The organism is Actinomadura alba, assembly GCF_014323705.1.
Lineage (GTDB): Bacteria > Actinomycetota > Actinomycetes > Streptosporangiales > Streptosporangiaceae > Actinomadura_C > Actinomadura_C alba.
On sequence record NZ_JABVEC010000011.1, the window covers coordinates 55,344 to 113,014 of the forward strand.

A 57,671-nucleotide genomic window follows, 5' to 3' on the forward strand; every position below is an offset into this window, starting at 1 on the left:
GCTCTGTGCTCACGCGGATCTGTCCCTGTGACACGCCCGGCCGGATCTGCGGGCCGTCGACCAGCACCATGGGGTGCCCGAGGCGGTCCTTGTCCCGGCGCACCGTCCAACCCTGTGGATAGGCGAACGCGTACCCATCGCCGCGATACGAGGTGAAGCCGGACGGGACGCGTCGCGGCCGGTCCTCGGCAGAGCATCCTCCTATCACCGGTACGCAGAGCAGCAGCACGGCCGCGACCGCCACGGTCGCTCTACGCGACCTCCGCGCCGCATGCCTGGTGATCGCGACGGTCATCGAGTGCCGCACCCCTTCCACGGAAGCCATCCCACTCCCGGTTTGAAGTACTCCGCGCTGGTCGCATTGCTCTTGTTGCGCTCCCATTCGAAGGCGAGCCCCCCGAGCGGCGTGCTCAGGCTGGGTTGCGCGGTCCGCGCCTGATAGTCGTAGTTGACTCTGGACATTTTCCCGGCTCCGGCGTCCCACATCTGGTCCAAGAGGGACGCCGCGTCGATCGCGCCATTCGGAGTCTGCGCCAAAGTCTGCACCGCCCCGTCGAAGACGCGTTTATCAAGCGGATTGGTCAGATCCAGCTCTTTCGTCGTCCGCCATCGTCCTCCGCCCAGGGAATCCTGATACCAGCCGGCCACCTTGAGGGCATCGGGCCCCAATTTGGCGTCCCCACGCCAATGCCAGGACAACTGGTTGTCGTTCAATATCGAGAAGCTCTTCGGCTTTCCGTTCTTGTCGATGGTGTAGCCGTACATCCGGGATGCCGTGTGACGGCCACCGACGCCGGCGCCCGAATCGGAGGCCAGCACCCTTTGCAGGTTAGGGGGGATGGTGACCGGCATTCCACCGAGCTGGACGGCCCGCCTCTGGAGTTCGGCGATGGCCTTCGACAGATCGGCCGGTATGCGCCGGTCAAGTTTGAGCTGTTTGAGCACCTTCTCGAAATCCAGTTCCACCGATTCCATGATCTGGTTGCTGGCCTGGAGATAATACGTCGTGTCGCCGTTCTCGTTGTCCTTTATGACGCCGCCTGAGGCCGTCGCCCAGTCTCTGCCTACGATCGAGAACGGTAGCTTGCCGAGCCCGATGTCATTGTAGAACCCCGCCCAGAGGCCACCATCGACCATTTCCTGCGAGGGTTTTCGATCGGGCTCCTTGGCTCCCATGAACTCCTCGAACGGGTCGCCGATGACGGGCAGGCCGCCGATCATCCTGGTGATCAGCCCACTGGGGGGAAGGGTTCGGATGGCGACCTTCGCCCAGCCGTTAGCACCACCGATTCGATAGTCGCGCAGTTGTTCCCGGAAGGCGCGAGCCTCCTTTTCGCTGCCGAAGTTGTAGATCTCGGTGTCGGTGCCCTCGATGGTGGCCCAGATACCGGCGTTGACCTCCACTGGCCCGATCTTGTCGATCGACGCGTTGGCACCGCCGTCCGACCATCCCATGTCCCAGACCTGCCACTGATCGCTGCCGTCGGCCCGCTTGTTGTGGCGGACCGTGATCTGGCTTCCTCCGTCGGCCATGGCTTCGAGACGCCTCTTGATTCCGAGGGTCGCGGAGGGCTCCAAGTACTCGTTGTCGATAGAGGTCAGGCATGCGCCGGTCGGGATGTCCGGGTCCACCGCGACCGGTTGCGGCACCACGGGCGCCACAGGTGGGGTCCGCGCCTTGTCGCATTCGTCCACGGCACCGCCCGCCCGCAGGACCCTGCAGATCTGGTTCCTGGTCTCGTCAGCGATGTCGTCCGGGATCGGCGCGAGGAACAACGCGCCCGCCACCGCCGCGACGAGAGCCAGCACTCCGAGGTAATCCAAGGCAGCCGCGCCCCGGTCGTCATTCAGTCGCCGGCCCACCGGCCCTCCTCGCTCCGATTCACGGAGCGCATGCTCGCACGCAGGTGGCCAGCAGAAACGGGCCCATGGACCCAAAAACGGACCTAAAAAATGATTACCCTAAGAGTCGCTAAATACCAGTAACATGGAGTTACCAGAGTGTAACGAACTTGCGGTTGTACACCTCTCATGGCGCTTCTTCAGTACTATTCGTCACCTCCCTCACGGCCTCCCTCCCATCTGACGGTCAGGCGTGACACTCTGCCCAGGGCACCCTTCCCTTCCCGTTCTGCCAGATCTCGGCTCCGGCGAGGGCATTGCTCTCCCGCTCGAGCTTCAGCTCTCCGAAGATCCGGCCGAGGTCGCCGAGCACCTGTGCGCTGACCTTCGCGTTGCCCACGCTGGAGTCGTAGGTCTGCCGGGTCATGGTCCCGGCGGTCTCGAACCGCCGCCGCAGCCCGTCGGCGGCCGGGGTGAGCTCGGCGGCGACCCCCAGCGGGGCGTACCAGAGGAAGTCCCGCACCGCTTGGAGGTTCGCCCGGTCGTTCACCTCGAGGGTGCTCTGCTCGATCGTGCGGCTCCCCCCTTGGGGCACCTGCACGTTCACGGCGAGTTGTTTGAGCCGGTCCACCGTGCTGACCTTGTCGGCGGCACGCCCGAACCAGTTCAGCTGGGTGTCGACCAGCTTGGTGAATCTCACCGGCCTACCGCTCCGATCCAAGGTGAACTGATACGACGTCGTTCCCTTGCCCTTGGCCGTCGCTCCGAAGTCGGGCCAGTTCTTCGTCAGGTACAGGCGCATCTGGGCGGGGAGCTTGAGCGGGGCGCCGTACTTACGCTGTGCGAGCCGCTCCAACTCGTCGATCCCCTGGTTCACCGCCCCGTTGAAGCGCTCGCGCGCCTTCTGTGGCATGACCACTCCGAGATCGAAGACCACTGAGGACTCGACCTCACCCGACGACTTGAACGTGACGGTGAGGTCCCCGTTGGCAGCGCGCCGCACCCCCGTCTGGTGCCAGCCGCGTAGCCCCGCGGACACGCCCAGCAACTTCCCCAGTTGCCCCTTGGCGGTGAGACCCGCCGTCGGGCCCACCTCCGCCGACCATTCCACCGGCGGTGGCATCGGTTCCCTCCGCAGCAGCCGCTGGATTCCATCGCCCACCCATGGCAGCTTTTTCGCCAGACCGGTCAGCGGACCACTGATCGGATTGTTACTGATCGCGATATCGTGCAGTTGCCGAGCGCGGTTTCGCGCATATTTCCACGGGAAGTCTTCGGCCTCCTGCCGGCTGTCGAAGACGTAGGTGTCGCCCAGCGTGGCATTCCCGCCGAGCCAGGCCCCGATCGGCGCCTCCCGGGTGCGATTCGTGGCGACGCCGAGCGGATCGTCGGAATCGACCTGGGCATTGGGCGTGCCGTCCGTCTGCAACGCGGCCTCGCCCCAACCGTAGAACTGCACCTGCCACTGGTTCTTGCCGCCCGGCCGTACGACCTTGCGGATCTGGTATCCGAGCCTGGCGCCGAAGCGCGGATCCTGCACTGCCCCGGCCCCACGGTCCAGGGGCGGCAGCCGCTCAGGATTTATCCGCAAGAATCGCCGCGCACCTGGGAGATTGGCATGCGGATTGGCCGGAGAAAATGAGCCCTTGGACCCAAGGTCAGACCCAAGAATGCCCTGACCATTTTATCGCAATAATCCGTTCCCGCAAATTTCACTGTACATTTACCGACAATTCGGCCGAATAGCGAAAAGGCGATGGGCGGGCGGTTCGCGGAGACGCCGGGACAGGGGCGCACTTCGGGTGACGAGAAGACGGGCGGAGATTGGATCAGGTTGGGCCCTAGGGCCCTTCAGACGCGTCACCGAGTTCCCTAGGGTCGCACCCGAGGATCGGGCTGGACTCTGAACACGGGCGGTGACCTCGGGTGAGGCTGACAAGCGGACGCTGGAGCGCCGGACGGCCCGATGAGGGCGGGATGCAGCTCGTCATGTTGATGGCAATGATCAGTCTCATCGCTCTCACCGTGGTCATCGTCCCACTGGCTCAGGCCAACGACATGCGCACCAGGGCACTGACGGCGGCCGACGCGGCGGCCATCGGTGCGGTCACGGTGCTACGGGACGAGGCGGTCTCAGTCGCACGCAGTGGCGTGGACCCCAACGGCCTGGGGCTGTGGATGGTGGTCCCCAACATCAGTGTCGAGGATCCCGAGTACAACCAGGTGGCCCGCAAGTACGCCAGGCAGAACGACGCCGACCTGGTCGGCAAGGTTCAGCCCTCTGGGCAACTCGGCTACACCATGAAAGCCTCGGTGCGGACCATGGACTGCCTGCTCAAAGACGAGGACGAACTCACCGCCAAGGAGAGAGAGGACCTCAGACTCGGCCGCAACCTCTGCACCGATGCGGCCGGGAAGCGCGGGATCGGTCGCGGCGGGGGCGGGGGGATCAGCATCGCGACGCTCCATATGCCCATCTGCGGTTACTACTACGACCCGCCCGACGAGAACGGCGACCGCGCCCCGAACGCGATGTGGTGCGGCCCGGACAAGACCGTGGTCTGGCGTCCAGGCTGGTCGTTGGACCGGAAGTCGACCGCCAAGCTGTTCAAGATCCGTCTTGTCGCCAAGGAGTCCTCCGTCCCGTACACGGGTGGCCCGAAGCTCTCGATGCCCCACACCGGGCCGATCCCCCAGCCCGATCTCTCGGAACTGCCCGACGATGTCTCCGATCTCGTGAGCAAGATCCTGCAATACGCCCTGGCGCAGATCGGGAAGCCGTACGTATGGGGCGCGACCGGGCCGAACGCCTTCGACTGCTCCGGGCTCGTCATGGCCGCCTACCGCGCGGCCGGAGTCCCGATTCCTCGTACCACCTTCCAGCAGTGGCCGTTCGGCGTGCGAGTGCCGAACGGTCAGGAGAAGCCGGGAGATCTGGTGTTCTTCAACAGCGGTCCGGGGTCCAGCTCCAGCTCCCCCGGCCATGTGGGGCTCGTGCTCGACCCGGCGAAGAACATAATGATCGAGGCTGCCTGCACGAAGTGCGGCCCGATCCGCACCTCGTCCTACAACCGCAGCAAGCTGATGGGCTTCACCCGCCCCCTGGATCGCTTCAAGAAGAAGTGAGCCGCACCGAGTTCTGTGGAGACTCCAGGCGGAGGTCGATGCAGGGTGGCCGCTACAAACGCCTACGGGCATTCGGCCGTACGGTCGCCCGCCTGGCCGCCGGCTCGTGACCCGCTGCCGGGCACTGACCGTCGAGATCAACCAGATCCAGCCGCTTCGCGAAGCATCACAAAGTCCTTTGGTACCGACTTAGGCCGCACGTGATCCTTAGCATTTATCGCACAAAAGCACTGGGCGAGAAGGACAGTTCCTTCTCGCCCAGTTTGACCACCGGAATCCAGCACCATTTGGCAAACGGATTACACTCTTCCGGATACTGCCTCGACATGGAGGCAGCCACTTTGGTCGGTTAAGGCTCCTTCTTCGGTCCGCCACCGGTGTCTGTTCCGGTCACTTGTTCGACCTTGGCCTTGGCCGAATCGCCGATCAGCTTGGGAAGTCCCGCCGCAATGAGCGCGCCGAAGATCAGTACCGCGATCACGATAAGGCTGAGCCAGCCAACGAATTGGTCGCCCCGATCGTCACCCTTCCGGAGAAGTGCAAGGCGATTCCGCATGAGGTTCATATTTTCTCCTGTCCGGGGAGAACGATTTCCTGTGATACACAAGATAAAGACGCCGCCCAGGGCATTCCAGGGCCTACAGACCCAATCCAGACCCACACCGGACCCATGTCTCACCGCGACCGGCGGGAATGTCCCCCGCTGGAGGTGCCGGTGAGCGATCGCGCTCTCCCGTTGGCCGCCCGGCGGCGGATTTCCGGGCGAAGGGGCGGCGGGGTCGCCGCCCCGGCGCACGCACGTGGCCCCTAGGGCCCGTCGCACCACCCAGTTCAGCGATCATCCGCTTCCGTGCCCAGCCAACGCGCTATCGCAGCCGCCCGGTTGTCCACGTTCAGCTTGGCGAAGATCCTGTTGACGTGATTCTTCACCGTCTTCTCGGTCAGAAAGAGATGCGCTGCTATCCGGCGGTTGACCCTGCCTTGCGCGATCAGATCCATCACCTCGGCCTCGCGCGGCGACAGCCCGTGCGCGACCCTGCCCAGGGTGGTCCCGCGTGTGCTGAGCGGCGCGCCCTTGACCGCCTCCATCAACGCGGCGGCGGCGGCCGGCGACAGCGGATTGACGGCACCGCTCGCCGCGGATCGCACGGCGGAGGCCAACTCGCCCACGCTGAATGTGCCGTGCACGAGATAGCCACTCGCCCCGTTTCGGATGGCTACGCGGATCACCTCGGGTTCATCGGTGTAGGTCAGCATCAGTACCTTGCTGAGCCTGCTGATCGGGCCCACGGCCGTGATGCCGTCGACCAATGGCATCCGCACGTCCAACAGCACAAGGTCGGGACGGTGCCGTTCGGTCTGGACGAGCGCCTGTTCCCCATTCGCCGCCTCACCGACGACCTCGACCTCGCTGGTCGCCTCAAGGAGGGCGACGAGCCCGGAGCGGACGACGGGATTGTCATCGGCAACGACGACCCTGACGATGCTCATATCGTCTCCACCGCTTCCCTTAGTTCGGGTGTCCCACCCGAGGTCGAGATGATCAAGCTGATCACCGTTCCCTGGCCCGGCTCCGACGTGACGGTCAAAGCCGCGCCCAGCCGCGCCGCGCGCTCATGCATCCCGATGACTCCGTAATGGCCGGCCGCCGCGAGCTCGGACATCACCTCCGCGTTGACCGCGAGCCCCTTGCCGTCGTCGCGAATCGTCAGCACGACGTTTCCGGCCCCCGCGCTCAAGCTCACATCGACCGAGAGCGCGTCCGCGTGCCGCTTGACGTTCTCAAGGGCCTCCTTCAGGATCGCCACGACCTCGTGACGGTCGGGCAGGGGAAGGTCGACCCCCGACTCCGCCGTCACGGTGACGACGACTCCGGCAGATTCGGCCCAAGCCCCCACGAGCGCCGGAAGTGCTTCGGCGAGAGGACGCTGCAGCGCCTCCTCGCGTAGCTCCGAGATGAGATCCCGCGCCTCTCTGGAGGCGATCTCGGCCGCCATCGCTATCTGGGTCGCCTCTTCCTTGGCCCGTTCGGGTGAGTTGATCACCCACGTGGGAAGCGCGGTCGCCGACATCGCGATGCCCCGCAACGTCTTGGCCAATGAATCATGCATTTCGCGGGCCAGCCTTGCGCGCTCCTCTGCCGCGGCAGCGGCGATCTCAGCGTTGCGCCGCGCCAGATCGAGTGCGGCGTGATCGTCGAAGACCTTGCGAAAAGCGGTTCCTACGAAGCCTCCGACCAGATAAAAGGCAGGCATTCCGATGAAGGTGCGGAAGCTTGATTCGGAATCCAGGATGGCGACATAATACAGCATGATCTGCAGGGAACAGATCAAGAGCGCGCCCGGCCAATGGTAGAGCAGTCCCACGAGCACCGAGGTCATGACCGTGAAGAGGAAAAACGGCCCGAACCCGCCGGAGAACGCGAATTCGAGCACGGCGTATGAAATGAGAATGTCGACGGCAACGAGCAGCGGAGCCTTGATGAGCCAGGGGACGATGTGCTTCCAGCCGACCACGGCGAACCACGACCAGAAGCCAATTCCAGTGACGATGTACACGGATGCATCGGTTCGCTCGTTCTGCGGGATGACCAGCAGAGCGAGGGCCGCGACCAGGACTCGCACCTGCATCAGGATGCGGAAGGTCGAGGCTATCCGCGCGCTGGCGGGCAGGCCCGATAGCCTATCCGAGGACACGGCTGAACGCCCCTTCGCTACTGAACCACAGCAGTCCGAAAATGAGCAGCAAAACACCTGGCAACATCAGGAACGATGTAATGAGGGTCACCTGCGGCTCGGCCTTCTGCGCCCGGCGTCGAGCATGCTGGTGGGCGTCCTGGCGCATGTCGATACTGATCTCCGTCAGCGCTCGCGCCAATGGAGCACCGAGCTCTTCAGCCTGAAGAATCGCGGTGACGAAGCTGGCCAACGACTCGCTGGCGTTTCTCTGCCGCAATTCCACGAACGCATCTCGCAGGGGAGCTCCCAGCTCCATCTGCTTCAGCGCCGTCGTCATCTCCTCCGACAGCGCACCGGGCATGGTCTCTGAGACGCGTTCCAGCGCGTGCCGAAAACCGAGCCCCGCCGAGACCGTCACTGTGAGCACGTCCAGGAAGTCGGGCAATGCCTTCTGGATCGCGGCCTGCCGGTCCCGAGCCATTCCCCACAGCACCACATCGGTCTGCAGCAGGCCCGCGATAATGAGGAACAAGCCGATGGGCAACTGCCCAGAGGAGATGAGGAACAGCCCGACCGAGCCGTAGAACAGGATGCAGCCGGCCTTGTCACGCGCGTAGTCATCGACCGTCATGCCATTGGGCCGTCCGGCCCGCTGGATCCGCAGACGCAACCGGCCTCGCGCCGCCGGTGTCACGAACCTCAGCACCAGAGGAGCGAGCGGCCCGCCCAGCAGGTCCGTCACCGGGCCGAGCGGGCCAAGGCCCTTCCGCCTCGCGGGTTTGGCCTGGACGGCGAGGTCCTGACCGGCCGGCTGTGGCGCCGCCCTGAGGTGAACACCCCATACGAAGGCGACGAGGCAGAACGCCGCCGCGGTGGCCATGAGGATGGCTGTCATACGTCGATCCTCGTAACTTTGCGGATCAGCAGAGTGGCCCCGATGAAGAGACCGAACGCGGTCAGCACGATCGCCTGTCCGATGAACGAACCGGTCATCTCGCCGAATGCCTTCGGACTGAAGACAGACATGCCGACCACAAGGCATATGGTCATGCCGGCCACCGCGTACCCGGCCACGACCGCCTGGCCGACGATCGTCTTCACCTCACGCCGAGTCTCCTTGCGCTGCTCCAGCGTCGTGGAGATATTGCGCAGTGCCGTGATCAAAGACCCGCCCGCCCGGGCCGACACCACGAGAGTGCTCACCAGTACGGCGAGTTCCCGGGAGGGCAGCCGCTTCTGCAGATCCGTCATCGCGTCTTCGAAGGACTGCCCGATCCGCAGGGCTTCCGCCGTTCTGGCGAGTTCGGTGCGGGCGGGCTCGTCGAGCTCGTCGGCCGCCATCTCCAGAGCCGTGCGAACGGAGAGGCCGGCAGCGGTGGCGTTGGACAGGACCCGAGCCAGCTCGGGCAACTGGTCGATGAACTCCTCTCGGCGCCGGCCCTCCTGTTTCCGCAGATAGGCGAGACCTGCGCCGCCCACCCCCAGGGCCGCCAGCACACCGAGAAAGAGCGAGACGATCTGGCTGACCACGACGATGACGACAAGACCTCCTCCCACGATGGTGACGAGGAAAAGGGAGGGCCTGGTCCGCAGACCGGCCGCAGTGATCCTGCGGGAAAGCTGCCTCCCGAGCGGCTGGCGGCGCAGCCACATGTCGAGCCGGTCCAGCGACGTTGTCATCCGCCGTTCCTCGAAGCCCCGGCGGCCGCGGGAGGCCATCGCCATCCGCTCATCGAGCCCCCGCCCGTAGTCCCAGATTCCCCAGACCGCAAGGGTGAGCACGATCGCCAGCAGCAGCGCGATCATTGGAGCGCTCATTTCACCTCCTCCGCGAGATGCGCGCTCGGGACCGTGAACTCGGGCGGCACGGCCTCGCCGGCGAGCACCAGCCGAGCGCTCAATTCGTCTGGCAGCGGAGCCCGGTGGAATGCCCCGCGCACCACCTTGTCCAGGCCGAGCGGGTCCGGCCGGAACCACATGACGCTGCTCAGCCGTACCTCCTGCCGCCGTCCCGAGGCGACCGTGGCGATCTCGGCGACCCGCCGCGAGCCGTCCGCTCCCCGGTCCACATGCACGATCACGTCGAGTGCGTTGTGGATCTGATCGCGGATGGTCTCGTACGGGATCTTGACCTCGCTCATCGAGGCGAGCGTCTCCAGCCGGTAGATCGCATCGCCGGCCGAGTTGGCGTGCACGGTCACGAGCGAGCCGTCATGACCGGTGTTCATCGCCTGCAGCATGTCGAGGGTCTCCGCGCCGCGGACCTCACCGATGATGACCCTGTCGGGCCGCATTCGCAGCGCGTTGCGGACCAGGTCTCGGATGACCACCGCACCCTGACCCTCGATGTTGGGGGGCCGCGACTCCAGCCGGATGACGTGCTCTTGCTGCAACTGGAGTTCGGCGGAGTCCTCGATCGTGATGACCCGTTCCTCCTGCGGGATGCATCCGGAGAGCGCGTTGAGGAATGTGGTCTTCCCGGTGCCCGTTCCGCCGGTGATGACGATGTTCAGCCTGGCCCGCACGAAGGCGGCGAGCAGTGCCGCGCCCGCCTCGTCGAGCGACCCCAACGCGACGAGTTCGTCCATCCGGTAGGGGCGCGGGAAGCGGCGAATGGTGAGGACGGGACCGGTCAGCGACAGAGGCGGCACGATGACGTTGACGCGCTCGCCGCCCGGCAGCCGCGCGTCGACCATCGGGCTGGACTCGTCGACCCGCCGGTTGACCTGCGCCACGATGCGGTCGATGGTCTGGTACAGCTGGTTCTCGCTGGCGAAGACGGCGTCGATGCGGGTCAGCCGGCCGCCGCGCTCGACGTAGATGTCGTCGGGACCGTTCACCATGATCTCAGTGATCGATGGGTCGGCCAGCAGGGGTTCGAGCACGCCCAGGCCGAGCGCCTCGTCCACGATGCGCCGGATCAGCGTCGTTCGTTCTCCAGGTGAGAGCACAGGTCCCTCACGGCTGAGAATATGCCCGACGACCTTTTCCATTCTGGCCCGACGCTGCGCCATTCCGAGCGCAGCGAGGTCGTCCAAATTGATCTCCTGGAGCAACCGCTGCCGCCAGTGAGCGATGCTCAGCCCATTGGCTCGATGATTGACGGCGGAGTCCCGATCAAAACGATTATTCAGCCCCATTGCTCACCCTACCGGCATTTGGACCCGCCGCTGAATCGCGACATCGAAGGGAACGCCCTTGAAGAACAAGGGAACTTCGGCCCAGATCTCACAGGCCACACTGTCCGCGTCTTTCTGGGTGACCGTGATCCTCTGATCGTTGAGCCACTCGGGCATCGCCCGTTCCGCAGCCGCTTGACCGGCCGAGACATCGTCCATGCTCGCGACCCTGGCACCGGTACGGGCGGCGTTCTCGATCTTCTCCACGGCGCTGAACGTGACGTAGATCTCGAAGCAGATCCCGGCCACGAACAGGGAGAGTCCGAACAGGGAGAGGTACTCCACAGCGGCCGATCCATCGTCTTTCACTCCACCTCCTCGGAGACGACCCGCGAGCGCGCGCTGATCGTCATGGGAAGCACGAGTCCGCGGAACACGAATGGCGGATTAATTTTCACTTCGACATATCCGTAATCAGGATCGTTGCGATCGCTCGGAAAGTCGACCGTGACGTGCTTCTTGTCGGCCCACACGCCGGAGGCCAATGCCACGGCCGCCTTCTCGACGTCCTCCCGGCTACCTCCCAACGCGGCGACGCGAGCCCCCTCGTTGGCCCCATGGCCGGCATAGGTCATGGACATACCGATCAGGTAGCCCTCCCAGACCAGCAGCACCAGCGGAACGAGGAACGGCAGCATCGTGACGAATTCGAACTGGCCCGAATCGGATCGCTTCATCGCGCCTCCGCCCTGCTCCGGCGGGATGTTCGCACCTCTTGCCCGGCGTTCACGGGGAGGATGCCGAACTCCGTGCCGAGTTGCATGATGGCCCGCCGGAACCCATCGTCCTCGACTCGGGAGAGCGTGTTGCTGTTGATCGCCTTCTCCAGCGCGCGAAATGCGGACGGAACCGTGCTCTTGGCGAGCGGAAGGCTCAGGATCTTGCCTGCGAGGTCCGGTTGAATCTCATTACGGCGGCTCTGCTGGGTCAGCACCACCGAGAGTTCGTCATCTTTGCGGACCTCCAGGCGCACCCAGAGCTGGACCAGGCGCTTGGCCGCGCGCAACGCCGGCAGATCCGGCGTGACGGTGAGGATGACACGGTCGGCCAGTTCGACCGCCGTCACCGACCCCTCGGTCATGAAGGCGCCACAATCGACGATCACCATCTCGAAGCGTGAGCGCAGGGCGCTGAGGATCTGCCGGGCGGCCAGGGCCGTGACCTCCTCGGCGCGTTCCCCCTCCGACGGCGCCAGGAGTACATGGGGGCCGTCCCGGTGGACGAACAGCGCGTCAGCGATCATCGGGCCGGTGATCTCGCTGGCGACGCCGACCAGGTCAGCGATGCTCCGGCGGTGCACGACGTCGAGGTAGCTGGGGATGTCCCCCGTCTGCAGGTCCATGTCGACCAGGCAGACCGTACGCTCCGCCGCTGCGGCCAGGGCGAGTTGCACGGCCAGCGTCGTCGTTCCCGTCCCGCCCTTGGCGCCGGCGAGCGCGATGACCCGTCCCCGTTCCTCTTGCAGAGCATCGTGCGACGTCGTGTCGAGTCGGCGGCGCATCTCTCGAGACCAGTCGGCGGCGGCGGTCACCCTCGTCTCGAGCTCCTCGAGGCTCGGACTGCGCGACATCACCCCGCGCGCACCGGCCTCGAGCGCACGGGTGAGCACGTCTTCGTCCATCCGTCTGCTGAGTAGAACGGCGGCACCGTGGGGCCGCCGCAGGGCCAGCTCGCGCACCAGATCGTGCGCCGGCATCGGTCCGATCCCCTCGTCCACCAGCACCACGTCGAGGGACTGTTCGGTGGTGACGATGCCGATCACACCGGAGGACCCCTTCTCCACACCCACGACCTCGAGATCGGGAAGCTCGGTGATCTGGGCGCGGAGCGCCCCGGCGAGCTCCTGGTCGGCGGTGCCGATGAGAATCCGGATGCTCATGAACCCACCTCCGGTGTCTTGCAGAGCCGGTTGAACGGCGGCTTGGTGTCCTTCGTGCCGCCGACGAGCGCGAGCCGCACCTTGCGCGCGAAGCTCTCGGCGTAGGTGAGCCGCAGGGTCTCGTCGGAGTTCAGCGCGAACGTGACCGGAACGACCTGGGCGGCGGTGTTCTGGCCCTGCTGGTCGCTCTGCTCCTGGCGGAGCTGCCCCACGTCGATCACCTGGACGCGGTTGAGAATGCGCACGGCACAGGCGCCCGTGGTGGTGCGCCCGTTCTGGGTCGAGTCGAAGGAGCCGTAGACGTCGACGATCGACCCGGGCAGCACCTTCCCGGCCACGCCGGTCTCGGCGTCGATGATGATCGCGATCTCGCGCTGACCGGCCTGGAGCGTCGGAGCGTCGACCACCATTCCCTGCTGCAGGTAGGCGCCCGTCGGGAGGTCCGCGGCCGCCACCTTTCCTTGCAGGCCGGCGATGTTCTGGACGAACGCCTCAGTGGACCAGCGGCGGGGTACCAGGACCTCCTTGAGCGCCGACGCGGTCACGGGTTCGTACGCGCCGACATCGGTCTGCAACTGGAGCACCGTCGTCATCTCGCCCACCTCGGCCCGGGCTTGAGCCCGGATGTTGCCGACATAACCGAGAACAGAGAAGAAGACGACGAACGCACCGAGCGTCGCCACGATCATCAGCAGCAGTCCACGTCGCTGGCGGGGGTTCATGTCTATTCGTTCCTCATGCCGTGTCGTTGGGGGTCTCAGGCGGTCGGCGGTCGGTCAACGAGCCCTTGCCGGGGGGAACTCGATGTCGTCGGTTCGGGACGGTGGCCGCGCGGCCGCGCTGCCGGGTGCGGACTGGTGACCGGCCGCGGGCCGGCCGGCGCGCCGCTCCGGCTGTCCCTGCCTCTGGGCGCTGGCGGCATGCTCCGGCTGGAGTGCCCGGGAGCGGGCGGGCACAGCCCTCGGAGGGGCTGCGGCTCGCGGAGGGGCCGGAGCCGGCGGCGACGGCTGAGCCGACGCGGGCCGCGGCGGCCGTGACTGCGGCGAACCCGCTTTGGACTGGATGGACGGGTCGGAGGGGACGATCGAGCGGGCCCGGTGAGAGGGCTGGTCCGACGCCTGCGGAGCGGGCGGCGGCGGCCGGGTCGGCGCCCGCTGGGTCATTCCGCAGAACAGGCATGTCTCCAGACCGGTCGGCTCGCCACACCAAGTGCATCGCCTGGTCGGAGTGGCTCGCAGGATCGTCTGCAGGGCGCGCGGGTGTCCGCTGAACGCGACGAACTCGACGTACTTCTTGGCCCTCCAGAAGTCGGCGCTGAGCGGCTGCTCGGCCACGAGGCTCAGCGACCGGGCGCCGATCTCGGCCTTGAACCGCTCCTTCACCCAGTCGACGTCGCCGCCCTGATGAGCCGCGATGACGAAGATGGGGTCCATCGGCCGGTGGCTGATCGGTGCGACCGGATGCGACGACGAGATCCGGTGCACGTGCGGGCGCGGCGCGGCCGAGACCATGAAGTCGGTGCCGGGCAGATACGAGGACAGATGCTCCCCGATGCCGGTCTCGATGTGCTCGAGCCGGGCCACGCTGTTCACCCAAGCCCCCGCGAAGACCTCCTGGGACAACCGGACGGCCATGCTCGCCAGCACGCCCGGCTTCACGTATCCCGAGAGATAGGCGAGCTGGTCCGCGACAAGGGAGAACGCCAGCGGCGGAAGCTGAAGGGGGATGCCCGCCACCCGGTCCGTACGGAGGACGCTACGAGCCAGCCGGACGAGCCGGATGCCCGTGTCGGGGCGCCAGGCCGGATAGACGACCACCACCGCCCCACGCGCCCGCAGCGCGCGGGAGATTCGGGCGATCACCGCGAGGGTGGCGGCCGATGTGGCCTCGGCGGGTAGCGTCAGCCGCTCCGCATGGCTTTTCTTGATGACACCCGCGCTCGGTATGTCATCGAGAAGCATGACGGCGGTCATAGACGATCCCCACAGCTAGCCGGCTTCACCGCATGCCTTCCACCGAATGTCGGGCGATTACCACTGAATGAACTCGACATGCCGGACACGACGCCCGGCCTCACGAAGTGAGCCCCCCGGCCGCCGTTACGGACTTCAATGACGATATCCACGACTTTTGGCAAGAACCCGCCACTGGCGCCGCCAGCGGGCGGCGGTCGGGTCGGCCAATACTCGGCGACTTCCGAGAAATGCCTGATCAGAGGCCGGTTTGACTGGCATGAGGCAGGATGCCTGGCCCGCGGGTAATGGGGTGCGAATTGGGCCCTAGGGCCCTTGTGGGGTTTCGCGGGCGCCCAGGCCGACCAGCCGGCCACGCCGGTGCGCCCCAGGTGGCGGTTCCTCACCGCCGCGTGGTCTCCCCACCGGCTAGGACCGCCGCGAAACGGGAAGTCTTCTAGGGTCTACGTGCCCGCCCAGACGGCGGTCCCCCGCTCAACCGAGGAGGCGCCATGACGAACCCCCCCGAGCCCGGCACACCGCACCACCCCGCAGGCCCCGGTCCAGGCCGGCCCGGCGGCCCCGAGTCGTACGGGCCGCCACCGCCGCGCCCGGCCGCCACCGGACCGGGCACCGGGCCCAGGCCCGGACCCGCGCCGAATCCGGGCCCTGGCCCGGGCCCGGGCCAGCCTCCCCCGGCATGGGTCCCCCAGCCGAGGCCCACCGAGGGAACTCGTCCGGCAAAGGGCTTTCTCGGGGCTCTGCTCGACACGGACTTCGAGCACCTGATCACCCCCAGGCTGATCAAACTGTTCTACACGCTGTCGCTCATGCTGATCACATTGTCGGCATTGATAGTGCTGGCATTTGGAATATGGGTATTCAAGTACGGATGGCTGCTTGCGCTGATGGCGTTCATCTTCGCCCCGCTCATGTGGCTGTTCGAAATAGTCCTCGTGCGCATCTTCATGGAAGCCGTCATCGTCCGCTTCAAGAGCGTCGATCACCTACGGGCCATCAAGGACCGGGGCATGGGCCGCCCCTGACCGCGGAGCGACGCCCACGTCGAGTAAACGGCTTCCGCCGGCCGGGACGAGTCAGGACCGGACCGCCTGAAAGCGATCTCCACCAGGAGATTCTTGGCTCTGCCCCGCGGATCGTCCTTGCCACCGGTCGTATTGGGAGCGACCGGACGCGTCGCTCCGTGTCTGCCGCGGGCAAGTCGAAGGTCGCCTTGGCGATCAGCCTGCTCGGGTCGGGTGTCGCCACTCCCACCGTGCCCCTGCCGCCGGACGCCGGGCCCCGTTCGCCCTCCTCGCCCTCCGCGAACGGGCCCACGCATCCCGTCAGGCCCGCGACCAGCACCGCCGTCGCGGCCCCGGTTCCCACGAGTCGGCTGAAGTCTCCCGCTGACGACCTCCTGCATGCGATCGCACGACGAGCGCGGCCTTCCTGAACGCCGGTGGACCCGTCTCGGGACCTAGGGCATTCTTCACCCGCCAGGCTCCCTCGTGCCACGGTGCCGTCTCGTCTCAGCACTTGCACGCGCCCGGCACGGGGCGTCGCGCTGTCCGGAGCGCGCGTGCGCACGTTAGGCTCGTGTGGGGCATGGGACAACAGGAGCAGCGGTAGTGGCCGAGTTCGAGGAGTCACCGCGCCGGACGCAGCGGGACCCGGGGGTGACGCGTGCCGACCGGCCCGTGGACGAGACCCGGCACGACCAGACCGGCCCCTCGAACGACCCCCCGCAGCAGATCGCCCCCGGAGCCACCTTCCGTGACGCGGCGCCGAGCGGCGGACCGCTCGTACGGCTGCCCGGACCGCTCGCGCAGCGGTTCACCGTCGTCGGCGAGCTCCCGGTGCAGGGCGCCGAGTCGGACCTGCTGCTCGTGCGCGACCGCACGATCGCCGACCCGGCCACCGAATACGTGGTCAAGATCTTCCGCCGTGGGTACGGCGCCGACCGCGAGGTCTGGCGGAAGCTGCCCGAGCTCGGTTCCGCGAACGTCGTGCGGATCCTCGAGACGGGGCACGCCGACGGCCGGGACTACGAGGTCATCGAATACGCCGCCGCCGGCAACCTGCGCTCCCTCATGACGAGCGGCGTCTCCGTCACCGATGTTCTCGCACAGCTCGCTGCGGGGCTCGACTGCCTGCACCGTTCCGGCATCGTGCACCGCGACCTGAAGCCGGAGAACGTTCTGGTGGCCGACGTCCGGCCGTTGCGGCTGGTCATCACCGACTTCGGTCTCAGCAAGGCCATCGAGCAGAGCGTCGTGTTCGCGTCGGCCTCGCGAACGCTCGCCTATGCCGCACCGGAGTCGCTGTCCGGTCAGGTCTCGCCCGCCCGCGACTGGTGGTCGCTGGGCATGATCGTGCGCGAGCTGGTGACCGGCCGCCCGCCGTTCCTGGGCATGAGCGAGACCACTGTCGTCGACCACCTGGCGACCCGGCCGATCGACACGGGCGACATCACCGACCCCAGGCTGCGGCTGCTGTGCCGTGGGCTGCTCACCCGCGACCCGCGCCGACGGTGGGGAGGTGCCGAGGTCGCCCGGTGGCTGGACGGCGGATCACCCACCGTCACCGAGGAGCCGGTGCCGGAGCACCAGGCTCCGGCCGGGGCGGGACTGGCCTTCTCCGGGCGGCGCTACACAGATCGCACGGAGCTGGCGAGGGCTCTGGTGGAGCAGTGGGACACCGCGGCACGTTACTTCTTCGGCCGCGGTGAAGGCGGCGAGGCATGGCGATCGCTGCGCGACTGGCTCAGCACGCTTCCGGACGACAGCCGTATCGAGCTGATCGACGCACATCTCACGGGTGCGCCGCCACCGGACGTGAAGCTGCTGCACCTGGTGCGGTGGCTCGATCCGTCCCTGCCGCCGCACTTCCTCGGCCGCCGGGTCACCGCCGATGACCTGCCCGGGCTGGCCGCGCTCGCGAACGACCCGGCACATGCCGATCATCGCGCGGCGTGTGCCATCGGCTGGTCGCTCTGGCAGCACGACCTGCTGCCGGCACTCGCCGGTTTCGCCGACGCCGCCGACCTCAAGGAGATCGACGCCCGGTGGCGGGGCCGGGCCGCCGCCTGGAACCAGCTCGCCGGCTGGCTGCGGAGCCGGCTTCCTCCGCCGGTCACCGCTCGGCTGCCAGACGCGGGCGAGCCCGGCCGGGACGACCCTCCGGCGGTGCTGCTCACCTTGCTCGCCCTCGCCGCGCGTCCCGCTGAGACCGGCCGCACACTGGCCGATGCCGCCGCCCGCGCTCACGCCTCGGTGCGCGAGCCGGTGCCGTGGTTCCGCTGGCTGGCCGACGGCGCGAGCGACGATCCACTCCGGCTCTTGGCGGTGGTACGGGCGGCGCCGGACGCCGTCATCGAGGTCGAGGCCAGGCGACGAGACCAAGAGGCGTCACAACGGCGGATCGCCGACCGCAGAAGACACTGGGAAGGCGCCGAACGCCGACGGCTCGAGGGCCGGAGCGCCGCCATCACCCGCGCCGCCCTCTGGTCTCTGCCCCTCCTCGCCATCTGGACCGTCGGCAGCCTCGTGGTACGGCAACTGCTCGTAGGTGGAGGCGGTGAGAGCATTCACGGGGCCGGTCGCGATACCGATCCGCTGCCCATCTTCATCGCGCTCTCTGCAGTCGCGTGGGCCGCCCAGACCACCATCGAAGTGGTCATGGCCGCCAGGCAGGCACGTGACTATCTTCCGCTCGGACTCTGGTCCGGTATGGCCCGCGCATTCCGCAGGGCCGGTACAGGTCTTTCCGGCATGTCCAGGGCCATGTCAGGCACGGTTCGGGGGCCCGGCGCGCGACGTCGCGGTTGCCTCGTCCTGGTGGCCGCAGCACTTCCGCTGCTCCTTCTCGTCGTCATACTCCCGGCCTTTCTCGCGGTGGCTTGGCTGCTGTGGATCGCGGCGATGGTGCTGGCGCCCATCCTCCATGCGGTGACAGCGGGGATCCGGCTGCACAGATGGCGGCAGCGGCACGAACAGGCCGAACGAGACGCTCTGGGGACGGCGACGTGAGCAGTGGAGTAGAGGCGGACATAGCGCTGGACGCGGCGGTGGTGCTCAGCCTGGGAATGAACCGCGTGCTCGGCGCAGCGGCGGGAATGGCCGCGAGTGGCGCCGACGCTCTGGCCGCGTTGGCCGAGGGACGGGCGGAGGCCAGAGAGGCGGCACTCCGCGAGGCCGCGGACTACGAAGAAGCCGTACGCGCCACGCTCGACGTCAATGCCCGGATCGCTGCGCTCGACGCCTCGCAACGCCGGGCGGCGAAGGCGCACGACCTGTCAGCCGAGGTCGCGCTCCCCGTACCCCTCACGCTGAGCGGCCAGTCCGCCGAGGAACTCGCGACATGGTGCGCCGCCACAGGCGACGCACTGAGCCGGGCGGAGCAGCAGATCTCGGCGAACATCGCCGCCGCCGTGGCCGGCCAGATCTTCACCGTTCCGGCCGCCGCCCTGCAGAGCGCGCTGCCGGAAGCCGGGCGGTCTGGGCACGCCGAACCGGTGACCGACCGGGACGAACTCGCCCGTACCCTCGCCCGGGTTCTGAGCCGGGTGCTCCACGACACCGCGGAGGCGGATCGAGAGCACATCGCCGAGGCCGCCGGAAGACTGGTCGCCGCCCGCACGGCGAGTGAGGCCGAAGGGCATCTCTCCGAGGTGCGCCTCCGCGTGCAGGCCGCCAACCGGCACACCGAGGCGGCCCGCGCCGAAGCGAGGCGGCTCGCGGAGGAGCGGCAGGCGGAACAGCAGGCCGAAGCCGAGCGGCGGTATGTCCTGGAGACGATCGGGGCGGCCTTCGGCGAGCTGGGTTACGAGGTCGACATCGGATTCGAGACCATGACCGCCCAGGACGGCACCATCCTGCTGACCAAGGGCAACTGGCCCGAGCACGCGGTGAAGATGCGGATCGACCAGGCCGAGGCGACCCTGCGGGCCGCCATGGTGCGGGACGGCGCGCCGCAGAGCGAAGAGGAACGCCGTGTCGACATCGAGCGCGAACGCGAATGGTGCGACGCCTTCGAAGCGGCGAGAGCCCGCCTGGCCGCCGCGGGCGTACGGTCGGACGTACGCTGGCGGATCGAACCCGGCCGGCACCTGCTGCCGAGCGCACCCGAGGCGCATCGGCCCAAGGCTCGTTCCCGGCAGCGCGAACGCCGGCGCGAGCGGCCGCAGGGATCCGGCGGGGAGACGTCTTGACGACAAGTGACCACAGGAGCGAGCCATGACCCCCGACCAGCCGACACTGGGCGGGCGCCTGATGGGCTGGCCTCCGTTCATCCGGGAACTGGACGCCACGCTGTCAGTGCACTCGCAATATGTGCTGTCGGGGAATCTGCACGACAGCTTTCTGGTGCCGGGGGCGGACGAGCTCAGGCCGGCGCAGTTGCTGCCGCTCCGGGACGTCCTGTGGGACGCGCTGCGCGCGAGCGGCTTCTCCGCGTTGCTCATGTACGACCCGGTGGACGGCCTGCGCGTCTATCCCGACGGTGACGACGAACTGGCCGCCACGGCCGGCGAGGCCGCGGCGAAGCTCCTCGGGAGGCGGGAGCGCGACGAGAAGCCGTCACTGGAGACGCTCGCCCAGCACCTCAGCGCCGTGGCCCGGCCGGCCGAGAACGTCCGCGCCGCGTTCATCATCGACTACGCCTCGCGGATCCCCCGGTCGCCCACGGACCTGGAACCGCACGAGCGGGACTTCTTCCGGTTCTGCGAGAAGCTGTCGCGTACCGCCGGGCCGGTGCGGGTCGAAGGGCCGCGCCCCAAGCCGCTCTACAACCCCGTGCTGTGGCTGGTGGAGCGGCCTGGTGACCTCCCGCCCTGGCTCACCACCGACAACGAGAACATCCGCGAGATCACGGTTCCCCGGCCGCATCTCGGCGACCGGCAGGAGACCGCCCGGCTGCTCGCCCGTGCCTTCGGTGTGACGAACGCGTCGGCGGACCCGCGGGCGGCCGAGGCGTGTGACGCGTTCGCCGAGCAGGCCGACGGGTTGACCCTGCAGTCGATGATCGAGGTCACCCGGCTCGCCAAGGAACGCAACGTCGAGCTCACGGATCTTCCGGATGCGGTGCGTACTTACAAGCTCGGGGTGCTCGACAACCCGTGGAGCCGCGGCCATCTGCGCCGGCGGGTGCTCGACGGGGAGAAGCGCGTGCCGGAGCGGGTGCTCGGCCAGCCGCAGGCCGTCACCAAGACGCTGGACATCCTCAAACGCGCCGTGCTCGGCCTGTCCGGCGCGCAGGCGACGAAGTCGGGCAGCCGACCGCGCGGGGTGTTGTTCTTCGCCGGGCCCACCGGCACCGGCAAGACCGAGCTCGCCAAGGCGATCACATCACTGGTGTTCGGTGACGAGTCGGCGTACCTGCGCTTCGACATGAGCGAGTTCTCCGCGGAACACGCCGGCGACCGGCTGATCGGCTCGCCGCCCGGTTACGTCGGGCACGAGGCGGGTGGCGAGCTCACCAACGCGGTCCGGGAGGACCCGTTCCGAGTGATCCTGTTCGACGAGATCGAGAAGGCGCACCCGAGAATCCTCGACAAGTTCCTCCAGATTCTGGAGGACGGCCGGCTCACCGACGGGCGCGGCAACACCGTGCACTTCTCGGAGTCGATCTTGATCTTCACCTCGAACCTCGGCATGTACGTCGACGCCCCCCAGGCCGCCGGTGCGACCAGGCTCGACGGGACGGTCACCGGCTCGACCACTGGCCGCGTGCAGAACGTCGTCCCCGGCATGAGCTACGACGAGATCGAGCAGCGGCTCAAGCATGCGATCTCGGATCACTTCACCACCGTTCTGAACCGGCCTGAGCTGCTCAACCGGTTCGGCGACAACATTGTGATCTTCAACTTCATCGAGCAGCGTGCCGCCGCTCAGATCTTCGAACTGCAGCTCGCCAACATCTGCCGCCGGGTCGCGGAGGAGCACCGGTTGACGCTCGCGCTCTCCGAGGAAGTGCTGCGGACACTGCGCGAGTGGTGCACCGGCGAACTCGACAAGGGCGGCCGCGGCATCGGCATGGCACTGGAGTCCTATTTCATCAACCCACTCGCCAGGGCACTGTTCGACCGCGAGCTCTCCGCCGGCGAGCAGGTCACGGTCTCGCGCATCCACCGGGAGGGCAGTATCGTCCGGCTGGAGATGCGGTGACCCCTTCGACCCCCTTGCCCCCTTCGGGCTCCTCGCCGGACGCGGCGAGCCGTCTTCTGCTGGCCAAGGCGCACTATCCGGTGACGACGCTCGGCCATGGCACCCGGGCGGGCATCTGGACCCAGGGGTGCACGATCCACTGCGCGGGCTGTCTGTCCCGGGACACCTGGGCGGCCGATCCCCGTACCGCCGTACCCGTCGCGGCCGTGCTCGGCTGGCTGGAGTCGTTGCCGGGGCCGGTGGACGGTGTCACCGTCTCGGGTGGTGAGCCGTTCGAACAGCCCGCCGCTCTCAGCGAGCTGCTACGCGGGATAAGGTCTTGGCGAGGTACGACTCCAGTGGACATACTCGTCTATTCAGGACGAGTGTTCTCCCGGCTGTCACGCACCGCCGAGTCGCGCGCCATCCTGGACCTGTGTGACGCTGTCGTCACGGGACCGTATGTCGACCGGCTCAACACCGGTTCCCCCCTGAGAGGGTCGGCGAACCAGCAGGTCGTTCCGCTGACCGCTTTGGGTCAGGCCAGGTATTCCCTGCCGGCGGGCGGCGGCGAGTCTAATGGAGGCGAGGGGCCGCGCGTGCAGGTGAGCATGGACGAGGGCGTGGAAGGGCGGCGGGTGTACTACATCGGAATCCCGCGACGAGGTGACATGGCGCGCCTCGAAAGCGCCATGGAACGGGCCGGAGTGCACGCGGGGGACGTGTCATGGCGTCCTTGACCTGCCCCACCTGTGGAGCCGCGTTCGAGCCGGGCGACCTCATCTGCCTGGACTGCGGAGCCAACCTCGCTCGGGTGCGCGAGGTCACGCGACGGCATCCGCCGACCCGCGAAGAGCAGCCGCCGCAGCGTCCCCCGGCGCCGCGCCCCGAGCCGGCGCAGGAGCAGCACGCCCCCCGGAACCCCTCCCCCGCCGAGAACCAGTCGCCGCCTCCCGCGCCGCATCGCCCTCCGCCGCAGCGCCCCGCACAACAGTGGGCGCCGCAAGAGCAGGGGCCGCCGCCGCACATGCCACCGGAGCGGCGTGGCGCGCCGCCACCACGGTCGAGCGCGCACTCCGCGCCCCCACCGCCGCCACCGGCACGCCGGGAAGAGACGCTGATCCCGCCCGAGGAGGAGCAGGTCCCCCAGCGCCCCGAGCGGCTGCAGGAGACCACGGCGTTCATGTGCCCGCACTGCGAGGCACCGCTGTCCAATCCCGGCGCGGTCCAGTGTGAGACCTGCCTGCGCCCCCTCCGCCAGCAGGCGCCCGTGCTCCGGCTGGTCTTCGCCACCGGTGAACTCAGGGTGGCATTGGGGCAGCACCTCGTGCTGGGCCGGGACGCCGGTCAATCGCCGGTCGCCGCGACCTTCACCCGATACGACAACGTGTCGCGCCGGCATTCCACGGTCTGGCTCGATCCGGCAGGTGCGGCCTGGGTTCGAGACGAACGCTCCACCAACGGCACTTTCGTCAACGACCAGCGCCTGCCACCGGGTGCCGAGGCACCACTACGGGATGGCGACGCACTGCGTCTCGCCGCCGATGCGACCGGAACAGTCCACCTGAACTGAGCAACTTTAGTTAATGTCACTCTTTTTCAACATTCAGGTTTTTGGGACGGATGTCCATTGGTCTGTGGGCTAGGGTCTGCTTAGCTCCGCCCTCGAGCGAGTCCCCTCCGCGACATTCTTTCAGGAGACCACGTTGGCAACCCCCTATGGCCCTGGGCAGCAGGGCGGCTGGCCCCAGCAGCCTGCGCAGCCGCACTACCAGCAGCAGCCCTACCGGCCTCCGACCGGCCGCCGCCTCGACAACGACAAGGGCTTCTTCGGCGCGCTGTTCGACTTCAGCTTCGACAACTTCATCGCACCGAAGCTGGTCAAGTTCCTCTACGTACTGTCGCTGATCATCACCACCATCTACGCGATCGGCGTGCTGATCTTCGGTCTCATCTCCATCGCCGCGGGCGACGGCGGCCCCAGCACCCTCTCCGGCCTCCTCCTCATTGTCTTGTCACCACTGGTCTGGATGGTCGGCCTGATCGTCACGCGCCTTTACCTCGAACTCGCCATCGTGATGTTCAAGATCAGTGACGATATCAAGGACATCCGCGACAGCGGCGGAATGCGCTGACGCGTTACGTTCGTACATTTCCCCGGAAAATGCCACGTACGGCAGGAGCGCGCCGATCGCGCACCCTGCCGTACGTGGATCCTCGGCACCGCCGGTCGGGAGCCGCGTCGTGTTGCCGAAGGCATCCACGATTCCCGTCATCATTTGACAGATCGTAACTTCTACCCTTACAGAACTTTTCTCCGCTATCTACGATCACGGCAGCATGCCGACAAACGGTAACGAAGTCCGTTGATCGGGAGTCGGTGTGCGCGCAGGACCTCCGGCCCGCTCCCCACTCGTGGAGGCCGCTTTGCGGAGAAAGACGCTCATCACAGCTCTAGGACTGCTCGTCGTGCTGCTCGCGAGTTCGTTCACCGGCGGCGTATCGGCCCACTCGTCCGCACCGCCGTCAGCTCCCGCCCCCGTCGGCCAGTACGACGTCGAGGGACCGAGCACGGCGCAGCAGCGCACCCGCGTCAACCAGACGGGCGCGGTGATCGACGAGGCACACGGCCGCCATGTCGTCATCACCGCCACCGAGCAGCAGGCGAACGCCGTCGCCCGGCTCGGTCACAAGGTCACCCGGCTTCCCACCGAGCCGGCCGGGACCGGCGTCGGCACCCTCGACTTCCCGCCCGCCGACTCCCAGTACCACAACTTCGCGGAACTGACGGCGGAGGTCGACTCCGTCGTGTCCGGCCATGCGAGCATCGCCCGTAAGACCGTGCTGGGCAGGTCGTACGAGGGTCGCGAGATGATGGCCATCAAGATCAGCGACAATGTGGGAACGGACGAGAACGAGCCCGAAGTGCTGTTCACCCACCACCAGCACGCCAGGGAGCACCTGACCGTCGAGATGGCGGTCTACCTGCTCAACCTGCTGACCGACGGCTACGGGTCGGACTCGCGTATCACCGACCTGGTGAACACCCGAGAGATCTGGATCCTGCCCGACCTCAACCCGGACGGCGGGGAGTACGACATCGCCACCGGGTCGTACCGTTCCTGGCGCAAGAACCGGCAGCCGAACTCCGGATCGAGTTACGTCGGAACCGACCTGAACCGCAACTGGGCCTACAACTGGGGCTGCTGCGGCGGATCCTCCGGCAGCACGTCCAGCGAGACCTACCGGGGCCGGGCAGGCGAGTCCGCACCCGAGGTCAGAGTCGTGGCCGACTTCGTCCGCAGCAGGGTCGTCGGCGGCAGGCAGCAGATCAAGGCGGCCATCGACTTCCACACCTACAGCGAACTGGTGCTGTGGCCGTACGGCTACACCTACTCCGACACCGCGGCGGGCCTGACCCAGGACGACCGCAACGCCCACGCCACACTCGGGCAGAACATGGCGTCGACCAACGGGTACACGGCCGAGCAGTCGAGCGACCTCTACATCACCGACGGAACGATCAACGACTGGCTGTGGGGAGCGCACAAGATCTTCAGCTACACGTTCGAGATGTACCCCAGATCGGGCGGCGGCGGCTTCTACCCGCCGGACGAGGTGATCACCAGGGAGACCACCCGGAACAGGGAGGCGGTCCTCCGGCTGCTGGAGTACTCCGACTGCGTCTACCGGATCATCAGCAAGCAGGCACAGTACTGCGCGGCGGCCTGACCGAGACCGCGTGGCACCGGCGAGCGCTCGCCGGTGCCACAGCGGGCCGGATCGGACCCACCAGACCGGACCGGGTCAGCCAGCGCGCTTGGAGCGAGCGCGTGTGCGCTCGCGCTCCTTGCCGTCGAGAACGACCTTGCGCAGCCGGATCGCGGCGGGCGTGAGCTCCACGCACTCGTCGTCGGCGACGAACTCGAGCGCGGCCTCCAGGCTCAGCACCCGTGGCGGAGTCAGCCGCTCGAACGTCTCCGCAGTCGAGGACCGCACGTTGGTCTTCTGCTTCTCCTTGGTGATGTTGACGTCCATGTCGTCGGCGCGGGAGTTCTCGCCGATGATCATGCCCTCGTAGACCTCGGCGCCGGGCTCGACGAACATCGAGCCGCGCTCCTGGAGGTTGAACATGGCGTAGGCGGTCGCGGCGCCGACCCGGTCGGACACGAGCGAGCCGGTCGGCCGGGTGCGCAGCTCGCCGAACCACGGCTCGTAGCCCTCGAAGACCTGGTGGGCGATCCCGGTACCGCGGGTCTCGGTGAGGAACTCGGTACGGAAGCCGATCAGGCCGCGCGCCGGGACCAGGAACTCCATCCGGATCCAGCCGGTTCCGTGGTTGGTCATCTGCTCCATCCGGCCCTTGCGCACCGCGAGCAGCTGAGTGATCGCGCCGAGATACTCCTCGGGAGCGTCGACCGTGAGGCGCTCCACCGGCTCGTGCAGCTTCCCGTCGATCTCCTTGGTGACGACCTGGGGCTTGCCGATGGTGAGCTCGTAGCCCTCCCGGCGCATCGTCTCGACCAGGATGGCCAGGGCCAGCTCGCCACGGCCCTGCACCTCCCAGGCGTCGGGACGCTCGGTGGGCAGCATCCTGATGGAGACGTTACCGATCAACTCCCGGTCGAGCCGGTCCTTCACCAGCCGCGCGGTGACCTTCGTGCCCTTCTCCCGGCCGGAGAGCGGCCCGGTGTTCGTCCCGAGGGTCATGGAGATGGCGGGTTCGTCCACGGTGATCAGCGGCAGCGGGCGCGGGTCCTCGGGGTCGGCGAGCGTGTCCCCGATCATGATGTCGGGGATGCCCGCGATGGCGATGATGTCCCCAGGGCCGGCCTCCTCGGCCGGCTTGCGCTCGAGCGCGTCGGTCATGAGCAGCTCGGTGATCTTCACTCGGGCGATGGAGCCGTCGTGCTTGCACCAGGCGACCTGCTGCCCCTTCTTGATCGTGCCCGCGTGCACCCGGCACAGCGCGATCCGCCCCAGGTAGCTCGAAGCGTCGAGGTTCGTCACGTGGGCCTGCAGCGGCGTGTCCGGGTCGTACGAGGGTGCCGGGATCGTCTCGCGGATCACCTGGAACAGCGGCTCCAGATCCTCGCTGTCCGGCATGCCACCGTTCGGCGGCTGGCTCAGACCGGCCCGCCCGGCCCGGGCGGAGGCGTAGACGATGGGAAAGTCGATCTGGTCCTCGCTCGCGTCGAGGTCCATGAACAGCTCGTAGGTCTCGTCGACGACCTCGCTGATCCGGGCGTCGGGCCGGTCGACCTTGTTGACGACGAGAATGACCGGCAGCTTCGCCTGAAGCGCCTTCCGGAGCACGAACCGGGTCTGCGGGAGCGGACCTTCACTGGCGTCGACGAGCAGGACGACTCCGTCCACCATCGACAGGCCCCGCTCGACCTCACCGCCGAAGTCGGCGTGGCCGGGGGTGTCGATGATGTTGATCGTCAGCCCCCCGTGCTTCACCGCGGTGTTCTTGGCGAGGATCGTGATGCCCTTCTCGCGCTCCAGATCATTGGAGTCCATGACGCGCTCATCGACGTCCTGGTTTTCGCGGAAGGCACCGGACTGCCACAGCATGGCGTCGACCAGGGTGGTCTTCCCATGGTCGACGTGAGCGACGATCGCGACGTTCCGGAGGTCATCGCGCGTGGAGATGGGCATGCGAACTCGCTTGGGTCTGGGTTCGGGAGTCACCGCGGAACATCGCGGCACACATCAGTTTACTTTGGCGGGAGGGCGCTTCCGGTCGGTCGGTGCCGCACGGCCGCCGGCGGCGGGTGGGAGCGGCGCCGCTCAGCGCAGACGCGTACGGACCTCCTCGACGAGTGGCAGGTCCCCCGGAAGCCAGTCGACGTCATAGAGCTCGTCGGCGGTCAGCCAGCGCAGGGCGGTGTGCTCCAACGCCTGAGGCCTGCCTTCCAGGATCTCGGCGGTCCAGACCCGCAGGATACTCTGCCGCCCCAGCGGCCAGTCGCCACCGACGCGGTCGGTCAGCTTGACCTTGACGCCGAGTTCCTCGACGCACTCACGGATCAGCGCGTCCTCGTCCGATTCGCCGGGGTCGACCTTGCCACCCGGGAACTCCCACCCGCCGGCCAGTTCGGCCGGTTCGGCACGCTGCGCCGAGAGCAGCCTGCCATCCTCGATGATCGCTGCCCCCACCACCACGACCTCGACTCCCACCCTGCCCTCCCACTCCCTCGCGGGTCATTCCGTCCCGATGATCAAGTCGTACCCAGCGACACCCGGCGACACCACCTCGCCCGTCACCTCGTACCGGTTGACCTGGACAGACGTGGACGGAGCGGTCACGACCGGGAGTCGATCTGCCTGCTGATCTCGGGGCGGGCGAGTGGGCGGGTGACCCCGACCCAGTCGCCGCGAATCTTGTAGTTCTGCACGCCGATGTTAGGGACACAGGTGGAACAACGGGCTACGACCATCTTGCCGGCACCGATCACCATGCCGACGTGCCCGGGACTTCCCGCCGCAGTGCCGGGCCCGGAGTTGAAGAAGACCAGGTCGCCGGGCTGCTCCTGGCCCTTGGTCACTCTCACCCCGAACGGCCATTGCTCGAAGGTGGTACGCGGGATGCTGATTCCGACCTCGCGGTAGGCGGCCTGAATGAGACTGGAGCAGTCCCAGGCGTCCGGACCCGCCGCACCGAAGATGTACCTCTTGCCGCGCTGCGCCATCGCGAAGGTGATGATCCGGGAGACCAGTCCGCTCGCGGCCACCGGGAGGCCCTCGGTGTCGGCGCAGGACGGGCCGTTCGCCTGGACGACGGTGAAGCCCCCGTTGGAATAGCGCTTGGCCCAGGACAGGACCAGGTTCACGTAGTCCCACGAGTGGTTGTACATGAAGATCGCAGTGCGCATCCGGGTCGGCGCACCATTGTGCTTCAGGTAGCGCGCCGCTGCGGGAATCGCGTCATCAGGGTCATAGCGGTCCTTCTTGCCGTCCTTGTCGCCGTCGACCGCGAAGGCCTTCCAGGTCGCGGCCAGGAACTGCATCGGACCGCCCGCGCCGGCGTAGTTCTCTCCGCTCCGTACACCGGGAAGCCTTGACGTGCCATGACCGGTCTCGACCTTGCCGATGCCGGCCAGGACGTTCCATGGCATGCCGTAGTCCTTGCCGGCCTTCTGGTAAAGCCGCAGATAGTCGGCCGGTATCGCCCTCGCGTCGGTCGCCGCCGCGGGCTGCGCCGCCGCGTCGGCGGTATCGACGCAGTTGGCACCGCCGGCTCCGCCGCCGTACAGGAACTGGCTGGCGCCGAAGAACACCGGTACCACGAGAAGAGCGAGGAATAGCACGGCCGTGCCGCCGACGGCGAGAGGGATGAGCAGCCGTCGTCTCATCCCGTGTCACCCGCCTGGCCTTGACCGGCCGGCTCAAAGGCGTAGATCCGCCAGGAACCACCGTCCCGCGAGACAGTCACGGCGTACCGCTTGCTCTCCTCGGTCTTCACCCCGGCGGTGGTGAGCTGTTGCCGGCCGGTGACCAGGAAGATCAGTGAATTCGCCTCGATGTCGCGGATGCTGTCCACCGAGGCGGTGCTCTCCGCGACGACCTGCCCCGCCTTCCGCTCTTCCAGCATCCCCGGCGCCGAGGAGCTGCGTTCGAACTCGGCGCGCAACTGGTCGGTGACCATCCCCCGCAGCCGCTGTACGTACGTCCTCGGGTCCTCGTCGTAGCGGTACGTCCCGTACGCCGCGGTGAAGCGCTGCGCGAGATCGGCGGCGCCCGCGAAGTCGCGTCGCGAGAAGGGCAGCAGCCGGTAGATGTCGAAATCGTCCGGTGCGACGGACGACTCGATGCCGGGCGGCGCCGTCGTCGGCGGGACCGGAACGGCGGGCGCGCTGGTCGCCGGGCGTTGCTCCACCGGCTCGGTCCCGTCGCCCCTCGCGGGCAGCGTGAGATAGATCCCCACGCCGGCGAGCGCGAGCACGAGACCCACGAAGGTGAACTTGCGCTGGCGATCTGTCAGGTCCATCGCGGCATCACCTGGCAGCCTCAGTCATCCCGGTCCACGGGCCGCAGCCAGAACGGCATCGAAGGCTCGCCGTCCGCCCGCTCCCCGCCCCACAGCGGCGGCGGCCGCCGATCGTCACGCGGGCCGCTCTCGCTCTCGGAACGCGGCCTGGGCACTCTGGACGCGGGGTCCGATCCGCGGTTCTTGCCGGCGGAACGGCCGGCACCACCGCCTGATCCGCCGCCCCGCACGGAGCCACCACCGCCTCCATCGCCGGATGAGCCCCCGTTCGACCTGCCGCCGAACCAGCCGCCCCGGCCACCGCCTCCGCCGCGAGAACCGTTGCCGTCCGAGCCACCGCCTCCGCCACGGGACTTCCCGCCGCCGGACGCCCCACCGCCCCCGCCCGTGGTGCTACGCCCGCCTCCCCAGCTCGTGGGACGCGAAGTACCCGGAGGGCCACTGGGCGGAGCCGTGGGTCGCGAGCCGCCCGAGCCTCCGGCGGCTCCACCCGAACCGCCACCGGACGGTCCACCCGAACCGCCACCGGCCGGTGCGCGCCCTCCGTCGGTCGCGCGCGCCGGTCCTGCGGCCTTCGGGCCGGCGCCGCGAGCGGAACTGAGACCGCCACCGCCGCCGGCCGCCCGGCCGCCGGTCCCCACCGCAGGGGCTCCGGACCCGCGGCCCGGTGATCCGCCACGGGACGAGAGGTTGAGCGGCGGCGCTCCCGCGCGCGACCGCCCCGCTCCGGCGACGACCGCCCCCGTGCCGCCGTCCGCGGCACCCGCCCTGCCCGCCATGACTCCGGCGGAATCGGCACCGGAACCGTCCGCACCCTGGCCACCAGCGGCCGTGGCGTCGGCGAGCGCGCCGGGCTCGGTGGAATCGCGCTTGCCCCACCTGGCCAGCCGGTAACCGGCGGCGCCGGGTACCGCCGCGGTGGCCACGGAGGCCGTGTTCTTGCGCACCTCACTGATCGACTTCTCCAGGTGCGCGTCACTCTTGGCCTTGGAGCCCACAGCGGAGTAACCCACCGAGGCGAACAAGTGCTGGAAGGGTTTGCGATAGACGAATGCGGCGCCCGTCACCAGAGCGATCAACAGGATCTGCAGGCCCCACGGCAGGGTCTCACCGAGGATGAGCCCATAGGCCCAGAGCAGCAGTGACAGCACTCCTATCAGTGCCGCCTGTTTCAGGAGCATGGACAGCAGGAGCTCCAGCCAGCGGATCGCGATCACGCGGCCGATGCCCGGATGGATGCCGATGCCGAGGAAGATCGGCCCGGCGACGAGCAGCAGCAGAAAGGCGATCTTCACCACGATCAGGGCGATGGCGATCACCATGATCAGCAACCCGGCCACCAGAGCGGCGAACATCGCGCCGAACGCCACGGCCAGCCGGCTGGTCCACTGCTTTCCCTGGAACGTCGAATAGACGCCGGGGTGGTTCTCCTTGATGTCGTCGGCGACTTCCTTGTAGGCGTCCGCCTTCTTTTCGAGGTCGACCGGCCGGCCGCCGTAGGTCTCTGACAGGTCGACCGCCTGGGACCAGAGAAGCTTGTCCGCGTTGTCTTTGACGATCTTGCTGTTGGGGTCGGTGGTGCCGAATTCGCCCATCAGCCAGGGCTTGCAGACCAACGCCACCCAGAGTCCGTTCGCGTTCCGGGTGGTGGCATCCAGATTCGCCGCGTTCGGCGGCTTCTGACCGGCGGGCGGTGGCACGCAGACCGTGCCCTTGGTATCGCTCTGCGGCAGAGCGGCGTTGAAAGCCACGCTGGTGGCTTCGGACACCTTGGTACCGAGCGTCGTGAAATCGGCTGGGCGCGCCACCAGCCAGATCAGCCCGACCATCGCCGCGACCATCCAGATGGTGCCCTCGGCCACCTTGCTGGCCCGCCGTCGCAACAGCCCCATCCAGGCCAGCCACATCGCACCGAGGATGACGACCCATGTCCAGTACTGGGCGCCGAACGTCTTGCCGATTCCGCTGATGACACCATCGACGGTCTTCTTCAACCACCCCAGCAGCGATTCCGACGCCGCGGCCTGATAGACGGCGATCGTCGTGCGATCGATGGCCTTCGCCAACGTGAACATGGTGTTCCCGACGGCATTGCCCATCATCGCCATCGCGTCCGCGCAGCCCATGTCGACCGCGTGCCAGTACTGGCCCATGGTCCCGTACCGGTCGTAGTAGGTGAGCTGCTGGGGAGGCGTCTTCTTCAGCTCTTCGCTCGGGTAGTCCGGCTGCTTGATCATGCCGTCGACACCCGAGCCGTAGGCCTCGGGTGCGGGATTGGCCGCCGGCGAGCACGCGTCGTTGGGATTGGGCAGGGGTGGCGCGGCACTCGCCGGGCTCAAGGGGCTGAGCAGGAAGAGCATGGCCATCGTGAAGAGGAGGACGACCGATCTGCGGGCCCTACGGGGCCTCGGCCGCACCGCCCGTCCGATGGCCCTGCCACGTGACAGGAGCGCCGTGAAGCCGTTCCGCGGGCGCGTCGAGCGGCCACGCCCCGACCGTAGCGGCAGGGCGAGGTGGGGGTGTCTCATCGAGTGACCTCCTCGGTTCCTACCCCCGCGGACATGGGCCCCTCATCGACCAGTCCCGTCTCCCCAGGCGAGCGTGGTCGGGCGTGTGTCGGGTTGGTGTCGAGCCAGCGCTGCAGCTCTTCGGAGATCAGGTCGACGCCGATGCGGCCGGCCCGCCCGTCGAGATCACGGAAGACGCACTCGCCGTTGCCGAGATTGCGCAGCACGGCCATGTGCTCCTCGGACGGCTCGACTCCGAGCAGCGCCATCACGTTCCCGACCTCGACGCGCTCCGAGGAACGGAACGTGAACACCGATGACAGACAGTTGGTCACCTGCTCATTCAAGAGGTCACCGGCGTTCTGTGAGACCAGAATCAACGCAGTGTTGCGAGAACGCCCCATCCGCGACACTTCCGGAATCAGCTTGGCGCCCTCGGGTGTCGATGTGATGGCCCACGCCTCGTCCAGGAAGATCGCTTTCGGTAGCCGCCGGTCGAGTCCGTGCATCAGCCTCCGGGCGAACTGCGACACGAGGTACATCAGCGCGACCGACAGACGCTGCTCGTAGGAGTAGTCCTCACGGGAGATGGCCACGTCCGGCAGCGTGAGGCCGCCCAGGGTGAAGACGGTGGTCCAGCCGGCCGTGTCGATGCGCTCGCCACCCGAGGGGTCGAAGCAGAGCCGGGCGAGCCGCATCTCCGACATCGATCGCAGCACCGCGCCGAGGTTCTTGGAGGCCGGATCGGACGACCCCTCGAGATAGTCGACCACCTTGCCGAGACAGGGCTGATCGGCGTTGGCCACGGCACCGACCGCCTGGATCATCGCCGATTCGCGCTCTTCGGACATGCGCGGGAGCAGCAGCCGCAGCGTCTCGGTCGCCATCGTTTTCTTCGCGGCCAGGTCGTCCCCGAAGCTGAAGGGATCCAGCAGGCCGGGCGCGGCCGATCCGAGCGGCAGGATGCGGGCCTTGCGGCCACGTGACTGCAGCAACTCGACCAGCGACTCCGCATCGCCCTTGGGGTCGATCGCCGCGATGGTCACCCCGCGCAGTGCCATCTGGTAGATCAGCAGCAGGGCCAGGGTCGTCTTGCCGCCGCCCGGCTCACCGGTGATGGCCACCGCGGTGGGCCGGTTACGAGCCGCCGCCACCAGCGGATCGAAGTGCACGATCGAGCGGGCGCGGCCCAGCGTCTCACCGATGTACGGGCCGACCCAGCCGCCGCCGACCTCGTCGATCCGGTCGCCGAGGTCGACCGTCGCGATCGGCATCCCGCCCGCGATGGTGCGCAGCGGCTGCCGCTGAGCGTAGGCGTTGAGCCGGAGCCGATCCCCCGGAAGCGACTCGCAGAACAGCGAGAACTGGTCACCGGTGGAGTTGACCACGTCGATGCCGATGTCGCGGTAGTGCTCGACCACCGCGTCGACCCTCTGCAGGAGCAGTTCCTCGGTGTGCGCACTGACGATCAGCCGGTTCCAGCCGTACACGAACGGCAGCCGTTGCTTGGTGATGCCGTGCTCGAGCATCCGCGCGGCGTCGATCTGCTCGGCCAGCGCGATCGGCGCCTCCGCGCCGGCCTCGCGGATGTGCTGGTCCATGTCGCGAGCGTGCGCCAGCTTGCGGGACACGTCCTTGGACGCCTTGGCCGGTGGGATCAGCTTCATCCGCGCGCTGATCTCAACGGGGAAGGGCAGGGCATCGGCGTAGTGCAGCCAGGGCTCGCCGTCGGGGAACGGCATGAGGTCGGGGAACCGGGCGAACGACAGGTAGGCGAGATAGGAGGTTCCGCCGGGCTGCTCCATCCGCAGATGGGACCTGCCGTTGTGGATCGCCCCCTCGATGAGGGTCTCGATCTCACCCGCTCCCCACGTGCGGCGCGGCACCGCCGACGGCGGCGGGTCGGCCAGTGACGCCGTCACCGCGTGCTGGAACAGCCAGGCCACCTGGGTCGACGTCGCATGCCGCGCGTACAGGGCCGAGCCTCCGAGCGCGCGCCCGATCCGCTCCGCCTGTTCGGTCCACCGCGCGATCTCCTTGGCGTCGATCGCGTCGTCGTGCAGACCCAGTGATTCCTCACTGCGCTTGTAGAACCCGAGAAACTGCGACAGCACGCCGCCGGACAGTTGCCCGCCCATGCCACGGGCCCCGATGCGCACACCGAGGTAGACCTCCTTGGTCCAGAAGTCCTTGGACCAGACGTGGGCGTACATCTCCTCGAGGTACTCGTGCCAGCCCGTGCCGCGGTCGGAGGTCTCGTCCAGCTTCAGCGCCCACTCGGCCGCGGGGTAGGTGCGATGCGCGATCCGCAGATGCACCTCGGCGTCCTGCATGCGGATGCCCGCGAGGGCGATCGTGATGTTGGTCGCGAGCGCCTCGCGCTCCTCGCCGGTGGTGAACTCGTAGGACACTGTGGGGAGCCGGAAATAGGCCCACGCCGCACTGTCGGTCAGCAGGATGCGGTCGTCGAAGTACCGCACCGCCAACCGGCTGGAGCGTGTCTTGGACGCTCTGCTCATCGCCTCGCTCCGCTCGCCGGCTCAGGGGGGTTCACGCGTGCAGGGGGCCACTGCACGCGCTCGGCGGCTCGCGGCATCATCGGCTGGCCTCCTGTTGCTGGTATCGCTCCGGCAGTGCGGCGAAGCCGCCGGCGACGACGCCCGCGAGCGCGAGGTACGCGCGCCGCGTCGGGGCGCGCAGCGACTTCAACTCGTTGCGGGGTGACCGGTCGAGGCTCAGGTGGTCGTCCCAGGGGATTCGTACGAGTGCACGGCAGCGCCCACGCGCGACGGCCTCGGCCTGCTCGACATCGTCCATGCTGCGGCGGCTGACACCGTTGATCACTGTAACGGCATGGGACCTCGACTGGTCGTAACCATGCCCGTCGAGCCACTCGAACGTCATCGCCACCGCTCGCGGCGCGTCGGCGCTGGCCGGTGCGACGAGAACGATCTGATCGGCGTGCGGCAGGACCCTGGCGACCACCGCCGCGGCCGCGTCGAGCATGGTGATGGAGTAGAACCGGTCGACGGTGCGGATGGCGAGCGCGTAGTCACGATCGTCGAGGGCCTGCAGCGGATTCTTGCCGGCCGTGATGACGTCGAGACCGGACTTGGCCTGCGAGGTGTAGCGCCGCATCGCGGTGAGCGTGTTCACCTGGTCGGAGCGGGTGATGAGCCCGGTGAGGGTCTCGTTGGTCTCGCTGCGCGTACGCCGGGCGAGCGCTCCCGGCCCCGGGTTGACGTCGATGGCGACGACCGGCTCACCGCAGTACTGCGCGAAGGTGTGTCCGAGCATGAGCGTCGTGACGGTCTGGCCCGCCCCGCCCGTGCAGCCGAGCACCACGATGCGACGGGTGCCGTGAAAGGGCCGCTGCAGCCTCTCCTCGTACTCATCGTCCACGTGGCTGTGACCGCCGCCGACGGCCTTGATCAGCCGGCGCAGGCCCCCTGTCGTGTTCTCGTGCTCGGGATCCGGCGGTGTGATTGCCTGGGGCGGTGCCGGTGGTGAGGGTGGCGGTGGCAGCGGGCGCGGGCGGACCGGTGATGCCGGGCCCGACCGCACGTCGCGTGGCGGCGCGTACGCCTGCGGCTGCGCCACAGGGGACGGCTCGGGCATCGTCGGCCGCCACGAGGTGCGACCGGGTGCGTCGGGCGCGGCCGGCGGTGGCGGTTGCGCGGCCGGTGGCCAAGGCTGATGGGGCGCCTGGCCCGGCCTGGCCGGCGGGACGTGCGGCGCCTGGCGAGGGGCCGGCGTCTCGGTGGGCGGCTCGGCGCCCGGGCCGGCGGGCGGCACCGCCGCGGCGGGGTATCCGGGCATCTTGGCCGGCGGGCCGGCGGGCGGCTGCTGTGCCGCCGGGGGCGCTCCGGGGGCACCGGAGGCGCGGGCCGGCGCGCCGCCCCTGCCCGGTCCCGGCTCAGCGGGACGACGCGGCGGGGTGCCCCTGCGCGGCTGTGCCGGCGGACCACCCTGCGGCAGCCGTGGCGGCGGCCAGACCCGGGCGTCGCCGTCCGGACCGCGCAGTGGCCGGGACAGGCCGCTCGACCATGGTTTCGGTGGCTCTTTCCCAGCCTCCCTACCGCGACCGGCCGGTTCCCCCGCGGCCGGCGCGTCCCGGCCTTCGGCCGCGACGGGACCTCGATCCTTCTCGACCTGCTCCCCCACCGGCGCGTCGGCCGCTCGGGGGCGGTCTTCGGCGGGTACGGCCGTCGTCGGGGACGCCGAGGCCGGCTGCTGCTCAGCCGGTTTCACCGGCCGCTCCCCTGCCGGGGCCGGCTCGGCCTCTTCGGCCGGTGTCTCCCGGCCGGTGGGCGCACCGGTGGCGCCGAACGCGCCGGGTACCGCCGGGATGTCGGGACGGGTCGTCGCCGCCGGGATCTTCGGGATGTCCGGCCTCGTCGTCACGGCGGGTGCCGGCGGCTCGGTGGACTCGGTGCGCCCGGTGGGCTCCGCAGTCCCGGTGGCCTCGGTGCCGCGCTGACCTCCGGTGGCCGGATCCTCGGTGACGGCGTCGCCGCCGGTGGGTGCAGTGGCCGTCGTGGCGGGCGTCGTGGACGCGGTGGGCGCAACGGGCGCCGAGGGCTCGGCCGCCTCGCGCTCGCCGGCCTCCGGCTCCGCGCCGCCGCCGTCCTTCGCCCGCGCCTGCTCCGCCGATGCCCGTTCGTCCCCGGAAGGAGCCTGCTCGGCGGATGCGGGCGCACCCTCGGCAGGGCCTGCTCCCTCAGGTGGGGCGATCGCCCTCCAGAACTCCGCCGCCGCACCGGGCCTGCGCACACCGGACGCGAGCGCCCGTTTGCCCGAGCCCACGGGTGGGCGCGCGCTCGCCTGGTCACCGCCGGGCTCGGCGCTCACCGTGCCACCGGCCGCCGCGGCCGCCGCGCCGGGCGCGTGAGCGGCGGGCTCTGCCGGTCCGGTCCGCTCGATCCGGCCCGTGGCCGGGCCGCCTGGCGGGGGAGGTACCTCCAGCCTGGGCGTCGCGGGCGGGGGCTCGGCCGGGGCGGGCTCGCGAACCGTGCCGGCTTCGGCCGCCGGCAGCGGGTCGAGCGCGGGCTCCGGCTCATGCGAGATGTTCCGCCGGGTGGTGGGCCGCCACGCGCTCGCCGCCCGGCGGCCCTCGGACCGGCGCGATGCCGGGGCGAACGAAGCGCGCGTTTCACTCGTGGCCGGCGCCGCCGGTCGGGGAGCGTCGGCGCCCAGGGCCGTGGCGCGGGTGCGTCCGCCGCCGGCCGCCGGCGGTGCCGTTCCGGCCTGCTCGCCCGGCGTCGCCCTCGCCGCGTACTGCTCCAGTGCCCGGGGTGCGGCCGCCAGTGCCGGACGGTCGGGGGCGAAGGCGGCGAGGGCCGTGCCCGTGGTGCGGGCGGCGGCGCGGGCCGGTGCGGGAACGTGCGCCGGGGCCGATCCGGCACGGCGGCCACGGCCTTTCTTCCTTCGGGCCTCGCGGGTCTTTCGACCGGCCTTGACCGCCGCCTTCTCGGCGGCGGTCACCGGCCGTGCGGGGCCGGCCTGCCGCCAGACCCGGGCCACCACCACGACCTCGCGCGGCTCGCGGATCGGGGTCAGCCGGCACCAGGTGCGCGGCTCGGTGAGATACCGCGTCTGCGAGAGCAGCAGTTCGGTGAGCCGCTTGCCCTCGATGACCGGGCGCGTCGCCAGCCAGGTGAGTACACCGGGTGGTACGAGATAGAGCACGTGCCAGGGCGATTGGAACGGAATGCCGATGAATCTCAGCAACAGGATCCACGGTACGAACACACCGACGAACACACCGATCTGCACAAGCGGAAGCGGCATCGGAAGCCGCAGATCGTAAAGCTTGTAGAGCCGCTTCTCGATGCGCCAGATGTTCGTGTACGTGGGCAGATCCACGCCGTTACTCCCCTAACAGTGGCAGCACAATGCCCGGCCGCGAAGAAGGTCAGCTCAAATCGACTCCCAGCGCCTTGGCGATGGCCCTGGCCGTCGTCTCGATGATGTTGGGGACATAGAAGATGACACCGATACCGATCGCCAGAACGATGAATTGCACGAAGCGGGTGATCTCTCTGGTGAAGAGAAAGAAGATCGCCACGATCGAGACGATGACCAGGAAAAGCGGCCCGAATATCTGCCGCAACCAGTCGGCCAGCGCATCGGTCTTGAGATCGTCCGGTGCCGCCAGCAACTGGTCCGACGCCGATGCGATGAGTTGTTGGAACATCGGCCTAACCGCCTTCCTGGATCGGCGAGTGAATGCTGGGAAGGCTGACGGGTGCTCGTCCTCCCGTAGGGACGACACGGATGACGCTTGTTCTCACGGCGCGGCCCCTCTCATGATCCGGTGGGTCGGGTCGAGCCGTCGATGTCTCGCACGTACCAGGCCCCATCCTTCCTCACCACGGTGAGCTCGTAGGTCTGTTCGAGTTCGCCGGGCACCATCTTGGGGTCGGAGGTCGGGATCTGCCAGCCGACCGTGACGGTGATGTCGCGCTGGTCCGCGCCGCCGGTCGGGGCGATGACCTCTTTGAGCCGGACGAACGCCACGGAGCCGCCCAGCCCGGTGATGGAGTTCCGGTCCGCGTACCGGGACAGCGCGACGGTGTCACCGCTGCCGTAGGACTTGAAGAAGCCTTCGAGCGGCTGCTGCAACTCGGCCTCGAGGGCGGTGTCGCGCTCGCGGCCGGCCGTCTCGGGCAGCGTCGCCCTGGGCGGAGGAGGCAGCAGGGCGGGGCGCCCCGAGACCACCATGGCGCCGTCTTTGGCGTAGATGGGCACGGCCAGCTGGAACCATCTCTCCGGTGTCTTGGCGAGCAACGTGACGATGGCGTTGTTGGCGTCCCGCGCGTCGACGGACGCGACCTGAACCGACTGCAGCCGTAGCGCGCCCGTACCGTTCCAGCCGAACTGCCCGTCGGCTCCGTCCGGAACGAAGAACCGGAGTTGCCGCTCACGGTCGCTCGCCGTCTTCTGGTCGTAGTTGAGGTAGACGCCGGTGAACTGCAGGGCGAAGGCCGAGGCGGCGCTCGCCGGGAACCGCGCCCGCCCGTCGGTCGCGGTGACCGCCGGGTCGGCGGATTCGTTCGCCGTGTAGCGCTCGAACGAGGCCCGGATGCCGTTCACCAGCACCACCAGGATGAAGGCCCAGAGGATGACGCGGCCGGCCCAGACCCACCACCGGCCTCCGGCTCCGCGCCAGCGGCCGGCGCGGCCCGCCCGGCGCCCGGACCTCCCGCGCGACCGGTCGTCGGCCGGGCCCCAGGAGTCCGCGTCCTCGTAGTCCCCGCCCGGCTCGGGCACGCCGCCGCCGGGCGAGAGACCACTTCGGGAAGCACCGCCGTACACGTGGTTCATGACGGACGACCCCCCTGGCGCCATCGGCTCTCCCCGATCATAGGCAGCCGTCTGGGGGCCGCGTCGCACGGCCGACCTGCGAGCCATCGCGCCTCCGCTCGCGCCTTGCCCCCGGTCGGCGCGACTTCTCTACTTTGTCGAGTGTGGCTTCGGATCCACCCAGCCTAACCACGGAGGTCAATTGTTCCAGCGACTTGCGACGATGCCCAGTCCCGGCGCGCGTCTGTGGACGGCTCACGGCACCTCATGTCAGAACCGAGAAGATTGCCGAACAGTGACGATTCACTATCCACCCATCGAACAGGACAATCAGCACTATAAGTTACGAACATCGCGATACAGCAGCATTGTCATCTGCTGAATCGGTGGAATCGGGCCTTCGCTTCACCGACCGAAGCGGCACCGATCCAACGCGTGACGTGCCGACCGCACGGTCGCCGCGCGGCCGGTAAGGCGAACATCACAATCCGGCGCACAGCGAAGCCTTCGAGCCGAGCGCAGGACGACCCGTTCCTCAGACGTTGAAGCGGAACTCCATCACACGCTCATGCTACGCGCGGCGGCATACTCCCATGACCTCACCAGCGAGAAGCTCGCGCCTGGCACGACAGCCCCACGGCCGCCCCGCTGTTGGTCACGTGGCCAACGCGTGACCAACAGCGGTCAGGAATAGGCCGAAACACCCTGATGGAGTCTGCTCTAGACGGAAGCCGAGAACCGCCGATCGGACGATGAACTGCCTGTTCAGAGGGCCTTCGAGCGGGGACCCTTTGATGCTCAGCTGATCGTGGCGTTACTTTCTCTCACGCTTGTAGCGCCAGAAGAGCACCGCAAATGCCACGATGAGTACCACCACCCCCAGAATGATGGTGGCCGCTGGATTGTCCTCGAATCCGATCCCTATTGCTGCCAGGGTCACTTATCTCTGCCTTTCAGAGCCATCCGCCTGTTATCCCCGCGCCGCCGAAATATCCGAGTGCCGTGTAGCCAAGATCGACCCCCAGGCCAGTCTTTCCTCCTACATTCGCCAGCTTCGTCGCAGCGCCGACACTTCCTGTTCCTATTCCCAGTATTCCTACTGCAGCGGTTTCACCCGCAGAATTTCCCGACGCGATTGACCCGGCAACACTCAGGCCGGTACCCAGGGCACTTGCTCCGATCGCCACCGGGGCCGATACGGGGGCCAGTGCCGCGAGTCCGACCACCGTCCCCGCCAGACCGAGTCCTTCGCCGAGCGACAGCAGTCCGGTGGGGTCGATGCGGTTGACGGGGTCGCCCTCGGCGTAGAGGTAGGGGTTCTTCTCCTGGCCGGAGAGGTCGGGCTGGGTGAAGCGAGCAATGTTGGGGTCGTAGTAGCGGGCCTCGAAGTGGTAGAGACCGGTGGGGTCCTGATAGCCGCCGGCGAAGCGGTGGGGCTGGGACACCGTCTCGGTTGTGAAGGCGCGCGTGACGCCTCGTGGGCTGTAGCTGTAGGTGTTGACCTTCGTGCCGGTGCCGTCAGTGAGGGCGACGACGCTGCCGAGTGCGTCGGTCAGGCAGTAGTACGAAGCGCCGGCGTTCGTCATGGAGTTCAGGGTGCCCCCCCGGGTTCCCGATTGAATCCCATGTCCGTGCCGGTGGTGGTCTTCGCGGAGAGGACGAGCGGGCCGTTGTGGAAGGATGTGTCGCCAAGCTTGATGCGCTCGCTCTGGTCGGTGGAGGCGTACTGCCCGTCGTGCGTTTTTCCCACGACCGTCAGCGAAGTGAGCCGAGAGTAGTCCGACCACTTCTCACCGGTGCGGGCGATCTCGGGAAGTGAGGCGCCGGCGGTCTCGCGGACCGAGTCCGCGATCGGGGACCTTCGAGGTCGAGGACCGAGACGGGGACCCGCTGTCGGTGCCGGAATCGACACCGGGAGCAGCGGGGCGAGGTACTCGTTGATGCCGAATTCGAGTTCCAACCCGGCCGAGACGCCAATCGTATCCCGGGTCATTCAGCGGGTGCGTAGATCACGATCCAGTGGTCCCGTTCGGCGTCGTGGAGCATCTCGCTCTGGAAGGTCAGCAGTCCTCGGCTCGGGTGGCGCAGGTGTTTCACGGCGGACCGCCCTGCCGTGACCTCGCCTTGCGCCCAGTGGCTCCGGAAGGTGGCACTGGTGGCTGAGAGCTCCGTGAACAGGGACCGGAGGTACTGATCGTTCGGGTATCGGCCCATCGCCGAGCGGAGTTCCGCCGTGGCCCACCGGGTGTACTGGTGGGCTCCGTCGTCTCCGAGGATGCGGCGGGCCGTGGCCGTGAAGCCCTGGTGGACGATGTTGCGCTGGTACCGACCCGCGCTGGAGAGCGGCCCGAGGAGTTCGGCGGCGGCGGCGTTGCGCGCCATCACGTCCAGGCGCCCGTTGTGGACGGTGACGGGGAGGGTGTCGTCGAGGCCGCGCAGCAGTCGGAGGAGCCCTGGCCGGATCTCGCTGTCAGGGGCGAGCGGCTCGGGGGGCAACTCGCCGGCGAGTCGGAAGAGGTGATCCCGCTCGGCGGCCGTGAGGCCGAGGGCGCGTGCCAGTGCGGTGAGGACCTCCCTCGACGGTCGCGGCGCCCGCCCCTGCTCGAGGCGGGTGTAGTACTCGACGGAGATCCCGGCGGCCTCGGCCAGCTCCTGCCGTCGCAGCCCCGGGACCCGTCGCCGTGGCGCCGGCCAGTCGGCCGGCTGCTTGGGAGGCGCCATCATGGCGCGCTGATGACGCAGGTACTTCCCGAAGTCCGCCCTGTTCGTCGTCGGCATGAACACCATTCTGCCACCGGCCACCCGTTGACTGGCCCTCCCAGTACCAGGTTTGAGGGGGTCTTCCCCGTCTGCCGAAGATCCCGCACGGTTGTCGTAGAGCGCGACGTGTGCCGGGCGGCACCAGCGCTTCTCCACCGCACCCGCATCAGACAAAGGAGGGGCCTCGTGCCCACGAACCGCATCGCTCTCATCACCGGAGCCAACCAGGGCATAGGCAAGCAGGTCGCGAAAGAGCTGGTCTCCGACGGCGTCACCGTGTTCGTCGGGTCCCGCGACCTTGCCCGCGGCAAGGCGGCGGCCGCCGAGATCGGCGACGGTGCCACCGCGCTCCAGATCGACGTGACCGACGCGGCGTCGATCGCCTCGGCCGCCGAGCGGATCCGTGAGGAGGCCGGTCGGCTCGACCTACTCGTCAACAACGCCGCCATCTCCACCACCCGCGCTGACGTCGGCGACATGGCCGAGCTCCGCGCCCTGTCGGAGCCGAGCATCGCCCCGCTGGACGAGGTGCGTGCCGTCTGGGAGGTGAACGTCTTCGGCGCCCTGGCGGTATACCAGGCCATGCTGCCACTGCTTCGTAAGTCGTCGGATGCGCGAATCGTGAACGTCACGAGCGCACTGGGCTCGCTGACGACCGCTGCCGACCCGGCCTTCGCGTACCGCTCGACCTTCGAGCCGGTCTACTCCGCGTCGAAGACGGCGCTCAACGCCGTGACGCTGTCCATGATGATGGAGCTGGAAGCGACCGACATCAAGGTCAACCTCGTCTCGCCGGGATTCGCGAACACCTCACTGGTCAACTTCGAGGGGAAGGAGTCGGTCGAGGACGCCGCCCGCGAGGTGGTGCGCGTCGCCCGCCTCGGGCCGACCGGGCCGACCGGCACCTTCACCCTCTGGGAAGGCGTGGAAGTCCCGTGGTGACAGCTCCCGACAGAAGGGACTGTGCCTGGATGCAGCGACAGGGACGATCGTGGTGACTGGGCCACGCCGACCTGCATGTCCACCGCCAGGCTCTGCGCCAGGGACCAGCCGAACCCGCCCGGCTGCGTCGGATCTCGGTCTGAGCCGAGCCCTGGTCCGCGAGGCAATGGGACTTCACGAATGACTCGCCCATGTTCGGCCTCGCCCATGTTCGGCGGGCGCCCCTCGGGCAGGACGATGATCACCTTGCCGTCGGGGGAGGACGGTGGCAGCCAGGACCCGCCCATCCGCCCTTCGGCGGATGGGCTCCGAGGACGGGAGCGGAGCGTCATGGCAGCGCCGGGGCGCCCGGTGCGGACAATCTCTGCAGCTTTTCGTGGCTTTCGCTGCCGGGAGTGGCGGTGTAGACGAGCAGCACGTGCGAGTGGCTCGGGTCCATCAGCCGCTGACAGTTCAGCTCGAGGAGACCCATGTCGGGATGGACCAAGCGCTCGTTGTCGCGAGGGTGGACGCCGATCTCATGGTTGTTCCACTGGCGCCGGAACTCCTCGCTCCGTGCGAGGAGGAGATCGGCCAGGTGCGTCGCCCGGGACCCCGGCCCGCGGAGGGTGACAAGCCGACGCAGGGCCGCAGTGTGCATCCGGGTGAGGAACGCATGCTCCTCGGCCGCGTGCAGCGTGCGGGTGGTGGGGTCGGTGAACCACCGGTAGCCGAGGCTGCGGGCCGGGCCGCTGTAGTGGGTCGTGTCCCCGGTGAGAGCGACGCTCATCGGGCTCTGTCGCAGCGTCTCACCGAGTTCGGTGACGATCTCGGCGGGGGTGCTGGCGAGCTGGTCGAGCACCCGCAGCAAGCCCGGGGGGATGTGTTCACTGTTGGTACTCCGAACTGATGGGCGGTGGCCGGCGAGGCGGAACAAGTGGTCGCGTTCGTCGAGTGAGAGGTTCATGCCCTGGGCGATCGAGGCGATCATCTGCTCGGACGGTCGGGGGCCGCGTTCGCGTTCGAGTCGTGCGTAGTAGTCGGTCGACATGTGGCACAGTTGCGCGACTTCCTCGCGCCGCAGCCCGCTGGTCCGGCGTCGTTGCCCCCGTATGAGGCCCACGTCCTCGGGTTGCAGGGACTCCCGGCGGTGGCGCAGGAACTCGGCCAGTCCGGTTCTATCGATCAACGTTGCCTTCCTCGGTTCCCAGGCACGACTCGTCCTCCGGCCGTGGCGGGCGGACAAAGGAGCAACTCGTGGTCGCCAGGGCGCACCCGGCTATGCGGTGGCGGAAGCGGACGCTGTAGTCGGGCCGCAAAGTGCCGTCGCGCCCGTCCGGGGCGAGACACCGGCTCGTGCAGCGGCCCGTCGTCCACACCGACCTGGCGAACCGCCACTGGATGCCGGCGTTGTAGGCGCCCTGGCGGTCCCGGCGGGTGTCGAGGGCCACGACCCCCCTCCGGTCAAGAACCCGAAGGGCGTCGATGAGGTAGTTGAGCTGCGACTCGATCACCAGAATCACCGAGCTGCGGCCGAGACCGGTGTTCGGCCCGGTCGCATGAACAGGTTCGGGAACCCGGCGATCGTCGTCCCGAGGAATCCCTCCACGCCGGTGCGCCGGTTGCCGGTGAGCGCCGGTGTGGTGTCCGGCTCGGTGGTCGGCGACATCAGACATGCAATGGCGACGCGCAGCGCGCCAGTTGGGACCGCACGTGGTGCAGCCACTCGGCGGGGCGCTCGACGTGGAGGCCGTGGCTTGCGCCGGGCCCCTCGACGACGAGTTGAGCGTTCGGGATCGCGTCGGCGACCACAGAGGCCTGCCGCGGCGAAGTGAAGACGTCCTGCTCACCGATCAGGACGTTCGTCGGGCGGTCGATCCCTGGCAGCCGGTCCTGGGCGTCGTGGTCCAGGTTCTCCGTCCACTGGTGTGCGACCGCTCGGATCTTGTCAGCGGTCTGCGGGAAAAGCGGCGGGATCGATGCGGCGAGTCGTTCGAAGTCCGGGCTGTCGAGGAACTCCGGGGAGAACGCCACGCCGAGCTCGGTGATCGCCCCCGCGAGGTCACTGTGCTCCCAGGGGAGCGCAGGGCCACGGTGAGGCGGCGCTGGAATCCGTCGCCGCGGCCCCACGTGCCGTAGAGGAGCAGGAACGCGACCATGTCGGGTCGGGCGAGCGCGAGCTCCTGGGCGACGGTGCTGCCCAGCGCCCAGCCGACGACGTGTACCGGGCCGGTGCCGAGCTCGTCCAGCAGTGCGGCGGCGTCCGCGGCGAGTGCCGCAACTGACACCGGCTCGGTGCGCGGCGAGGAGGCGCCGATGTCGTGGTCGTAGGCGATGATCTGACGGTCTGCCGCGAGGCTGTCGATGATCGTGGGCGTCCAGTGTCCGACCGAGGTGCTGGTACCGGTCACGAGCAGGACGGGTTCCCCACCGCTGTGGGAACGGCCGTGGATGTCGTAATGGAGGTTGACGGCGTCGTCGATGCGAAGGCAGGGCACGTCGTCGTTCGCCTTTCTCGGCGGGGCTGAACTGCGGGTTGCCGACCCACCAGACGCTAGTGACGGTCCAGGGGCCACCCCAGGACATCCCATGCCGAGGTATTGTCATTTTCAGCCACCAGGGCGGTTGGGTGGGTGGCAGCGGACGGGAGCGGGCATGCAGATCAATCTCCCGATCAGCGCGACCAGTGTTCGGCTGCTGACCGAGCTCGGCGCGGAGTACGGGCTGCCGCTCGCCGACTGCCTGGCCGACACCGGCGTCGATCCGGCCGAGCTGCTGGACCCGGAGGCCGAGGTCACCATCGGCCAGGAGTTCGCGGTGGTCCGCAACCTCCAGAGCCGTCTAGGGGCTGAGCAGCCGGGGCTCGCGATTGTGGCCGGGAGCCGCTACCACGTCGCGATGCACGGTGCATGGGGCCTGGCAATAGCTACCAGCCGCACCGTGCGGGACGCCGTCGACGTCGGAGTACGCTACGGCGAGCTGGGCTGGGTGTTCGTCACGTTCTCCTTCGCCGAGGTCGACGGCGATGCCGTACTCAGCATCGACGGCGAGCACATTCCCGCCGATGTGCGGACGTTCCATGTCGAACGCAACAGCGCCGCGACCATGGCCTTCATCCACGACGTCATGGGCACCAACCTGCCTTTGACCGCGGTGCGGTTCCGGCACCGGGCACCCGCAGACGTCACCCGATACACCGACCTGTTCGGCATCACGCCGATCTTCGACGCCCCGGACGACTCGCTCTGCTTCGACGCCTCCCACCTCGAGCAACCGCTTCCGCAAGCCAACGAGTGGGCCCAGCGCACCTACGAGAAGCTCTGTCGTGAGCTGCTCGACCGTCGACGGGCCCGCGCGGGGGTCGCGGGTGCGGTGCGGGACGCGCTACTGCGGAGGTCCGGGGTGCTGTCGTCCCTCCCGGAGGTGGCGAGTGAGCTGGGGGTGAGCCCGCGGACGTTGGCCCGCAGACTCGATGCGGAGCAGTCCTCGTTTCGGGTGCTCGCCGACGAGGTCCGGCAGACCCTGGCGGAGGAGCTGCTCGGAACCGACATGACCACCCAGCAGGTCGCCCAACGCCTCGGCTACACCGAACCGTCGAGCTTCGTTCGAGCGTTCCGGCGCTGGACCGGCCGTGCCCCGCAGACCTACCGCCGGGAACGGCTGGCCCGCCGGCCGTGAGCTCTGGGCCGGACGGACATCGGTAAGAAGAACCACCATGCGGTGGTGATCGACGCGGACGCCAAGCGGCTTCTGTCCCGGCGGGCACGAAGTGGACGCGCTCCGGCAGACCTTCGCGGAGTTGATGCGGTACGGCGGCATCCGTGTGCGGCTGCCACGACCTGTCGTGGAACCCCGCCACGCCACCGCCCTCTCTGTCAGCCTTGGGTGAGACGTCCCGTTCTGCGGGGTTAGCCTGAGAGGGCACGACAGGAGAACCGTCCCCTATGCCCAGCACTGAGCCCGTCGGGTCCGACCTGATGACAGGTGACGAGGGGTCAGCTATCTCAGCACCATCCCAGCACGGGAAAAAACCAAGGGCCCGACTCCGAAGAGTCGGACCCTCCCTGACCTGCACGTTTGCAAGATCAGCGACGTGGTGATATGTCAGCGGCTACACGTTGAAGCGGAACTCCACGACGTCCCCGTCGCGCATGACGTAGTCCTTGCCCTCCATGCGGGCCTTGCCGGCCGCCCGTGCGGACGCCACGGATCCCTCGGCGACCAGATCGTCGTACGACACGATCTCGGCCTTGATGAAGCCGCGCTGGAAGTCGGTGTGGATGACCCCCGCCGCCTCGGGCGCGCTGGCGCCCTTGCGAATGGTCCAGGCCCGGGTCTCCTTGGGACCGGCGGTCAGGTAGGTCTGCAGGCCCAGGGTGCCGAATCCGATCCGCACGAGCTGCGACAGGCCCGACTCCTCCTGCCCCATGCCCTGCAGGAGCTCAAGCGCCTCCTCGTCGGGCAGTTCGATCAGCTCGGCCTCGATCTTGGCGTCCAGGAAGATCGCTTCGGCCGGCGCCACGAGGTCGCGCAGGCGTCCCCGCAGCTCCTCGTCCCCGAGTTCGTCCTCGTCGAGGTTGAACACGTACAGGAACGGCTTGGCGGTGAGCAGGTGCAACTCGCGAAGCACCTCGAGGTCGATGCCCGCGGCGGCGGCGCCGGCGAACAGCGTCGTCCCCTCGTTCAGCACCTTCTGTGCCGACTGCACCGCGTCGACGAGCGCGAGCCCCTCTTTGTCCTTCTTGGTGCGCGCCTCCTTCTCCAGGCGCGGCAAAGCCTTCTCGATGGTCTGGAGATCGGCCAGGATCAGCTCGGTGTTGATCGTCTCGATGTCGCGGCCCGGCGCCACGTCGCCGTCGACGTGCGTGACGTCGGGGTCATCGAACGCGCGGATGACCTGGCAGATGGCGTTGGCCTCGCGGATGTTGGCGAGGAACTTGTTGCCCAGCCCCTGCCCCTCCGAGGCGCCCTTGACGATGCCGGCGATGTCGACGAACTCCATCGTCGCCGGGATGATCTTCGCCGATCCGAAGATCTTCGACAGCCGCTCCAGGCGAGGGTCCGGCACGCCGACCACGCCGACGTTCGGCTCGATCGTCGCGAACGGGTAGTTCGCCGCCAGCGCGTCGTTCTTGGTCAGGGCGTTGAACAGAGTGGACTTGCCGACGTTGGGCAGCCCGACGATTCCAATGGACAGACTCACGTCGCCCGAGTCTATGGGCTGCGGCGCACTGGCGCGGTCCGCACGGTGGCCAAACGGGGGCAACTCGGCGCGTCGCCCCGGCTCCGTCACCCTCCGCTGTCACGATGCTGCCATGGACCTCACGCTGCTCGTCGGCCTCGCCCTCGGCGCCATCGTGGGATTCGCCCTCGCCACCGCACGCCAGGCCGGCATCGTCGCTCGCGCCAAGGCCGCGGAGGAGAAGGTCGCCTATGTCGAGGAGCGGCTGGCCCAGCACTTCGAATCGCTGTCCGCCAAGGCCCTCGACGCGAGCAACCAGCGCTTCCTCGAGCTGGCCGACACGCGCCTCAAGGCGGCCGGCATCGAGGCCGCGGGCGAGCTCGAGCGCCGCAAGCAGGCGGTGGAGCATCTCGTCACCCCGCTGCGCGACACCCTGGCCAAGGTCGAGGAGCAGCTCCGCGAGGTCGAGACCGGCCGCAGAGAGTCACACGCCATGCTCGCCAAGCAGGTCGATTTCGTACGGCAGAGCTCCGACCAGCTGCGTACCGAGACGCAGGCGCTCGTGCGGGCCCTGCAGCGGCCGGAGGCCCGTGGCCGCTGGGGCGAGCTGCAGCTGCGCCGGGTCGTCGAGCTCGCGGGAATGACCCACCACTGCGACTTCGACGAGCAGGCCACGGCCGTGACCGTGGACGGCACCGTCCGGCCCGACCTCGTCGTGCGGCTGACCGGCGGCAAGAAGATCATCGTCGACTCCAAGGTGTCGCTCGCCGCCTATCTCGAGGCCTCCTCGACCGACGACGCGTCGATCCGGTCCGCGCGGCTGGACGCCCACGCGCGGCATCTGCGCGACCATGTCGACCGGCTCGCGGCGAAGACGTACTGGCAGGCGTTCACGTCGTCGCCGGAGTTCGTCGTCCTGTTCGTACCGGGCGAGGCGTTCCTCGCGCCCGCGCTGGACCGTTCCCCCGAGCTCCTCGAGTACGCGATGGCACGCCGCGTGCACATCGCCACCCCGACCACTCTGATCAGCATGCTGCGCACCGCCAGCTACGCCTGGCAGCAGGCGGCCCTCTCGCAGAACGCGCAAGCGGTGTTCGATCTGGGCAAGGAGCTGTACGAGCGGCTCGGCACGATGGGACAGCACGTCGATGAGCTGGGCAAGTCCCTGTCCAACGCCATCAAGGCTTACAACAGGAGCATCGGCTCACTCGAGGGCCGGGTGCTGGTCACCGCCCGGCGGCTGAACGATCTCGGGGTCGTCGAGGGCGATCTGGAGGGCCCGCGCCCGGTGGAGGAGACCCCCCGGGCGCTGTCGGCCGCGGAACTGCTGGACGAAGGCGAGCCGCACGCCTCCACCCGTGCGGCGCGGTCCGAGCCGGTAGGTTTCCTCCAGCGGGCCGTCCCAGAGCAGCAGGGTCCCTGTGATCAGGGACCTGAGGGGGCGTGATGACCACGACAGCACCGACCACGCGCGGAGCGCCGACCGGCGCTTCGCCGATCCCAGGGGAGCCATTGCGACGTCAACCCAGCGGGTCGTCGATCACTCTGACCGGGCGGGGCGGAATGGTCGTGATCTTCGGCATCGCGGTCGTCGGCGGCGTGCTGGGATCGGAATCGCTGCTGGACGTCGGGCTGCTGCCCGGCGTCTCCTTCGTGATCGGCTGTGTCCTCGCCGCCCTGACCACCCGCCCGGCCGACCTGCTCACCATCGCGGTGACGCCGCCCGTGATCTTCTTCCTGGTCGCGCTCATCACGTCGGTCGTCGACGCGCTCGGCTCGGGCTCACTGCTCCGGGGTCTCTTCGTCGGCGTGCTCACCATGCTCGCCGCCGGCGCCCCGTGGCTCTTCCTCGGGACGCTGCTCGTCATCGGCATCACGATCCCGCGCGGGCTCTTCATCAGCCTTCGCGAGCTGCGCGGCCGTCTCGTCGGCCGCCGCCTCTTCGAAGACGACGACTACGACGACGACCCGGTCCGCTGGGACGAACCCCAGACCTGATCAGGCGGGCAATACCCGCGAGGCCATCGAACACAGCTCATCGGACACAGATCAGAGCCGTCGGAGCTCGTGGGGCAGCGCGAAGTGCATGCTCTCCTTCACCGACTCGACCTCGTCGACGTGGTCGAAGCCGTGCTCGGCGAGCCGGTCGAGGACACCCCGGACCAGTTCCTCGGGCACCGAGGCGCCGCTGGTGACGCCGACCGTGTCGACGCCCTCGAGCCAGGTCTCGTCGATGTGCTCGGCGTAGTCGACGAGGTAGGCGGCATCGGCCCCGTGGTCCTTGGCGACCTCGACGAGGCGTACGGAGTTGGAGGAGTTGGTGGAGCCGACCACGATGACGAGTTGCGCCTGCTCCGCGATCTCCTTGACCGCCGTCTGCCGGTTCTGGGTGGCGTAGCAGATGTCGTCGGACGGCGGGTCGAGCAGCTTGGGGAAGCGGTTGCGCAGAGCGTCGACGGTGGCGATGGTCTCGTCGACCGACAGCGTGGTCTGTGACAGCCAGGCGACCTTCTCGGGGTCGCGGACCTCGACCTTGTCGACGTCGCCCGGCCCGTCGACCAGGTGGATGTGCTCGGGGGCCTCGCCGGTGGTGCCGATGACCTCCTCGTGGCCCTCGTGGCCGATGAGCAGGATGTCGTAGTCGTCGGCGGCGAACCGGACCGCCTCCTTGTGCACCTTCGTCACCAGCGGGCAGGTCGCGTCGATCGTCCGGAGGCTGAGCCGCTCGGCCTCCTCGTGCACCACCGGTGCGACGCCGTGGGCGGAGAACACGACGAGCGAGCCCTCCGGCACCTCGTCGGTCTCGTCGACGAAGATCGCACCGCGTTCCTCGAGGGTCCTGACCACGTGCACGTTGTGCACGATCTGCTTGCGTACGTAGACCGGTGCGCCGTGCTTGTCGAGCGCCTGCTCGACGGCCTGCACGGCTCGGTCGACGCCCGCGCAGTAACCGCGCGGCTTGGCCAGCAGGACGCGGCGGTTTCGAGTGTCCGTCTGAGGGGCGGAGGAGACACCGCGGGTCATGGAGGTCATGTCCCCCATGGTACGTGTGATCGACTAGACGCCATCCGGTGGTCAAATCCCCCCGGTCGAGATGACCCGCGCCGCACGGTACGGCACAGTGATACGTAACAGATCAGGCCGTATCCGAACAGTCCGTTGCGAGGACAATAGGGAGCTGACCAGAGATGACACGATCGCCGCGCCGCCTCAGCAAACAGGTTCGGGAGGCTGTGGGCGAGCATGTCCGCGAACTCCCGGTTCAAGCAGCCAGATTGGCCATGTTCGGCGTCGGGCGGGCGCTCCTGCTCAGTGACCGGGTGACCAGGGACTACAAGGAGCTGCGCGGTTCCGGTCCCGGACCGGTGCTCAACCGGCTGCGCGGGGACGTTCAGGGCCTCGCGGGCAGGGCGGTGACCCGGGTGGCCGATCGGGTCTCCGGTTCCGGGCAGCCGACGTCGACGCCCAAGGCGCCGAAGGCCCCGGCCGCCCGGCCGCCGGCGAAGGCGGGCAAGCCGCCCGTCGTCGAACCCGAGATCGCGGTGGGCAAGCCGTCCCCGGCCGCTTCCGGCCGCACCGCCGAGACCGCCGCTCCGCGGCCGAAGACCACCCCCGAGCCCACGGCACGGCCCGAGCCACCGGCCCGTCCCGCCGCCGAGCCGACGACCGCGCCCAAGGCAAGGATCGCGCCGGAGTCGCTGCCGGTGCCGGACTATGACCAGGCGACCCTCCCGTCCCTGCGCGGGCGGCTGCGCGGGCTGTCGATCGAGCAGGTCCGGCTGTTGCGGGCCTATGAGCGCGAGAACGCGGCCCGGGCCGATGTGCTGAGGATGTTCGAGAACCGCATCGTCAAGCTCGGCGACGACGGCTGACCGGCGGGCCGGCCGGGCCGGCGGGCGCATGTCCGCCACCCGGCTGGGTCATCGGGAAGCGTCCCCGGAACCGCACCCCTCGAAATGGTTCTCCGCCGCGTCCGGGCGGCGGTCACCGCCCGGACGTGTCCCCTCGGCGGGCGCACGCTCACGGGCGGCCGCGCACCGGCTTGATCAGGCGGGCTCCGGGCGGTCGGCCCAGATGCCGCGCACGTGCCCCAGATGATGCCGCATCAGCGCCTCGGCGCCCGCTCCGTCGGCACGCCCGATCAGGTCGAGCAGGTCGAGATGCTCGCGCGCCGACGGAATCAGCTCTCCGCGTTCGGCCAGCGACGGGACGCCGTAGAGCCGGGACCGGTGCCGCAGATCCCGGACCACCCCGATCAGCTGGCTGTTGCCCGCGAGCCCGAGGAGGGCGATGTGGAAGACCTGGTCGGCCTCGATGTACGCCAGGATGTCACGCCGCTCGGCCGCCGCCAGGATGTCCTCGGCCAGCGGCCGCAACTGCGCGGACCGCTCCGGCTCGACCGTCTCGGCGATCCGCCGGACGGTCGGCACCTCGATGAGCGAGCGGACCTCGGTGATCTCGTCCAGGTCGCGGTCGGACAGCGCGGTGACCCGGAAGCCCTTGTTGCGCACGGGGGTGACCAGGCCCTCCTTGGCCAGGTCGAGCATGGCCTCGCGGACCGGGGTGGCCGATACGCCGAACCGGGCGGCGAGCGTCGGAGCCGAGTAGACGAGCCCCGGTCGCATCTCACCGGCGACGAGGGCTGCGCGCAGGGCGTCGGCGATCTGCTCGCGGACGTTCTGCCGTACGCCGAGGACCGGCAGGTTGAGAGAGTCCCGTTCGATCATCGTCCCCCGTCCCTGATCCGCTCGTACACCGCCACCGCGACCACCAGATCCTCCCAGGCCATCCCCACGCTCTTGAACAGGGCCGGGCGGCCGGGCGCCGGAGCGATCCGGCCGGCGACCAGGTCGGCCAGGTCACCGGCGACATGATCCTCTCGTACGGCGCCGCTTTCGCGGGCGAGAATCAGGTCTCCCGCCTCTCGTTCCGCCGCGCCACGCGACTCGACCACGACGGTGGCCCGCGCGACCAGGTCCGCGTCGACCTCGCGCGCCGACGGCTCGTGCGAGCCCACGGCCACGACCACCGCGTGGTCGGCGACGAGCCGGCCGGGGAACAGCGGCTCGCGGGCACTGGTGCAGCAGGCCACGAGGTCGGCGTCGCCGACCGCGTCCGGACCGGCCGCGACCGCCGTGAGCCCGGCCGCCCGGCAGCGGTCGACGAAGCGCGCCGTACCACCGCGGCCGACGACCGCCACGTGGTCGACCGGCCGCACCGCCCGCAAGGCCATGATGTGTCCCCATGCCTGCGGGCCGGTGCCGAAGACGACGAGCCGCCGCGCGTCGGCCGGGGCGAGGTGACGTACGGCCACCGCGGACACCGCGGGCGTCCGCACGGCCGTGAGGGCCACCGCGTCGAGGAGCGCTACCGGCGTCAGGGTCGGGCCGTCGAACAGCGCGTAGACGCCCTGGATCCGGGGCCGCCCCCGCGCCGGATTCCCGGGCGCGACCGTTGCGATCTTGACGCCCGTGTAGCCCGGGACCACCGCCGGCATGAGCAGCAGTTGCCCGGCCGTGGCCTCGACCGCCGTCCGTCCCGGATCGGCTGCCGGATCGAGGTTCCCGGCCAGCGCCCGCTCGATCAGGTCGGCGGCCCCGGCCTCGGTGACCGAGCCCGCCAGCGCGGCGGCGTCGATGTGGAGCATCGCTAGACGCCGCCCAGGTATGCCTCGACCACCCGTGAGTCGGCGGACAGCTCGGCGGCGCTGCCGTCGAGGGTGCACTCGCCGTTCTCGATGACGTAACCGCGATGCGCGATCTTGAGTGCGGCCTTGGCGTTCTGCTCGACGAGCAGCACGGAGGTCCCCTCGGCGTTGATGTCGCGGATCACGTCCATGACGGCGGTCACCAGCAGCGGCGCCAGCCCCATCGACGGCTCGTCCAGCATGAGCAGCCGGGGTCCGGCGACGAGCGCGCGCCCGATGGCGAGCATCTGCTGCTCTCCCCCGGACAGCGTCCCGCCCTGCTGCGCACGCCGTTCGGCGAGCCGGGGCAGCAACTCGTACGCACGGTCCAGACGCCGGCGCAGCGTCGCCTGGTCCCGGACCGGGTAGCCGCCCATCAGCAGGTTCTCGTGCACGGTGAGCGTGCTGAAGATGCGCCGGCCCTCCGGGACGTGGATCAGCCCGCGCTCGACGATGCTCGGCGGGGACGAGCGGGTGATGTCCTGCCCCTCGTGCCGGACCGTGCCACCGGCCGGCCGTACCAGCCCGGACACGGTCGACAGCGTCGTGGTCTTGCCCGCGCCGTTGTTGCCGAGGAGGGCGACGATCTCGCCCTCCGCCACGGTCAGGCTCAGGCCGCGTAGTGCCTGGACCCCGCCGTAACGCACGTCCAAATCGGTCAGCTCGAGCGCTGTGGTCTTCACCGGCCCTCCTTCGCGGGCGGGTCCGCGTCCGCCAGCTCCTGCGGATCACCGGCGGCGGCGTCGGCGGGATCGGCCGGATCCGCCACCGGATCGTCGTCGTCCCGGCCGAGATACGCCTCGATGACCGCCGGATCGCGCCGCACCTCGTCCGGACGGCCGTCCGCGATCTCCTTGCCGAAGTTGAGCACCACGACCCGTTCGGAGATCTCCATCACCAGCCCCATGTCGTGCTCGATCAGCGTGATCGCGATGCCCAGGTCGCGGATCCGCCGGATCAGATCGAGGAGCTCGGTCTTCTCGGTGTGGTTCAGGCCCGCCGCGGGCTCGTCCAAGAGCAGCAGGGAGGGCCTTCGGGCGAGCGCCCGGGCGATCTCGACGCTGCGCTGCGCGCCGTACGGCAGATTGCGCACGAGGCCCGCCCGGTCACCGCGCAGTCCGACGAAGTCGAGCCACTTGTGCGCCTCGTCCGTGCCCTCCTGTTCGCTGCGCCGGTAGCGTGGCGTGTGCAGCAGCGCGTCGAACACGTTCTGCCGCAGCCACAGGTGGGTTCCGGCCCGTACGTTGTCGAGTACGGACAGTTCGCCGAACAGCCGCAGGTTCTGGAACGTCCGGGAGACACCGCGGGCGGCGATGGCCGACGGCCGCCGTCCCGTGACATCGGTGCCGCCCACCCGCACCACGCCACCGGTCGGCTTGTAGAACCCGGTGATGCAGTTGAACGCGGAGGTCTTCCCGGCGCCGTTGGGCCCGATGATCGAGACGATCTCGCCCTCGCCGACGGTGAAGGTGAGTCCGTCGACGGCGCGGACGCCGCCGAACGACAACCTCAGGTCCTCGACCTGGAGGAGCGTCATGAGGCCCCCTTGGAGTCGGTCGCCGGCTCGCCCGGCGGGCCGGTACGAGACCGGGCCGCGGTGCGGGCGCTCTCGGACGAACGGTGCGGCCACAGTCCCTGCGGGCGGACGATCATCACGACGATCAGCAGCACGCCGAACACGAAGAAGCGGTAGTCGGCGAAGTCACGCAGCAGCTCCGGCAGAAGGCTGATGAACACGGCGCCGAGGACCACGCCCGGCGTGGAGCCCATGCCGCCGAGCACGACCGCCATCAGCACCAGGGCCGACTGCAGGAACGTGAAGCTCGCCGGTGAGACGGCGGAGAGCTGGCCCGCGAACAGCACGCCCGCGAGGCCCCCCCACACCGCGCCGGCGATGTAGGCGGACAGCTTGACTTGGTAGGTGTGGATGCCGCTGGCCTCCGCCGCGTCCTCGTCCTCTCGTACGAACCGCCAGGCCCGGCCGAGCCGGGAGCGGCCGAGCCGGGCCGCGAACAGCACGGCCAGCGCGACGATGAGGACGGTGACCCAGTAGAAGACGACGGGCTCGGAGAGGTCGACGCCGAACGCCGACAGCCCGGGAATCCCGTAGATGCCGGACGGGCCACCGGTGATGTCGAGGTTGTTGGCGACGATACGGATGATCTCGCCGAACCCCAGCGTGACGATGGCGAGATAGTCGCTGCGCAGCCGCAGCGTGGGCGCACCGATCACGATGCCGGCGATCACGGTGACGACGATCACGGCCGGGACGGTGGCCAGCAGCGGGATCTCGAGCTCGTTCGCGAGGATGCCGCTGGTGTAGGCGCCGACCGCGAAGAAGGCCGCGAAGCCCAGGTCGAGCAGCCCGCAGTAGCCGACCACGATGTTGAGCCCGACCGCCAGCATCACGAAGATCACTGCACTGGTCATGATGTTGAGCGCGTACGGCGTCGCGATCACCAGGGGCGCGCCCAGGCCCACGGCCAGCCCCGCCCAGCCCAGCCACCGGCTCTCCATGAGGCGGGTGATGAAGGTCGGTCCCCTGCCCACGACCGGCTTGACCGGCGGGCCATCCCCGGCGGTCATCACACTCGCTCCGTGACGCGTTCGCCGAGCAGGCCCGTCGGCCGCACGGTGAGGAAGAGGATCAGGCAGCCGAACGCGAACACGTCGCGCCATTCACCGCCGAGCCAGTGGGTGCCGAACGACTCGAGCAGCCCGAGTACGAGGCCGCCGAGCATCGTGCCCTGCATGTTGCCGATGCCTCCGATGACGGCCGCGGTGAACGCCTTGAGCCCGATGATGAAGCCCATCAGGAAGTCGATCTTCCCGTAGTAGCCGCCGGCCATGACGCCCGCGGCACCGGCCAGCGCGGAGCCGATGAAGAACGTCCGCGCGATGACCTTGTCGACGTCGACGCCCATGAGCAGGGCGGCCCGGGGATCGAGCGCGATCGCCCGCATGGCCCGCCCCTGGCGGCTGCGCGTGATCAGCAGATGCAGTGCGACCATCAGCGCGACGGCGACGCCCACGAGTGCGAGCTGCTGCACGGTGATCCGCGCACCGAAGACGTGGAGCGTCGTTCCGCCGAGCCGTACGGGATAGACCTTCGGGTTGGCTCCGGCGACGATCCGGGTGCCGTACTCCAGCGCGAACGACGCGCCCACCGCCGTGATGAGCAAGGCGAGGCGCGGGGCGCGGCGCAGCGGCCGGTAGGCCACCCGCTCGAGCACCACGCCGCTGAGCCCCGTGGTCAGCATCGCGAGCAGCAGGACGATGAACAGGGCGAGCAGCGACTGTGACTTCACCAGCCCGCCCATGGCGCCGAGCATCGCGAATCCCGAGAAGGCGCCGAGCATATAGAGGTCGCCGTGGGCGAAGTTGAGCAGCTTGATGATCCCGTAGACCATGCTGTAGCCCAGCGCGACCAGCGCATAGAACGAGCCGACGAACAGCCCGTTCCAGATCAGTTGCGACAATCCAGGGCCTCCTGGCTTCCCTGCCGAGCCTCGCGGT

The 57,671-nt window shown here is 68.8% G+C and carries 52 protein-coding genes (1 of these 52 only partly in view); 14 read left to right on the forward strand and 38 right to left on the reverse strand.

The window, feature by feature from the left end:
- From HKK74_RS16330 to HKK74_RS16340, 3 genes are all read right to left on the reverse strand, one after another.
- On the reverse strand, window positions 1-325 hold the 5' portion of the coding sequence (locus HKK74_RS16330) for a hypothetical protein (RefSeq protein ID WP_187244078.1). The gene continues 311 nt to the left of window position 1, outside the view; only the first 325 of its 636 coding nucleotides appear in the window; its start codon is at window positions 323-325; the stop codon falls past the left edge of the window.
- The gene (locus tag HKK74_RS16335) at window positions 292-1,863 is read right to left on the reverse strand and encodes a hypothetical protein (protein ID WP_187244079.1); all 1,572 of its coding nucleotides are present in this window, start codon (window positions 1,861-1,863) and stop codon (window positions 292-294) included. Before HKK74_RS16335 ends, HKK74_RS16330 begins: the two co-directional genes overlap by 34 nt.
- Window positions 1,864-2,089: 226 nt before the next feature.
- A complete protein-coding gene (locus tag HKK74_RS16340; RefSeq protein WP_187244080.1) occupies window positions 2,090-3,382 on the reverse strand; it encodes a hypothetical protein in 1,293 nt (430 codons plus the stop codon).
- Between the two features lie 461 nt (window positions 3,383-3,843).
- Here HKK74_RS16340 and HKK74_RS40860 point away from each other — a divergent pair, with 461 nt between their 5' ends.
- Window positions 3,844-4,968 (forward strand): C40 family peptidase, encoded by a 1,125-nt coding sequence (locus HKK74_RS40860; RefSeq protein WP_281397793.1) that lies wholly within the window; start codon window positions 3,844-3,846, stop codon window positions 4,966-4,968.
- 349 nt (window positions 4,969-5,317) lie between these two features.
- On the opposite strand, the gene HKK74_RS16350 is transcribed toward HKK74_RS40860, so the two are convergent.
- The 11 genes from HKK74_RS16350 to HKK74_RS16400 all read right to left on the reverse strand — a co-directional run bounded on the left by HKK74_RS16350 (window position 5,318) and on the right by HKK74_RS16400 (window position 14,665).
- Window positions 5,318-5,533 carry a hypothetical protein gene (locus HKK74_RS16350; protein ID WP_187244081.1) on the reverse strand — a complete coding sequence of 72 codons (216 nt, stop codon included), beginning with the start codon at window positions 5,531-5,533 and terminating at the stop codon, window positions 5,318-5,320.
- Window positions 5,534-5,799: 266 nt separating this feature from the next.
- Window positions 5,800-6,459: a response regulator gene (locus tag HKK74_RS16355; protein WP_187244082.1), complete on the reverse strand. Its 660-nt coding sequence runs from the start codon at window positions 6,457-6,459 to the stop codon at window positions 5,800-5,802.
- On the reverse strand, window positions 6,456-7,664 hold the full coding sequence (locus HKK74_RS41425) for a sensor histidine kinase (RefSeq protein WP_187244083.1): 1,209 nt from the start codon (window positions 7,662-7,664) through the stop codon (window positions 6,456-6,458). Before HKK74_RS41425 ends, HKK74_RS16355 begins: the two co-directional genes overlap by 4 nt.
- Window positions 7,651-8,526, reverse strand: a complete 876-nt coding sequence (locus HKK74_RS16365; RefSeq protein WP_187244084.1) for a type II secretion system F family protein — start codon at window positions 8,524-8,526, stop codon at window positions 7,651-7,653. Before HKK74_RS16365 ends, HKK74_RS41425 begins: the two co-directional genes overlap by 14 nt.
- 11 nt (window positions 8,527-8,537) lie before the next feature.
- Window positions 8,538-9,464 carry a type II secretion system F family protein gene (locus tag HKK74_RS16370; RefSeq protein ID WP_187244085.1) on the reverse strand — a complete coding sequence of 309 codons (927 nt, stop codon included), beginning with the start codon at window positions 9,462-9,464 and terminating at the stop codon, window positions 8,538-8,540.
- Entirely contained in the window at window positions 9,461-10,786 is a 1,326-nt protein-coding gene (locus HKK74_RS16375; RefSeq protein WP_187244086.1) for a TadA family conjugal transfer-associated ATPase, read from the reverse strand. Before HKK74_RS16375 ends, HKK74_RS16370 begins: the two co-directional genes overlap by 4 nt.
- A 3-nt stretch (window positions 10,787-10,789) precedes the next feature.
- Complete coding sequence (locus tag HKK74_RS16380) at window positions 10,790-11,134, reverse strand: TadE/TadG family type IV pilus assembly protein (RefSeq protein WP_187244087.1); 345 nt, start codon at window positions 11,132-11,134, stop codon at window positions 10,790-10,792.
- Window positions 11,131-11,502 carry a hypothetical protein gene (locus tag HKK74_RS16385; protein WP_187244088.1) on the reverse strand — a complete coding sequence of 124 codons (372 nt, stop codon included), beginning with the start codon at window positions 11,500-11,502 and terminating at the stop codon, window positions 11,131-11,133. The genes HKK74_RS16380 and HKK74_RS16385 overlap by 4 nt, the downstream gene beginning before the upstream one ends.
- The gene (locus HKK74_RS16390) at window positions 11,499-12,704 is read right to left on the reverse strand and encodes a CpaE/TadZ family protein (RefSeq protein WP_187244089.1); all 1,206 of its coding nucleotides are present in this window, start codon (window positions 12,702-12,704) and stop codon (window positions 11,499-11,501) included. The genes HKK74_RS16385 and HKK74_RS16390 overlap by 4 nt, the downstream gene beginning before the upstream one ends.
- The gene (gene cpaB / locus HKK74_RS16395; protein ID WP_187244090.1) at window positions 12,701-13,426 is read right to left on the reverse strand and encodes a Flp pilus assembly protein CpaB; all 726 of its coding nucleotides are present in this window, start codon (window positions 13,424-13,426) and stop codon (window positions 12,701-12,703) included. The genes HKK74_RS16390 and cpaB overlap by 4 nt, the downstream gene beginning before the upstream one ends.
- A 54-nt stretch (window positions 13,427-13,480) precedes the next feature.
- Window positions 13,481-14,665, reverse strand: coding sequence for a hypothetical protein (locus HKK74_RS16400; RefSeq protein ID WP_187244091.1), 1,185 nt, complete (start codon window positions 14,663-14,665; stop codon window positions 13,481-13,483).
- Between the two features lie 503 nt (window positions 14,666-15,168).
- Here HKK74_RS16400 and HKK74_RS16405 point away from each other — a divergent pair.
- The 8 genes from HKK74_RS16405 (at window position 15,169) to HKK74_RS16440 (ending at window position 25,533) form a co-directional block, all read left to right on the forward strand.
- The gene (locus tag HKK74_RS16405; RefSeq protein ID WP_187244092.1) at window positions 15,169-15,702 is read left to right on the forward strand and encodes a DUF4282 domain-containing protein; all 534 of its coding nucleotides are present in this window, start codon (window positions 15,169-15,171) and stop codon (window positions 15,700-15,702) included.
- Between the two features lie 585 nt (window positions 15,703-16,287).
- Window positions 16,288-18,687 (forward strand): protein kinase domain-containing protein, encoded by a 2,400-nt coding sequence (locus HKK74_RS16410; protein ID WP_187244093.1) that lies wholly within the window; start codon window positions 16,288-16,290, stop codon window positions 18,685-18,687.
- Window positions 18,684-19,868: a response regulator receiver protein gene (locus tag HKK74_RS16415; RefSeq protein ID WP_187244094.1), complete on the forward strand. Its 1,185-nt coding sequence runs from the start codon at window positions 18,684-18,686 to the stop codon at window positions 19,866-19,868. The genes HKK74_RS16410 and HKK74_RS16415 overlap by 4 nt, the downstream gene beginning before the upstream one ends.
- A gap of 25 nt (window positions 19,869-19,893) precedes the next feature.
- Window positions 19,894-21,822 (forward strand): AAA family ATPase, encoded by a 1,929-nt coding sequence (locus HKK74_RS16420; protein WP_187244095.1) that lies wholly within the window; start codon window positions 19,894-19,896, stop codon window positions 21,820-21,822.
- A complete protein-coding gene (locus HKK74_RS16425; protein ID WP_312881529.1) occupies window positions 21,819-22,541 on the forward strand; it encodes a 4Fe-4S single cluster domain-containing protein in 723 nt (240 codons plus the stop codon). Before HKK74_RS16420 ends, HKK74_RS16425 begins: the two co-directional genes overlap by 4 nt.
- Entirely contained in the window at window positions 22,529-23,374 is an 846-nt protein-coding gene (locus HKK74_RS16430; protein ID WP_187244096.1) for an FHA domain-containing protein, read from the forward strand. Before HKK74_RS16425 ends, HKK74_RS16430 begins: the two co-directional genes overlap by 13 nt.
- A 133-nt stretch (window positions 23,375-23,507) precedes the next feature.
- Window positions 23,508-23,936, forward strand: coding sequence for a DUF4282 domain-containing protein (locus tag HKK74_RS16435; protein ID WP_187244097.1), 429 nt, complete (start codon window positions 23,508-23,510; stop codon window positions 23,934-23,936).
- A 292-nt stretch (window positions 23,937-24,228) separates the two neighbouring features.
- Window positions 24,229-25,533 carry a M14 family metallopeptidase gene (locus HKK74_RS16440; protein ID WP_187244098.1) on the forward strand — a complete coding sequence of 435 codons (1,305 nt, stop codon included), beginning with the start codon at window positions 24,229-24,231 and terminating at the stop codon, window positions 25,531-25,533.
- A gap of 75 nt (window positions 25,534-25,608) precedes the next feature.
- Here the strand turns inward: HKK74_RS16440 and typA are convergent, their stop codons facing one another.
- The 12 genes from typA to HKK74_RS16495 all read right to left on the reverse strand — a co-directional run bounded on the left by typA (window position 25,609) and on the right by HKK74_RS16495 (window position 42,384).
- Complete coding sequence (typA, locus tag HKK74_RS16445) at window positions 25,609-27,462, reverse strand: translational GTPase TypA (RefSeq protein ID WP_187244099.1); 1,854 nt, start codon at window positions 27,460-27,462, stop codon at window positions 25,609-25,611.
- A gap of 132 nt (window positions 27,463-27,594) precedes the next feature.
- A complete protein-coding gene (locus HKK74_RS16450) occupies window positions 27,595-27,984 on the reverse strand; it encodes a (deoxy)nucleoside triphosphate pyrophosphohydrolase (protein WP_312881530.1) in 390 nt (129 codons plus the stop codon).
- Between the two features lie 125 nt (window positions 27,985-28,109).
- Entirely contained in the window at window positions 28,110-29,159 is a 1,050-nt protein-coding gene (locus HKK74_RS16455; protein WP_187244100.1) for a C40 family peptidase, read from the reverse strand.
- Window positions 29,156-29,794 carry a hypothetical protein gene (locus HKK74_RS16460; protein WP_187244101.1) on the reverse strand — a complete coding sequence of 213 codons (639 nt, stop codon included), beginning with the start codon at window positions 29,792-29,794 and terminating at the stop codon, window positions 29,156-29,158. The genes HKK74_RS16455 and HKK74_RS16460 overlap by 4 nt, the downstream gene beginning before the upstream one ends.
- A 20-nt stretch (window positions 29,795-29,814) precedes the next feature.
- A complete protein-coding gene (locus HKK74_RS40865; protein ID WP_187244102.1) occupies window positions 29,815-32,322 on the reverse strand; it encodes a type IV secretion system protein in 2,508 nt (835 codons plus the stop codon).
- The gene (locus tag HKK74_RS16470; protein ID WP_187244103.1) at window positions 32,319-34,820 is read right to left on the reverse strand and encodes an ATP-binding protein; all 2,502 of its coding nucleotides are present in this window, start codon (window positions 34,818-34,820) and stop codon (window positions 32,319-32,321) included. Before HKK74_RS16470 ends, HKK74_RS40865 begins: the two co-directional genes overlap by 4 nt.
- A 76-nt stretch (window positions 34,821-34,896) precedes the next feature.
- Complete coding sequence (locus HKK74_RS16475) at window positions 34,897-38,166, reverse strand: conjugal transfer protein (protein WP_187244104.1); 3,270 nt, start codon at window positions 38,164-38,166, stop codon at window positions 34,897-34,899.
- A 49-nt stretch (window positions 38,167-38,215) separates the two neighbouring features.
- A complete protein-coding gene (locus HKK74_RS16480) occupies window positions 38,216-38,497 on the reverse strand; it encodes a hypothetical protein (RefSeq protein ID WP_187244105.1) in 282 nt (93 codons plus the stop codon).
- A 110-nt stretch (window positions 38,498-38,607) separates the two neighbouring features.
- Window positions 38,608-39,651: a conjugal transfer protein gene (locus tag HKK74_RS16485; protein ID WP_187244106.1), complete on the reverse strand. Its 1,044-nt coding sequence runs from the start codon at window positions 39,649-39,651 to the stop codon at window positions 38,608-38,610.
- A gap of 908 nt (window positions 39,652-40,559) precedes the next feature.
- Window positions 40,560-41,192: an RHS repeat-associated core domain-containing protein gene (locus HKK74_RS39075; RefSeq protein WP_222722353.1), complete on the reverse strand. Its 633-nt coding sequence runs from the start codon at window positions 41,190-41,192 to the stop codon at window positions 40,560-40,562.
- Between the two features lie 5 nt (window positions 41,193-41,197).
- The gene (locus HKK74_RS39080) at window positions 41,198-41,599 is read right to left on the reverse strand and encodes a hypothetical protein (RefSeq protein WP_222722354.1); all 402 of its coding nucleotides are present in this window, start codon (window positions 41,597-41,599) and stop codon (window positions 41,198-41,200) included.
- On the reverse strand, window positions 41,596-42,384 hold the full coding sequence (locus HKK74_RS16495; RefSeq protein WP_246491637.1) for a helix-turn-helix domain-containing protein: 789 nt from the start codon (window positions 42,382-42,384) through the stop codon (window positions 41,596-41,598). Before HKK74_RS16495 ends, HKK74_RS39080 begins: the two co-directional genes overlap by 4 nt.
- A 168-nt stretch (window positions 42,385-42,552) precedes the next feature.
- Here HKK74_RS16495 and HKK74_RS16500 point away from each other — a divergent pair, with 168 nt between their 5' ends.
- A complete protein-coding gene (locus tag HKK74_RS16500) occupies window positions 42,553-43,308 on the forward strand; it encodes an SDR family NAD(P)-dependent oxidoreductase (protein ID WP_312881532.1) in 756 nt (251 codons plus the stop codon).
- A 328-nt stretch (window positions 43,309-43,636) separates the two neighbouring features.
- Here the strand turns inward: HKK74_RS16500 and HKK74_RS16505 are convergent, their stop codons facing one another.
- The 4 genes from HKK74_RS16505 to HKK74_RS16520 all read right to left on the reverse strand — a co-directional run bounded on the left by HKK74_RS16505 (window position 43,637) and on the right by HKK74_RS16520 (window position 45,785).
- Window positions 43,637-44,476, reverse strand: a complete 840-nt coding sequence (locus tag HKK74_RS16505) for a helix-turn-helix transcriptional regulator (protein ID WP_187244109.1) — start codon at window positions 44,474-44,476, stop codon at window positions 43,637-43,639.
- Window positions 44,466-44,801, reverse strand: coding sequence for a hypothetical protein (locus tag HKK74_RS16510; protein WP_187244110.1), 336 nt, complete (start codon window positions 44,799-44,801; stop codon window positions 44,466-44,468). The genes HKK74_RS16505 and HKK74_RS16510 overlap by 11 nt, the downstream gene beginning before the upstream one ends.
- A gap of 5 nt (window positions 44,802-44,806) precedes the next feature.
- On the reverse strand, window positions 44,807-44,956 hold the full coding sequence (locus HKK74_RS16515) for a hypothetical protein (protein ID WP_187244111.1): 150 nt from the start codon (window positions 44,954-44,956) through the stop codon (window positions 44,807-44,809).
- Window positions 44,957-45,140: 184 nt separating this feature from the next.
- The gene (locus HKK74_RS16520) at window positions 45,141-45,785 is read right to left on the reverse strand and encodes an alpha/beta fold hydrolase (protein ID WP_187244112.1); all 645 of its coding nucleotides are present in this window, start codon (window positions 45,783-45,785) and stop codon (window positions 45,141-45,143) included.
- A 157-nt stretch (window positions 45,786-45,942) separates the two neighbouring features.
- Between HKK74_RS16520 and HKK74_RS16525 the strand changes: the two genes are divergently transcribed.
- Window positions 45,943-46,965, forward strand: coding sequence for an AraC family transcriptional regulator (locus HKK74_RS16525; RefSeq protein WP_187244113.1), 1,023 nt, complete (start codon window positions 45,943-45,945; stop codon window positions 46,963-46,965).
- A gap of 433 nt (window positions 46,966-47,398) precedes the next feature.
- On the opposite strand, the gene ychF is transcribed toward HKK74_RS16525, so the two are convergent.
- The gene (gene ychF / locus HKK74_RS16530) at window positions 47,399-48,490 is read right to left on the reverse strand and encodes a redox-regulated ATPase YchF (protein WP_187244114.1); all 1,092 of its coding nucleotides are present in this window, start codon (window positions 48,488-48,490) and stop codon (window positions 47,399-47,401) included.
- A 112-nt stretch (window positions 48,491-48,602) separates the two neighbouring features.
- Here ychF and HKK74_RS16535 point away from each other — a divergent pair, with 112 nt between their 5' ends.
- Window positions 48,603-49,916, forward strand: a complete 1,314-nt coding sequence (locus HKK74_RS16535; protein WP_187244115.1) for a DNA recombination protein RmuC — start codon at window positions 48,603-48,605, stop codon at window positions 49,914-49,916.
- Window positions 49,916-50,467: a DUF6542 domain-containing protein gene (locus HKK74_RS16540; RefSeq protein WP_246491639.1), complete on the forward strand. Its 552-nt coding sequence runs from the start codon at window positions 49,916-49,918 to the stop codon at window positions 50,465-50,467. Before HKK74_RS16535 ends, HKK74_RS16540 begins: the two co-directional genes overlap by 1 nt.
- A 51-nt stretch (window positions 50,468-50,518) precedes the next feature.
- Here the strand turns inward: HKK74_RS16540 and HKK74_RS16545 are convergent, their stop codons facing one another.
- A complete protein-coding gene (locus HKK74_RS16545) occupies window positions 50,519-51,493 on the reverse strand; it encodes a 4-hydroxy-3-methylbut-2-enyl diphosphate reductase (RefSeq protein ID WP_187244227.1) in 975 nt (324 codons plus the stop codon).
- 257 nt (window positions 51,494-51,750) lie between these two features.
- On the opposite strand from HKK74_RS16545, the gene HKK74_RS16550 reads away from it, so the two are divergent.
- On the forward strand, window positions 51,751-52,341 hold the full coding sequence (locus tag HKK74_RS16550; RefSeq protein WP_486303386.1) for a DUF8129 domain-containing protein: 591 nt from the start codon (window positions 51,751-51,753) through the stop codon (window positions 52,339-52,341).
- A 174-nt stretch (window positions 52,342-52,515) separates the two neighbouring features.
- Here HKK74_RS16550 and HKK74_RS16555 read toward each other — a convergent pair whose 3' ends face one another.
- The 6 genes from HKK74_RS16555 to HKK74_RS16580 are packed head-to-tail and all read right to left on the reverse strand — an operon-like array spanning window position 52,516 to window position 57,634.
- Window positions 52,516-53,196 (reverse strand): GntR family transcriptional regulator, encoded by a 681-nt coding sequence (locus tag HKK74_RS16555; RefSeq protein ID WP_187244117.1) that lies wholly within the window; start codon window positions 53,194-53,196, stop codon window positions 52,516-52,518.
- Window positions 53,193-54,116: an ornithine cyclodeaminase family protein gene (locus HKK74_RS16560; RefSeq protein WP_187244118.1), complete on the reverse strand. Its 924-nt coding sequence runs from the start codon at window positions 54,114-54,116 to the stop codon at window positions 53,193-53,195. The genes HKK74_RS16555 and HKK74_RS16560 overlap by 4 nt, the downstream gene beginning before the upstream one ends.
- A gap of 2 nt (window positions 54,117-54,118) precedes the next feature.
- Window positions 54,119-54,838, reverse strand: coding sequence for an ABC transporter ATP-binding protein (locus HKK74_RS16565; RefSeq protein ID WP_187244119.1), 720 nt, complete (start codon window positions 54,836-54,838; stop codon window positions 54,119-54,121).
- Complete coding sequence (locus HKK74_RS16570) at window positions 54,835-55,692, reverse strand: ABC transporter ATP-binding protein (protein WP_187244120.1); 858 nt, start codon at window positions 55,690-55,692, stop codon at window positions 54,835-54,837. The genes HKK74_RS16565 and HKK74_RS16570 overlap by 4 nt, the downstream gene beginning before the upstream one ends.
- A complete protein-coding gene (locus tag HKK74_RS16575) occupies window positions 55,689-56,741 on the reverse strand; it encodes a branched-chain amino acid ABC transporter permease (RefSeq protein WP_222722355.1) in 1,053 nt (350 codons plus the stop codon). The genes HKK74_RS16570 and HKK74_RS16575 overlap by 4 nt, the downstream gene beginning before the upstream one ends.
- On the reverse strand, window positions 56,741-57,634 hold the full coding sequence (locus HKK74_RS16580) for a branched-chain amino acid ABC transporter permease (RefSeq protein ID WP_187244121.1): 894 nt from the start codon (window positions 57,632-57,634) through the stop codon (window positions 56,741-56,743). The genes HKK74_RS16575 and HKK74_RS16580 overlap by 1 nt, the downstream gene beginning before the upstream one ends.
- Window positions 57,635-57,671 lie beyond the last annotated feature (37 nt).

Coding starts and splice junctions, on each gene's coding strand:
- HKK74_RS40860 (WP_281397793.1), top strand. CDS start 3,844: ATGATCAGTCTCATCGCTCTCACCGTGGTCATCGTCCCACTGGCTCAG.
- HKK74_RS16350 (WP_187244081.1), bottom strand. CDS start 5,533: ATGAACCTCATGCGGAATCGCCTTGCACTTCTCCGGAAGGGTGACGAT.
- HKK74_RS16355 (WP_187244082.1), bottom strand. CDS start 6,459: ATGAGCATCGTCAGGGTCGTCGTTGCCGATGACAATCCCGTCGTCCGC.
- HKK74_RS16365 (WP_187244084.1), bottom strand. CDS start 8,526: ATGGCCACCGCGGCGGCGTTCTGCCTCGTCGCCTTCGTATGGGGTGTT.
- HKK74_RS16370 (WP_187244085.1), bottom strand. CDS start 9,464: ATGAGCGCTCCAATGATCGCGCTGCTGCTGGCGATCGTGCTCACCCTT.
- HKK74_RS16375 (WP_187244086.1), bottom strand. CDS start 10,786: ATGGGGCTGAATAATCGTTTTGATCGGGACTCCGCCGTCAATCATCGA.
- HKK74_RS16385 (WP_187244088.1), bottom strand. CDS start 11,502: ATGAAGCGATCCGATTCGGGCCAGTTCGAATTCGTCACGATGCTGCCG.
- HKK74_RS16390 (WP_187244089.1), bottom strand. CDS start 12,704: ATGAGCATCCGGATTCTCATCGGCACCGCCGACCAGGAGCTCGCCGGG.
- cpaB (WP_187244090.1), bottom strand. CDS start 13,426: ATGAACCCCCGCCAGCGACGTGGACTGCTGCTGATGATCGTGGCGACG.
- HKK74_RS16400 (WP_187244091.1), bottom strand. CDS start 14,665: ATGCTTCTCGATGACATACCGAGCGCGGGTGTCATCAAGAAAAGCCAT.
- HKK74_RS16405 (WP_187244092.1), top strand. CDS start 15,169: ATGACGAACCCCCCCGAGCCCGGCACACCGCACCACCCCGCAGGCCCC.
- HKK74_RS16420 (WP_187244095.1), top strand. CDS start 19,894: ATGACCCCCGACCAGCCGACACTGGGCGGGCGCCTGATGGGCTGGCCT.
- HKK74_RS16430 (WP_187244096.1), top strand. CDS start 22,529: ATGGCGTCCTTGACCTGCCCCACCTGTGGAGCCGCGTTCGAGCCGGGC.
- typA (WP_187244099.1), bottom strand. CDS start 27,462: ATGCCCATCTCCACGCGCGATGACCTCCGGAACGTCGCGATCGTCGCT.
- HKK74_RS16455 (WP_187244100.1), bottom strand. CDS start 29,159: ATGAGACGACGGCTGCTCATCCCTCTCGCCGTCGGCGGCACGGCCGTG.
- HKK74_RS16460 (WP_187244101.1), bottom strand. CDS start 29,794: ATGGACCTGACAGATCGCCAGCGCAAGTTCACCTTCGTGGGTCTCGTG.
- HKK74_RS40865 (WP_187244102.1), bottom strand. CDS start 32,322: ATGAGACACCCCCACCTCGCCCTGCCGCTACGGTCGGGGCGTGGCCGC.
- HKK74_RS16470 (WP_187244103.1), bottom strand. CDS start 34,820: ATGAGCAGAGCGTCCAAGACACGCTCCAGCCGGTTGGCGGTGCGGTAC.
- HKK74_RS16480 (WP_187244105.1), bottom strand. CDS start 38,497: ATGTTCCAACAACTCATCGCATCGGCGTCGGACCAGTTGCTGGCGGCA.
- HKK74_RS16485 (WP_187244106.1), bottom strand. CDS start 39,651: ATGGCGCCAGGGGGGTCGTCCGTCATGAACCACGTGTACGGCGGTGCT.
- HKK74_RS39075 (WP_222722353.1), bottom strand. CDS start 41,192: ATGACGAACGCCGGCGCTTCGTACTACTGCCTGACCGACGCACTCGGC.
- HKK74_RS39080 (WP_222722354.1), bottom strand. CDS start 41,599: ATGACCCGGGATACGATTGGCGTCTCGGCCGGGTTGGAACTCGAATTC.
- HKK74_RS16495 (WP_246491637.1), bottom strand. CDS start 42,384: ATGCCGACGACGAACAGGGCGGACTTCGGGAAGTACCTGCGTCATCAG.
- HKK74_RS16515 (WP_187244111.1), bottom strand. CDS start 44,956: ATGTCGCCGACCACCGAGCCGGACACCACACCGGCGCTCACCGGCAAC.
- HKK74_RS16525 (WP_187244113.1), top strand. CDS start 45,943: ATGCAGATCAATCTCCCGATCAGCGCGACCAGTGTTCGGCTGCTGACC.
- HKK74_RS16535 (WP_187244115.1), top strand. CDS start 48,603: ATGGACCTCACGCTGCTCGTCGGCCTCGCCCTCGGCGCCATCGTGGGA.
- HKK74_RS16540 (WP_246491639.1), top strand. CDS start 49,916: ATGACCACGACAGCACCGACCACGCGCGGAGCGCCGACCGGCGCTTCG.
- HKK74_RS16545 (WP_187244227.1), bottom strand. CDS start 51,493: ATGACCCGCGGTGTCTCCTCCGCCCCTCAGACGGACACTCGAAACCGC.
- HKK74_RS16550 (WP_486303386.1), top strand. CDS start 51,751: ATGTTCGGCGTCGGGCGGGCGCTCCTGCTCAGTGACCGGGTGACCAGG.
- HKK74_RS16555 (WP_187244117.1), bottom strand. CDS start 53,196: ATGATCGAACGGGACTCTCTCAACCTGCCGGTCCTCGGCGTACGGCAG.
- HKK74_RS16560 (WP_187244118.1), bottom strand. CDS start 54,116: ATGCTCCACATCGACGCCGCCGCGCTGGCGGGCTCGGTCACCGAGGCC.
- HKK74_RS16570 (WP_187244120.1), bottom strand. CDS start 55,692: ATGACGCTCCTCCAGGTCGAGGACCTGAGGTTGTCGTTCGGCGGCGTC.
- HKK74_RS16575 (WP_222722355.1), bottom strand. CDS start 56,741: ATGACCGCCGGGGATGGCCCGCCGGTCAAGCCGGTCGTGGGCAGGGGA.